We start from the raw sequence: 44,119 nt of genomic DNA on the forward strand, positions 1-44,119 counted from the left end.
AGCTACGCGGGACTGCGTCCCGATCTCGCCCAAGTGGGCCCACCACTTGGGCTCGTCGCGCCTTGCACTCGACGCAAAGTCCTCGGTGATCATCCGCGCCCCCTCATGAAATATCCGGGCTAGAGGAATCCCCACATCCGCCACTCCGTGCCGCGAGAAGAGAAGCTAAGGTCGGCGCAAAAAGCGCTGCTCCTGGTAATGCAGGCCGATCAGCCTGCCGTCTGCATCACGTTCAAAGCGCAGCGCTTCGGGCGCTTGCAGGGCCAGTGCATGGGCCCCGAACAGATCCTGATCGGCCGCTTCGAGCTGGCGTTGCAGGCTGCCTGCCTTGAGCTGCAGTTGGTTGTCCACAAGGCTGATCGCAATGCTAAGTGGCAGCTGATCGGCCTGATAGGTACCGACAAACTCGGCCAGTTGCTCCTGTGTGGGTGCCCACCGCCAGCCGTTCCATCGGTCATTCTGGCGTGCCTTGTTGTACTCGGCCTGACGAAGCTCGAGCAGCTGGGCAATCCGCTCTGGGTAGATTTCTTGCCGGGTTTTCGCCCAGGCCGCTGCATCCTTATGTTCGATCAGGAACTGCAGATACATCACCACGGTGCGACTGGTCAGCCAGCCAGTGGCATTGTCAGAGTTGGAGAACACGCCAATGCCGACGCCGAGATCGGGCGAGAAGGCCATCATGGTACGGGCGCCGGTGTAGCCGCCGCCGTGAATGTACAACCGGTGGCCCTCGAAATCGCAGACGTTCCAGCCAAATGCGTAGCCGTCGCAGGGCAGCTCATAGGCATTGCGGCTGCTGCGTGGGTACTCAACCCCGGTCTGCGACGCCTGGCGCAACTCGGCGCCAAACTCGGAACCGCCGTGCTGCGCGCCCAGCTGCCATTGCAGCCAGCGCCCCATGTCGGCCGGTGAGGTCATCATGCCGCCGGCCGATTGCATCAGCGGATCGGGCTTGGGCGCAATCAACTCCCAACCCTTGGCTTCACCGAGCCAGCTGTGGTTGAAGGACAGCTCGGCGGCAGGAAAATCCGAAGTGCGTGCCGAGCTGCGATTCAGCTTCAGAGGCTTGAACACAGCTTCCTGCAGCCAATCCTGCCAGGGCTTTCCGGTTGCTTGATGCAGGATAGCTGCATAGATGTTGTAGCCCAGGTTGTCGTACAGAAAGCCTGGGTCTCGCTTCTTGGCAAGGTACTCAATCAAGTCCGGATATTGCCTATAGTCGAGTTCGGTGACGTAGGCCTCGAGATAGGTGATTTCATCGGCTTCAATCGGCAGCCGATGATTGAGCAGGTCGGCCAAGGTCCAGTCGGCCGGATCAAGCCCATCCGGCAGCTTGAGCTGCGGCCAGTGCTTATTGAGCGGCGTGTTAAGTGGCAACACCCCGCGGCGATCGAGCAGATGGGCCAACAGCCCCATATAGGCCTTGGTTTGCGAGGCGATGTAGATCGGCGTATCGACGGTCAGCAGCGCCTTGGTTGCGCTGTTGCGCAGGCCCTGGGTGTGCTGCAGTACCACCTCATCAGCGGTGACCACGGTGACTGCATAGCCTGGGCCAAGATCGGGCAGGCCGGCCAGAAACTCTTGCAGCTGGCCGGCGGCTTGTTGCGGAGTAGCGGCGTCGACGGCGGGCGCACTCAGCGAGCTGCAAAGCAGGGCGCAGGCGAGATAGATCGATTTCAGGCGCATGGCGGTTCTCGATAAAGGCTGGCCGCCAATCTGCCTGATCTCCCGCTCAGCGGATTGAACGGATTTAGCCTCCGTCGCTGCCACCAGTGGCGTGCGGCTCAGCCAGCGGCCAGCAGCCGCACTAGCTGGCCCGGGGTAAGGCCGCACTCCTGCCGCGCGGCGCGGGTGAAGTGGGCCTGATCGGCAAAGCCCGCGTCCAGCGCCGTGTGCGCGATCGGGCCGCCGGCCGACAGGCCGGGCAGGGCGCGGGAAAAACGCAGGCGGGCGCGGAACACCGACAACGGACAGCCGAAGTGGCGCTGGAAACTGCGCGACAGATGCACCGGATGCACCGCTTCAGCGTGTGCCAGCTCGTTGAGACTGGCCTGCGGCGCGTCGAGCAGATGCTGTCGACAGCGCAGCAACAAGTTGGGTGGCGCGCATTGGGCAGGGCGATCGCCAAGCTCCAGCGCAGCCAGCAGGTCGACTAGCAGATTCTGACAATCGCCAGAATCGCCGCGTTCAAGCCGCCTGAGCAGGGCGCGGGCCAGCAGCAGACAGTCGGCATTGCCCTGACAGCGCCACTGCCAATCCAGCTGCGGCGCGAGCCGGGCCGACCACTCGCCCTCTGGGTCGAGATTGAGGCTGAGAATCAGCGCACCGCGCTCGCCGTACTCGTTGGCATGACGGAAGTCGGCCGGCTTGAAACCCACAGCCGGCAGTTCCACCTCGGACTCGGCGCGCCGACCACGCTCGCGCAGGCCGCCGCCAAGCAGGATCGACAGCTGATGCTGGCGATGCGCGTGCGCCGCCATCCGCATCCGGCCCGGGTAGTAGCTCAACTGGATGCTCAGGCTGGGCGACTGAAACAAGCGCCGTGAGCGAGCCCGGTGCGCGTGGCCTTGTCGGTCTGGGCGATGGGTGGGGAGCGCTGTCATCTGGGCAGACTAATCATTGTGGCTGCCGCGGGCATCCCTCATCAGTCATGCCCGGCTACCATGTCGCATGGCAGAAGGGAGGCAGGCGCCGGCATGAGCAAGCGACTTCGGGTGGCGGTAATCGGTTACGGCACCGGTGGTCAAAGCTCCGCCATCCTGCTGACCCGCGATGGCCATCAGGTCGAGGTGTTTGAGCGCGCACCTGAGCTCGGGCCAGCAGGAGCGGGATTCCTGCTGCAGCCAGTGGGCCAGATGGTGCTGGCCGAGCTGGGCCTGTTGCCGGCGGTGCTGCGGCACGGGGCGCGGATCAACAGCCTGTACGGTGAAACCGCCGGCGGGCGCAAGGTGATGGACATGCGCTACGCCGAACTGGATCGGCGCCTGTTCGGCCTCGGTGTGCAGCGCGGTGCCCTTTTCGGCTTGCTCGACGCGGCCTGGTCCGAGGGCCGCCGGCTACATACAGATTGCACCATCGGTTCCATCGACGTTGAGCAAGGGGTGGTGGTCGATCAACACGGCAGGCGTCACAACGGTTTCGATCTGATCGTGGTCGCCGACGGCGCAGCATCCACCTTGCGCGAGCAGGTCAGCCCGGCCCGCCTTAACGCGCCGTACCCCTGGGGCGCCCTGTGGTGCCTGGTTGACGCGGCGGACTGGCCTTGGCCGGGCGATCTATGTCAGCGCTACATCCGCGCGCGACGGATGATCGGTATGCTGCCGGTCGGCACCCGGCCGGGTGATGACCGGGCCAAACTGAGCTTCTTCTGGAGTCTGCCGACCGCTGATATGGAGCGGAGCCTGCAAGAGCCGGCGGCCTGGAGGCGGCAGGTGGCCGAGGTCTGGCCGCAAGCCGCCCTGGCCCTGCATAACACACCGGTTCCGCAAGGCCTGGCCCAGGCGCGCTACCGCGATACCGTGCACCGCACCTGGTTTCGCGGACGGGCCGTCCTACTCGGCGACGCTGCTCACTCGATGAGCCCGCAGCTGGGCCAAGGAGTGAACATGGCCCTGCTCGATGCCCTGGCCCTGCGCGATGCGCTGCGGACCGAATCCAATCTGGCTCCCGCCCTGCAGCGCTACCAGGCAGAACGTCGCGCCCATCTCGGCATCTACCACTTCTGGAGCCGCTGGCTCACCCCGCTGTTTCAGTCCGAACACGACATTTGGGCGGGCCTGCGCGACCTGGTATTCCACCCGATGTCGCGCCTGCCGATTGCCCGTGGTCAGATGCTGCGCGTGCTGAGCGGCACCCGCAGCGGTTGGCTCGGGCAGCTGCGCTTGTCCGAGCGGTTTCTGGCGCAACTCGAACACCAGGCTGCGCCGGCGATCGCTGAGCCTGGCGCTTGATCGCGCCGGCCTGGGTTGCTGAAGCGAGGTTGCTGCGTCCGAGGTGCACCCTACACACCTCGTTTGGCCTATCCAGAATACGGTGGGCCGTTGGCCCGCCAATTCAGGCCAAGTCGGCAACATGAACCGCAAAACCGTCGACTGGCTCACAAAACCAAGCCCTGGTTGCGTAGCATTCAGCAAAGCGATCTGCCATGCTCGTCGGCTTTCACAGATCGGTCACGTCAGAGTGGCCGCCGCCAAGACGAGTCCTCATGATCTCAGCCACGTTTGCCCGTTCTGCCCTGTTCCTCGGTTTGATCTCTGGCGCTTCGGCCGCCCTGGCCGATCAGCCATCGCTGGTAGTGCGCGCCGAGTTCAGCGACCTCGCCACCGCGCGCCGTCTGGCGGCCGAGTTCGGTCACGCCCGATTGGACGTCGGCAAGGGCGTCTTGCAGGTGGAAACCGATGCTAAGGGCATGCAGCGCCTGCGCCAGGCCGGTCTGAAGGTCAGCGTCGACCGCGGCGAGACCGCTCGTCTGCTGCAGGGCATCGATCTGCTGGCGAAACTTGGAGACAAGTCGATCAGTGGATTCAGCTGTTATCGCACGGTGGAAGAAACCTTTGACAGCGTGGCTACCCTGGCCGCACAGCATCCGACCTTGTTGCAAGTCAGTGATATCGGTGAAACCTGGCGTGAATCGACCAGCGGCAATGGCTATCCGATCAAACTGATCAAGCTCAGCAACTCTGCCGTGGCCGGCCCGAAACCCAAGCTGATGCTGGTGACCTCGATCCATGCCCGCGAATACACCCCGGCCGAGCTTGGCACGCGTTTTATCGAACGTCTGCTGGCCGGCTATGGCCAGGATGCCGATGCCACCTGGCTGATCGACCATCACGAGATCCACGCCGTGCTGCAGGCCAATCCGGACGGGCGCAAGAACGCCGAGCTGGGTCAGATGTGGCGTAAGAACGTCAACACCACCCAGTGTTCCGGCAGCGGCGCCGGGGTCGATCTTAACCGCAACTTCCCCTTTGAGTGGGGCATGCACAACGGCTCCAGTCCCTCGGCCTGCGCGGAAACCTATCGCGGACCGACGCCGGGCTCTGAACCCGAGACCCAGGCGATCGTCGATCATGTACGCGCCGAGTTTGCCGATCAGCGTGGCGATTCACCCACCGATGCGGCGCCGGACGATGCCAGCGGCCTGTTCCTCGACATTCACAGCTATTCCGAGCTGGTGCTGTGGCCTTGGGGCTACACCGACACGGTGGCACCGAATGGACCGGCGCTGGCCACGCTCGGCCGGCGCTTTGCCTGGTTCAATGGCTATACGCCGGAGCAGTCGGTTGGCCTGTACCCCACCGATGGCACCACTGATGACTTCGCCTACGGCGAACTCGGCCTGGCGTCCTATACGTTTGAGCTTGGCACCGCCTTCTTCGAGGCCTGCGGCAGCTTTGAGCAAAACACCCTGGAGCCGAATCTGGCCGCGTTGCTCTACGCCGCCAAGATCAGCCGCGCGCCGTATCAGCTGCCGGCCGGACCGGATGTGCTGAATGTCGCCGCCGGCCAGGATCTGCTGTTGGCCGACCAGGCTGTCAGCGTGTCGGCCAGCATCGATGACAGCCGCTTCAATCAGCAGCTCACCAGCCACTCCGGCCCAGTCGCCAGCGTGCACACGATCACCGGCGCCGATCTCTACCTCGGCACTGCGCCCTGGCAAGACGGTGCCGTGGCCCTGCCGATGAGCGCCGGCGACGGCAGCTTCGACAGCGCGCAGGAGCAGGTGCAATTGACCCTCGCCGATGGCCTGCCCGCCGGCAAGCACATCGCCTATGTCCAGGGCCGCGATGCCAGTGGTGCCGTCGGCCCGGTGTCCGCCACCTTTATCGAGGTGATCGACCCCAGCGAGGCGGTCACCTTGCAGGGCAGCGTGCGGCAGATCGGTAGCGGCACGCCGCTGCAGGCCACGATTCGGGCCAACCAGTTCGAAACCAGCAGTTCCACCGATGGCAGCTTCCAGCGCGTTCTGCCGGCCGGCGAGTATGAGTTGCAAGTGCGAGCGACCGGGCACGAGGCACTGCTGCTCAGCGGCCAGCAGTTCAACGCCGGCAGCCTGATATCGCGCACCTTCGAGCTTTACCGGCTGTGCCCACTGTTCGAAGATGCCGCCGACAGCGCGGTGGCGACCGAGTTCAGTGTGCAGGCGCCCTGGACCCTGCGCACCGGCATGGGCAATGGCGGCGGCGAGGCCTGGTTACCCACCACAGGTAGCAGCTATCAGAACAGTCTGAATGTGTCACTGACCAGCGCCAGCATCGATTTCAGCGGCTACGAGTCACCACTGTTGAGTTTCGACTCACGCTGCGATACCGAAGCTGGCTACGACTTCGGTCAGGTCGAAATCAGTCTGAGCGGCGGCGCCTGGTCTGAAGTGTACCGCTGCGATGGCGATCCGCAGTGGCGCCGCATTGAGCTGCCCCTGCCGCAGCTGGCTGGGCAGGCCGATGCCCGACTGCGCTTTCGCTTCAGCAGCGACACTTCGGTCACTCGACAGGGCTGGGCGCTGGACAATATCCGACTGGAAACCGCCGGCCCGGCCTGCCGAGCCCAACAGGGCACCACGCCGCCGAACGAGGTGTTCATTAACGGCTTCGAGTAGGGAGTTCGCGGTTCCCTCGTTGGGCTACGCGAGTTTGCCATCGGGTCGAGGCACGCCGTAGGCATCGGCTTGCGACGGAGCGGCGGGCCAGGGCCCGCTCTAGCCCGGATATTTCATGAGGTCGCGCCGAAAGATCCGGCGATTCCAAGCGGGGCGAGAGTTTCGACCGATGGTGTTGAGATAACAGAGTGTTGGTGATCTTTCGGCGCTGGCACGGCCCTCATTCGGCCGCTGCGCAAGTGTTTGATTTCCGGCTTGCCGTGAGCCTGCCGAACGGCGGTCCCTGAGCTTGTCGAAGGGTTGCGCTGAAAACCTCCAGGATGGAGGTATTTCAGCAGCCTTGTAGTGTGCAATGCCGGCAGGCATGGAATGCTTGCAGTTCGAGTTCACGGCCCGGCAGCGCGCTTCGCCCAGGCTGGCTTCGACAGGCTCAGCCAGCGCAATCAGGCGCATTCCCTGAAGCCTGTCGAAGGGCGGTCGCTGCTGCACAGGGTGGGCGTTTCGCCCACCGCATAGCCTCTCGCTCGTCGCCGCTCAGCGTGCGACGGTCTTGTTTTCCGCCAAAGCTGCACTGAGTTCCATCAACTCGATCAGCTCAGTGCGCTCCTGTGCATCCTTGGCCTGCGGATGGGTCTGCACCCAGCTACCCAGTTCGCTATAACTGGTGGTGGCCAGAGCTTCGCTGCCATGCAGCTTTTCGGCGAAGCCAGCCACCGCAGCAGCAAAGCGCAGGCGTGGGCCGGGCACCGGCAGCACATCACGCGCCAGCAGGCGGTGTTCGATCAGGCGGCTCTGATCACGTCGTTGCGCCTGTTCTTCGGCTGGCTTGTAGCGCAGCCGCAGGGTGGCGAGCAGGGCCTCAGCCTGACGCACATCCGCCAATTCCAGCTCGTACAAGGCAGTGACGTCGTGGCCGGCGCCGATTTCGCCGGCATCGATCTGGTCGTTGGCGAAATCCTCGCGGCGCAGCATGCGGTTCTCGTAGCCGAGCAGGCGATACTTTGGCACCAGAACCGGGTTGAACTCGAGCTGGATCTTGACGTCGCGGGCAATCGTCAGCAGTGTGCCGCCCATCTCACGCACCAGCACCTTGCGCGCTTCCAGCTGATCATCGATGAAAGCGTGATTGCCATCGCCGATATCGGCCAGTTGCTCCGACATCTCGTCGTTATAGGCATAGCCGCCGAATCCGAGTGTGGTGAGGGCAGTGCCGCTGGCGCGTTGCTGTTCGACCAGTTTCTTCAGGGCATCGACCGAGGTGGTGCCGACATTGAAATCGCCATCGGTGGCCAGGATGACCCGATTGATGCCGCCGGCGATGCGCGATTCCTTGGCCACCTTGTAGGCCAGCTCGATACCGGCACCACCATTGGTCGAGCCGCCGGCTTCGAGCTTGTCCAGAGCGGCCAGAATGGCTCGCTGCTGATCGCCGGCGGTACTGGGCAAGACCAGGCCGGCGCTGCCGGCATAGGTAACGATGGCGACCCGGTCCTGCGCCCGCAAGCGTTCGACCAGGCTGGCAAAGCCCTGCTTGAGCAGGGGTAGCTTGTCGGCTGATTGCATCGAGCCGGAAGTATCGATCAGAAACACTAAATTGGCCGGCGGCAGGTCACGCTGATCGACCTCATAACCTTGAATTCCGACCTGAAGCAGAAAGCGCTGCGGATTCCATGGTGCCGGAGCGATCTCGGTGTAGACGGCGAACGGCGTGTCGGCCTTGGCCGGGCGCGGATAATCATGATCGAAATAGTTGATGAACTCCTCGGTGCGCACCAGGTGTGGCGAAGGCAGCCGGCCATCGGTCAGGTACTTGCGGGCCAGGGTATAACTACCGGTATCGACGTCGATCGAGAAGGTCGACACCGACGATTGCTGGGTGATCTGCCAGCTATTGCGAATCACTGGCGTGGGCGCGGCCGGTTCGGCATGGTCGGACGGCGGAGGAGGCGGTGCTGGTGGCGACAGCGGAATCGGCATTCGTGTCGGGTCGGAGAGCGCGATCGGTGCCGGCTCGGCAGGCCGTGGTGGTGGCGCCTGCAAGTACGCCACCGATTCGCTTTCGCCTGCGCTCCCCTGCGAGCGCACGCGACTGCCGGTCACCTCGATCCTGTCGATCGGCGCGTTGCTGTCCTGATTGGCCGGGTAGTACTTCTCCTCGCTGGCTTCGGCCACCGCGACCTCTTGCTTTGCGCTCTTCGCACAGCCCACCGCCAGAATGACGGAACAGGCCAACACTCCCCATCGCTTCCCACGCATGACGCTCTCCTTGGCATGCCCGGCGTATGCCGGTGTGTCGATGAAACGCGGTGGCGGGCAACTGGGGGTTAACCGCTTGCAAAAAATTGATCGGCAGCTGAATGCCGATTCAGCGCGCTGGGTGGCCTTGCCCTGGGGGAGATCGCGCGCTCGAGTGCAGCAAGTGCCTGAACGCCCAGGGGCTTGCAGGGCCTGCGCCGGGCGTTGATGGCAGACGAAGCTAAATAACAGCCAAACTCCAGGTTCAAATGGCCCGGATGCCCTGCTGGCCGTATGAGCGGCGACAGTCTCAGACGCAACCGCCTGATCCGTGGCAGGCCACGGAGTTGCCCGCTGACTATCAGCGCCCGGTCAAGCCGTCGCCGGCGCTGCCGCTGCGCTGACACGATGCCGACACCCGTGACCTTGGCGGCCCGATGCGTACCGGCTGCGGATCAGCTCCGGCTGAACGCCATGTTCAACGGCTCAATGCCTACTTAACAGTCCAACCGTTCAGCTCTCGGTAGGGAAAAAATTTAGCAGCCGTTTGGGCGGCCTCCAGCAGGCTCTGTCGCGACCAAGAACGGTCCCACAATGTACTAGGAGCACGTATGCGCAAGACTCTGTTCGCCCTGGCCCTGTTGGCCCTGCCGCTGGCTGCCAACGCCGGCGAGATCAGTTACAACTATGGTGAGCTTGGCTACAGCCAGCTCAACATCAAAGGCAGCAGCAACGATGCTGATGGCGTGGCCTTCAACGGCTCGGCCCTGCTGGGTGATCAATTTTTCATCTATGGCGGCCATGGTCGGCACGAGACCGATATCGCATCGGTCGACCTTGACTTGACGCGACTCGGCTTTGGCTGGCGCCACGGCCTGAGCAGCAGCATGGATCTGGTGCTCAACGCCAACTACCTGCGGCTGGATGTCGACGCCGGTGTGTTTCGTGGTGATGTCGATGGCTATGAGGCCGAGATCGGCCTGCGCAATTCGTTTGGTCAACGCTTCGAAACCACGGTGGCGCTGGGCTACACCAATGGCGACAACATAGACGGCGACGTTTACGCCAAGCTCAGCGGCCATTACAAGTTCAACAAGAACTGGGGCCTGGTGGCCACGGCCACGGTGGCTGAAGGCGCCAACGAATATCTGATTGGACCGCGGCTGCGCTTCTAGCAGGTTGCTGCTGAAATACCTCCATCCATGAGGTTTTCAGCGCAACCCTTCGACAAGCTCAGGGACCGCCGTTCGAGCGGCTGACGGCAAGCCGGGCGCGCCAAAGACGCGCCACACCCGCCGAGAGCCTGTCGAACGGTTTGCCGGAAATCCAACACTTACGTGTTCGAGTTCCGCACGCGCCGGCCGTGGCGCGCGATATCAGGCTGCTGAAATGAGCCTCAGCAGCCTGTTAGTGATTCGGCAGCTTGAAGATTGAATCGGCCAATCAAGGCATCGATCTGAAGAGGCATCGGTAGTGTCCTTGTGGTGATCCTATTCACCCGCCCAACGGCGGATGACCTCACGACCCGCCACGCCCGCGGGTGGGCGTTTGCGGATTTAGGACATTGGATGCGGGGAGTGGGGGATTTAGATTCAGTGGGGTTGAAGAGCGGGTGGTTGGGTGCCTTCGGCGACCGGTCTCACAAACCCTAGGTCTGACACAATGGCGTGCCGAACTAGGCCAACATAGGCATCGCATTGGCAAGCGATCCGAACTGCTTAGCCACACATCAGATCAGTAACTACCTGCTTGGCGATGACGCGGCCGCAAATGGCCCACCAGGCGGCCCGGCGACGATCGTCAATCTTGCGGCCCAGAGGCTCTGAGCACATCAACCATTGGGACTCAGCCTACTGCTTAGCAGGCTGCTGAAATACCCCCATCCAGGAGGATCTTAGCGCAAACGGCCGCTGCAGAGCCGCGTCACCTTTGCTGGGAATCAAACACCTACTTGTTCGATTCCCGCTCGCGGCGTCCTTGGCGCGCAAAAACAGGCTGCTGAAATCAGTATTTCAGCATCCTGCTAGGCGGGGAGTGAGTTTCCATGGAGCCGACTCCACATTGCCATCCATGTATGCTTTCCAAGAGATTTGCACGAAACGCGCTACGGTGTGGACGCTGGGACTGATTTGAGGCGGCTCGAAACGGCTCGTTGCAGGATTTTTAGATGGAACTTAACGAAGCTGATTGTAGGCCCGTCGACGCAAAAATCGGCTCCAAAAATCAGTGTTTGGCGTTGATTCGTGTTGAACAAATGACAGGCAAGCCTCGTCGGCACCGGATTTCGTACGAGTGAACTATTCACCTTGATCGCATAGGTTTGAAGTGGCAGTTTTTCCCTCGAGCTGACGGTCACTGCAACGCCACGCGTCACGATTTCAGATACTCACCGAATTCGTGCGTCGCCATTGGGGTAGATGCTGGACTACAAAACGCCGCGTCGGAGCGACAGTGTCAAGACGGTCTTGAAGAGTGTGCCGGAGTTAGAATCCATACGCTGACTCACCTTGAGCGAAGCGAAACGTGTTGGCCGGATCGTTGGCCCCGGGATCTAATGAATCAAGGCGTACCAATGTTCGATTTGATCAGCATTTGAGCACGGCTGAGTTGCGATGGAGAGCGAGTGTGAATCCAGAAATCGATGAGGGTTTTCGAAAAATCTGCCAGTCGTTGAAGCTTGCGCGTCGCGCAGAGCTCATCGATCCGGACACCAACGATCCACTGATCGACTCACTTTACGTGGACGCATTGCCAAACGGCAGGGTGCTCAAGTCTGCACTTGATCCACAAACTACTTTTTTTGTTGGCCGGAAGGGTTGCGGAAAATCCACTGTCTTCCAAAAGCTACAAAGCGAAATTAGCCGTTCAAACCACTCAACGTCCGCCTACATCGACATCAAGACGGTTTTTGAGTCTTGTCAAATAGATCCTGCGCTTCTGCTTAGATTGTCGGGAGATTCGGACGCTCTTCCTCAATCGTCCCTGGAAAAACTCCTACTGCAAAAGGCGTTTCTTGAAGCGTTGATTGGTGAGTTAAGGACGCAAATTAGGCGAAAGTTCACTGGATCGATTTGGGCCAAGCTCAGGGGTTTGTTCGGGTCTCATGCTGAGCTGGATGCGCAACTCGAGGATCTTGTAAGGTCGCTCGCTATTCCTTCCTATGAGAACGTCGCCGCGCTCTTGAGAAGAAGGAGGGCGGATACGAAGACGCATGAAAAGAAAAATTCCTTTGAGATTGGCGCTGACATCAGCGATGCGAGCGGCTCATTTTCCGCCTCCGCGCAAACGGAGAGTTCGCACGGATCTACGGTTGCTGACGAATTCTCTGAAGTCTTTCTACGCACTCTAAATATCAAAGACTTCATCGCAAAGTTGCGCGAATTTCTTGCTCGGTCGGGATACTCCCGTCTTTATGTGTTAATCGACGACTTCTCCGAGCTTCCGATGGAAAGCATGAGATTTGTCGTCGATGTTCTGCTTTCGCCGCTGAACAACTGGTCCGAGGAGCTTGTCAAATTCAAAATCGCTGCCTACCCAGGCCGCCTCTACTTCGGGCAAATCGATAAGACCAAGATCGATGAGGTACACCTCGATCTCTTCAGGCTCTACGGCGGCAGCGACGTTTCAACAATGGAAGATGCAGCAATTGACTTCACGCGTCGTCTCGTTGAAGTTCGCTTTAACCAATTTTTGCCGGGCAGGATGGGCGAGATCTTTGCTCATGAAGATTTGGACATTTGGCGCCAGCTGTTCTACGCAAGCATGGCGAACCCCCGTGTGCTCGGGTACGTCCTGGATTCGTGTGCGGATCTCGCTCTGATCAAGGGCCGGCGAATCTCAATGTCGGTCATCCAAGACGCTGCGGAGAAGTACTACAGAGAGAAAATTGAAGAGTACTTCCGCCTAGGAAAATTTCTTCATGGCACGTTTGCCGAGCGTCTCTCTGTATACAGTTTGAGAGAGCTGCTTGAAGACATTGTTCGTCGAGCGAAAGAGCTGCGACAGCATTCTTCTGACGTTTTTGGCGCAATTGAAGGAGCCCCCTTCACCAGCCACTTTCATATTCCCACGGAAATGGAGGGGTTGCTGAGAACGCTGGAACTCAACTTCTTTGTCACCAAGTATTTTGAAATGACGGATCGCTCTGGTCGAAGAGTCTCGGTCTACGCGTTGCACTATGGCCTATGCAGGGGCTACTCCATTAGGTTTGGGAGGCCAACTGGTAAGCGGGAGTTCCGTCTATATTTCGTTGAGCGAGTTTTCGACTACTCTTCGCTAGTCTTGGCGTTCTTAAATCGCAACCAGGAGATTTCATGCAATAGCTGTGCTGCTAGGTTTCCGTTTGAAAAGCTTGAAGCCATCAAAATGTTCAGAATGAAATGTCCCGAATGCGAGACTGGTCAAGTCAGTGTCGTCAACCTTTCCCAAAAATACGCTGGGGACGTCGCGGCCGTTTCGTCAGAGTTACTTCTTGACAAAACCGAACTCGGCATCTTGGCAACTTTGCAGACCGAAGGTAATGCTATGAGGCCCGGGGACGTCGCAATGGAACTCGACTGCTCGCATCAGTTGGTAGGCCGACGCGCCAAATCGCTTGCCGAGCGTAAGTTGATTGATAGACCCTACTCGGGAGCCCAGCGTACCTACGTCCTAAATCGAATTGCGGTGGACGCGTACTTCTCTCCCAATGATCGGCGCGGATTGAGCATTGAGGGGGATTCGGAGTGACACGTAAAACGTTTGCATCGTTGCACTGCCGGCTGCAAGCGCCCGGAAGGGCGGGTTTCAACCCGCCGCCTGCATAACCTACACGTCCACCTAATGCTCCAACACGTGGCAGGCGCTTTCCCTCTCAAATCGACCCCGCAACCCACTCCGCCAGCACCTGATCCAATTCCATGAGCTGCCCGCTCGAATTCACCGCAAGCTTCGGCCCAACGCCCTAAAAGTAGGCCATCTGCTCGGTCAGCCACGCGGAGAGTTCCTCGGGCATCGGCCAACGATCGGCTTCTGAGGCCAGCGCTTTGGCGGCCTGTAGCTGGCTGATCATTTGGCGTTCGTCGTCAGTTGCCCATTCGGCTTGCAGCAGGCGCTCGAACTCGGTTGGGGGTTGGCTGAGGGTGTGTTCGATCCAGCGACCGGCGAGCAAAGGGCGCAGGAAGTAGAACACCTTCTTTAGCCGAGCGCTCGACTGGTCCAGAGGGTCGCTGAAGAGACGCGCAAAGCCTAGGTGACAAATGTGCAGGATCTATGGAGATCAGCTAGGGCTTAGCGCAGCGCAAGGTCTGCCGCACTTGCTGCACTGCTACTTGACGAGCTGCCAGTGGAGCGGGGTGTGCAGTGTCAAAGGGTGGGGAGCGTGGGCAGATTGAGCCACTGCGCTACAAGCCTTAGCAGGCTGTTGAGAAACAGCCTGCTACAGCGGCCCCGGGCCGACCGAGCTAAAGGGCCGGCGCAATCGACGGCCGATTGGGCCGCCCTGTAAGACTGCTCACCGTTTCGAGCGCGGCACAGGGGTCTGTCGTTCATGTGATTCGGACTGAACGATAGCTCAGGCGAGAAAATATGAAGCGATGGCGACAGAGCGCAGGTTGCGGCTGGTCACCAAGTCGGGACGTCGTCGCTGCAGGCTCTCACCCTCTAGCAGGCTGCTGAGACCTCGATCCAGGAGGTTTTCAGCGCAACCCTTCGACAAGCTCAGGGAGCGCCGTCCATGGCGCGCTTGTCAGGCTGCTGACTAGCCTCAGCAGCTTCCTAGAGCAAATCCTCATTTCCTCCACACTCGCCTGACACAGTAAGCGCCATGTGCCGATCTGGCGACAGCCATGCCAGTCGGATACCAGTCTATCGACAGGGGTTTACCGTGCAAGCCAGTCCGATTTTCCTTGTTCCACTTTCTCGTCGCTGCCTTCTTGCAGCACTCGCGCTGGTACTCTCACCCTTAGCGTCCGCTTTCACGGCCACTGATGGCTGCACCTCGCCCTACGTGATTGCCGACGGTGACGTCGATGCGCTGCGCGCGGCGATCATCTGCGCGAATGGCGACGGAGTGGCCAGCGTTATCGAACTCGCCACTGAAGGCGAGTATGTATTTAGCGAAGCCGACCCGACAGAGGGAACTAGGGCGCTGGTCGAAATCCTGAATGACGTTTCCCTGACCATAGCCGGCAATGGCAGTACGCTGTCGCGCGATGCCGGAGCCGCCAGCAATTTCGGACTGATCTTCGTCGGGACCGACGCCAATGCTGTCATCTCTGATTTGACGCTGACGGGCGCAAGGACGGGAGGCACGGATAAAGGAGGCGCAATTCAAATCCGCGGCAGGCTGGAAGCCACAGGCCTGCACGTGCTGGGCAACCATTCGAACGATGATGGTGGTGGCATCGCGGTCGTGGATGGCGGTGAAGCTGTCATCGAAGCCAGCGTCATCGAAGGCAACACCACAAGCAGCGCCGGTGCGGGGATCGTCGTCGATCCGACGAGTTCACTCTGGTTAGTTCGCTCGACAGTGAAAAATAACGCCGTGCTAGGTGGTGGCAGCGGTGGCGGTATTGCCTCCCGAGGGCTATCGCGAATTATCCACTCGACGATCACCGACAACACCCTGGAAGGTGCCAGTGCAAGGGGCGGTGGGGTTGTCGCCAATAACGTCACGTCGGACATCGTCATTGTGAACTCCACCATCGTCGACAACTACTCGGCGGCGGACGGGCAACAGGTGCGTCGATCAAGTGGTCAGCTAAGAGTTTACAACTCCATCCTGAGCGGAACGGTCGGCGATGGCATTGCTGAATGCAGCAACGTTACCGCGCTCGAAAATACCTTTGTAACCGACGGCACCTGTTCGGCGACTTCCAGCGGCGCGGTAGGGTTCCTTGACACAGGCGTGGCCATCAACGGAACCGAATTTCTTCCCCTGGACGGAACAGCGGCCAGCGTTCTCGACTCCGCCAGCCCGAATTGGTTGGACGAGAGTGTCCTTGGATACGACATGAACGGCGATGGCGATACCGCCGATGATTTTGCCGACGAGCTGGATCAGTCCGGCAAACCTCGTCTGATTGGTGCGGGCATAGATCTGGGTGCGGCGGAATACGTTTGCGGAACGGGTACTGCGTTCTATCCGATTTCCGAAGAAGAACTGGTGGCGGCGGTCGTCTGCGCCAATACCGACGGCACCGCGAGCACCATCGAATTGAGCCCGAAGGTGTATTCATTCGCATCCGCGGTGTCGGGCACGTTCAATGCATTGCCATCCTTCGCAGCCGATGGCGACCTTGTCATCAATGGAAATTTCGCCACCTTGGAACGGTCGGCGGATGCAGCGGAGGAGTTTCGGATACTCGAGAATCTGGCCTTGGCGACAAGCTCGATTCACGACGTGATTCTGCAGGGCGGACACCTCTCCGGGGATTTCGAAGACGGTGGCGGCGTCCTCAACTATGGAAACCTGCAACTGTCTGGCGCTCTGATTCGAAACAACTCAGTTGTCGATGATGACGTGCAGGGTGGCGGCATTGCGAATTTCGGACAATTGCTTGTGCGGCAAAGTGCTATCGTGGGCAACACGGTTTCCGGAACAGACACCCTGGGTGGCGGGCTATCGCAAAGCGGTGACGAGACGGTGTCCGTCCTGGTCAATACGACCCTCTCCCAAAATGCTGCAGATGGCGGCGGCGCAATAAGTTCCGGTGGCCCTGGGGCTGTACTCGCGATGGTCAACACGACCCTGGCGTTCAATACGGCGAGCGAAGGTGCCGGGGAAATTTCCTTATTCCTGACCGATGTGCTTGCCTACAACGTCATCGTTCAAACGGCATCGGCCGTAGGATGTGAAGAACGCAGCGGCTTTGGCTCATTCCCCTCGCTTAACGGAATGTCCAACGATTCGGCATGCAACGCCACGCTCACAGCGGATGCGCAGTTGGGGGGCCTCGCTTCGGACGGAGCGTTTCAGTATTACTACCCGCTCACCGGCAGCAATCTTGATACTGTGAACACCGGATCCAGCGTGTGGCTCGACGAGTCAGAGATCGGCTATGACCTCAGTGGCGACGGCGACACAGACGATGACCTCAGCACCGGTACCGATCAGACGGGAAGCGCGCGTGTCCTGTGCGGCGAAGTCGATCTGGGTGCCGTGGAGTATTCGAGCTGCGATGCGACTTACGCGTTGACAGGTACGCTTTCAGGGCTCGCAGATGGAAACGAGGTCAAACTCGTGGCGAATTTCCCTGCGAATGTGACGCTGTCCGCGAACGGCGCCTTTTCCTTGGCCAACTCCGTGCCCTACGGAACGTACTATGAGGTGACTGTCGGGACGCAGCCCTCCGGTCCTAATCAGACTTGTACGATCACTAACGGCACCGGCACCGTGGGTCCCGCGGATGTAGCTGACATTCAAATCCAGTGTGTCACCGAGCAGTACACCGTTGGCGGTACCGTGTCGGGCCTTGCATCTGGCAGCAGCGTGCAACTCCAAGTTAATAATGGGGACGACTTGACCATCTCGGCGGACGGCCCGTTTACCTTCGCCACGGCCCTCGACGACGGCTCCTCATATGCGGTGACCGTGCTGACTCAACCCACTTCCCCGGCTCAGACCTGCACCATCGCCAACGACGTTGCAACGTTGACGGGATTCAACATCACCAACGTGGCAGTCACCTGCGAGATCAACCGTTATTCCATCGGAGGCACCCTAACTGGACTGGCCAGCGGCACCGTGGTTTTGCAAAACAATGGAAGCGATGATCTGACGCTTTCCGCCAATGGTGCGTTTGCCTTTGCAACGCCGCTGGAGCCAGGAGCTTCGTACGACGTTTCCGTTGCCACCCAACCCGCAATGCCTGACCAGACATGCACCATCGCGAACGGCATGGGAACGCTGAACGAGGCGGACATTGTCGACGTGATGATCACCTGCGTCACCGACCAGTACACCGTTGGCGGCAGCGTGAGCGGATTAGCGGACGGCAATAGCGTCGTTCTGCAGAACAACGGCGGCGATGATCTGGAGATTGCAGCGAATGGGTCGTTCAACTTCGCAACACCCCTAGATGACGGGGCGAACTACCTGGTAACCGTTGTTCGGCAGCCAGGCAATCCCAGTCAGAACTGCAGCGTCGTTGGTGGCTCGGGAAGCCTCGCCGGTAGTCCGGTGACCAATATCCAGGTGGACTGTGTCAACGACAGCCTTGACCTGACAGTATCCATCACCGATGGGATGGTCGCGGTCCAGCCGGGCGACTTGATCACGTACATGATCGAGATCCGCAATCTCGGTCCGACCAACGCTCAGAACGTCGTCGTGCAAAGTGCGTTGTCTCTGGCGTTGAGCGACGTCGAATGGGAATGCCTGCCCGGAACGGGTGCGGCCTGCCCTGCATCTGGAGTGGGTGAGATTGACACCCTTGTGGATCTGGACGCTGGTGCTTCCGTGGCCTTCGTCCTGACTGCGCAAACGAACGCTGATTTCCTAGGTGCAGTGGAAAGCAGCATTACCGCCAACGCACCCGGTCTGACGGAACTCAACCCCGACGACAATACTGCGACCGATATTTCGGCGACGGATCTGGTGTTCCGAGACGATTTCGAGTTGCCGGCTGGAGACGTCAAGGCATGGCTGGAGAGGGTGGTTCTCGAGTAGGTGGTCGTCGTCGAAGATAACGCATGAGTCATTGACCATCAGCGCACCAGCAAGTAGGGCGGGCCCCGGCGCGCCGGCCCGCCGCTCTACACGACCGGATCACGTAAGGATCAATCTGTGGGTGTCGCAACGTGTTCGCGCCTCCCCGCTGGATTCGCGCATCGTCGATTGGCCCGCGTTCAAATTGTCAGTATGAGTGGCAGGTTAAGTGTGTGTCGACCGCAATGATGGCGGGCCAGGGCCTGAGGTCTCCCCACTTTTTCTTAGCCGTTCTCTGGGCTTCGCTGCGCTCAGCGCCAGCCTACATGAGCCGCTTTCGCGGCGTTGGGTGCGTCAGAGACTGCTACTGTGTAGTGTGCGAGCGTTGCGGCCAGGATGGCCGATCAACCAGATCCAGTGGGAATGCGGCGCGCGGGGGACGATCAGCCCGCAGGGACGCGCACACGATGTGCGCGTGTTTTTCGCCAGTACAGGGAGGTGCTGTCGAAAAACCCGGCCCTCGCGTGCGAACCTGGAGGTCAGGAGCCCGGAAGGCGCGTTCACTGGGTGGTTTCTTTGGGCCGCACTTTCTTTGCCACCAAAGAAAGGTGGCTCGGGCCGCCCGCAGGGCGGAACGAAACGCTCTTGCTTGCTGCTTCGCTATAAGTGAATGAATTGATTGTTAGTTTTCTGGGGAGACCTCAGGCCAGGGCCCGCCATACAGCGCTGGATACCGCGCAAGCGTTTCGGTCGCGCGCTGGTGTCCCTCCCGATGAATGCTTGCGCCGATTGACGACCTATGCATGCCTATCGGCACGGGTCACGAGGCGCCCACTCCTATTCAATGCCGCCCGGTTCCCGCTTATCAGGTCAGGTCAATGCACATACTTCAGAAAGCTGGCGGCGCAGCTGCGATCATTAATGCGCTGCTGTATGTGATCGGTTTTGCGGTCATGGCTACCGTCCTTAATCCGGGCAGCACCGAAAGTTGGAGCGCAGCCGAAAGACTTTCGTTTGTGCTGGAGAGGAAGGTCCTGTTTCAGGCCTGGACCACGCTCATCTACGTCGTATTCGGCCTGGTTCTCGTCGTGCTCGCCGCTGCTTTGCACGAGCGGCTCAAAGCCGCCTCGGCCCACCTCATGCAGATCACCACAGCGTTTGGATTGATCTGGTCTGGCCTTGTGATTGCCAGCGGTATGGTGGGTAGCGTGGGTCTTGAAGCGGTGGCTTCGCTCCATGCCACCGACCCGACACGCGCCCTGTCTACCTGGACGGCGATTGGCGCGGTTCAAAACGGACTCGGCGGCGGCGTTGAAGTGGTCGGCGGGCTATGGGTTTTGCTGATTAGCCAAGTGGCTCGTGGTGCACAAGGACTCCCAAAGGCGCTTGCCTACTTTGGCTTCGTCGTCGGCATTGCCGGGCTGCTCACCATTGCGCCACCGTTAGCTGAGCTTGGCGCCGTCTTCGGTATCACCCAGATCGTGTGGTTTGCTTGGCTCGGCATGGTGATGCTCCGCCGCCCAATCGCCAACTAATCCACTGGAGGGGCAACCCAAAAACAAACGGCCGACAAAGTTGGCCGCTGTTCCTCCCCCCCGGAGCGCAGAATCCCCGCCTCCGGCGGGGTCTGCGTTGTTGCAACAGTGTGTTAACCCGGATATTTCATGAGGGGGCGCGGATGATCACCGAGGACTTTGCGTCGAGTGCAAGGCGCGACGAGCCCAAGTGGTGGGCCCACTTGGGCGAGATCGGGACGCAGTCCCGCGTAGCTGCGACAGCAGCCGAGCGTAGCGAAGGCGCAGGCTACGAAGTAGCCGTTGCTGCGTAGCAGCCGACCGAGCGTAGCGAAGGCGCAGGCTACGAAGTAGCCGTTGCTGCGTAGCAGCCGACCGAGCGTAGCGAAGGCGCAGGCTACGAAGTAGCCGTTGCTGCGTAGCAGCCGACCGAGCGTAGCGAAGGCGCAGGCTACGAAGTAGCCGTTGCTGCGTAGCAGCCGAACAACGCGGCAATCGGCGCAAAGGACCTCAGGGCAAATGCCCTGGCGCAGCGGCCGAATGAGGGCCGTGCCAGCGCCGAAAGATCGCGAACACTCTGTTATCTCAACACCATCGGTCGAAACTCTCGCCCCGCTTTGCTTCGAACTCGCGCTCCTGCACCTGCTCGACGTAATGGCGCATGCCTTCGCCGCGGGCGTAGTCGTAGGCGAACTTGAAGGTGTTGAACCAGTTGATGTGGATGCCGGCCAGGGTGATGAACTGGTACTTGCAGCCCAGTGCGGAGAGCTCGTCCTGGAATTTGGCAATGGTCTTGTCGTCGAGGTTCTTTTTCCAGTTGAAGCTCGGCGAGCAGTTGTACCTGAGCAGCTTGCCCGGATGAGCGGCACCCACCGAGCGGGGCGCTCGAGGCCCTGCTCGCACCTTGGCGGAAGTCGCATCTTTTGGCGTTCCCCTGATCAGCACATGATCAGCCGAGGAGCAGCCAATGCGACGTTACTGGATCTTCCCCCTGTTGGCGGCCGTCTTGGGCTATGCCAGTTTGTCCAGCATCGCCGCCGCGCCCAGTCAGATCGATGACATCAACACCTTGCGCCATTTGAAGCAGGTGCTATGGCCACAGGCGTATCGCACCCAGGATGTGCAGCTGCTCGACGGCATTCTGGCCGATGAGTTCCAGATGATCGATGCTGACGGCGTTTGGTCGAGCAAGGCCGAGGAACTCGAATACATCCGTACCACGCCGCCGAACTACCACTCGCTGAGTTACGCAATCAATCGCATCGAAGTGTTCGAGAACGGCACTGCCATCATCGCTGGCCAGGGCACTATCCGCGGCGAGGGCAACAATGGCCCCTATGTACTGACGTACCAATCCAGCAATGTGTTGATCAAGCGCAACCAGGCTTGGCGGGCCATTGCCTCGCATGTATCCGGCGTGGAGCACCAAGCGACGCCGAAATCCAACGCGGCGTCCAATCGCGAGTAAGCTGTCGGTGACTTAGCAAGTACGGAGTCTGCACCCGTGTCCGGCATAACACCGGAACAGCTATTCCAGACCGGAGGCGGCGCGCGGTCAGTGCTGGAGGCTGAGCAACGCCAATGGCATACCCTGGTTGGCGAACGGGTTGGGGTGTACGTGTTGCGCGAGCTGATTGGCGAGGGCGGCATGTCGGTAGTGTTCCGCGCCGAGCGCGGCGATGGCACCATTGAGCGTCAGGTGGCGATCAAGTTCCTGCGTTTGGCCCAAACACCGGAACAGTTGTTGACGGAAGCGCGAGCCGTATCGTCATTGCGACATCCCAATGTGGTGAGTCTGCTCGATGTCGGCCGCTGGCGCGAGGGCATTCCCTACCTGGTGCTGGAGTTGGTCAGCGGGCGCCCTCTTAACACCTACATTGCCCAGCAACGGCCAGCGCTGCAGCGCCGATTGCAGCTTTGGCTTCAGGTGGCCGATGCGGTTGCTTGCGCTCACCGTCACTTCATCGCTCATCGCGACATCAAACCGGGCAATGTGCTGGTTGACGATGATGGACAACCGCGCTTGCTTGACTTCGGAATCGCCAGGGCACTGAGCGAGACAGCGGGTAGCCAGGTAGATTTGGGCGCCGGAAAAGGCACGCCGTACTACGCCGCGCCCGAAATGCTGCTCAGCGAGGAGTCCGACTATGACGCGGCCCAGGCAGACCAGTTCGCACTCGGTGTATTGCTGGCCGAAATGCTGCTTGACGAACGGCCGCCTCGCGCTGAACATGACGGTTCAGCGCTGACCTCCTTACGCAGCGTCTGGGATGGCTGGGGCGAGCAGCGTCGACAGCGACAGTTGGCGCATCTGGGCGGGTTTGCCCACTGGACCCGACACAGCCTGCGGTGCGCCTTTTCCGATATCGTCCATCGCGCCACCCAGGTCGAACCCGCTCGGCGCTACTCGGATGTCTCGGCGCTAATCGACGACATGCGCGCCTGGCAGGAATTCCGTCCACTGCGGGCCAGGCCGCGTGGCGCTGCCTATCGCGCTGTCAAATGGCTGCTGCGCAATCGCTGGGCCAGTGTGGGAGCCCTGCTGCTTGCGGTTGGCGCAGGCGCCTTTCAGCTCAACACGTGGCGGCTGCAACAACAAACGCTAGCCGCGCTGCAGGTCGCCGAAGCGCAGCGCCAGCGCGCCACAACGGTGAACCAGGTGCTGATGGAATTGCTGACCTCGGCCGATCCCGGCGAAAGCGGGCAGCGCGATATCAGCCTGCTGCAGTCCATAGAGCGCAGTGCGCCGATGCTCGACCAGGCATTGCGTGATGAGCCAGAACTCGAAGTGACCCTGCGCCTTACCCTCGGAACCATTTACCGCACAGTCGGGTTGTTTGATCGTGCTGATGCCAGTCTGCAACGCGCACTGCTGCTGCTTGAAGCCAGGGCTGCTTCGCTGCAGGACGAACGGCGTCTTGTGCTGCTTGAACTTGGCCGCCTGCGCGAGGACCAGGGTGAGATGGGCGAGGCCGAAGCCATGTTTCGCGCTGCGCTGGGTGATCCGACCCTGCCAAGTGTGGATGAGCACTGGGCGGCGGTGGAGGCGGCGGATGCGTTGGCCGCGCGCCTGGCCCGCCGCGCCGCGTACGACGAGGCAAGAGCATGGTTTCTACGCGCTGACAGCACATCACGTAAGCTAATAGCTAAGAACGGGGAGCGCGATACGCTGGCCGCTGCGGCCAATCACCATGCACGCGGCGCACTTGTTGCCTACCTGCTCGGCGAGCTCTCCTTGTCCGAGCAGCGCGCCGAACTGGCTCTCGGCTACGGACGTCGGGCGTATGGTGAACGCAGCCTGCAGGTGGCAAACATCCTGGTTCAACGTGCACAGTCGTTCTACCAGCGCGGCGACTATGCCAGGACCGAGGCGGATGGTCGGGTGGCGATGGCCATCTTTGCCGAACTGTTGGGCGAAGCGCACCCGAAACGGGCGGATGCCGCCTACATGCTGGGTCAGGCTCTGAAAGTTCAGGGCCACGACGCCGAAGCCGAACAACTCTATACGCTGGCCCTGAGCATTCGGCGCCATCAGCAAGGTGCCGATCATCCAGAGGTGGCGCGGATCCTCACCATGCTGACCTATTTGCTCTACGACCAAGGGCGCGCCGAGGAGGCGCAGCGCGCCAGCGCCGAGTCGCTGCGCATCTTCAAGCAAGCGTTAGGTGAAACCAACCCGCTCACCCTGCAGGCCGAACAGTTGAATGCGTTGTCCATGGCGCTCGACCATAACGCTGACTTTGTTGCACTCGACGCCCGCATGCAGTCAGTCAATCGCAGCATGGCCGAGGTGCATGGGCGCGACAACTACCGCAATGGCTACACCCTGCGCCTGTATGCACGATTTCTGCTCTGGCACCGGCGTCGACCGGATCTCAGTCTGCCGGTAGCGGAACGTGCTATCGAGGTGCTGGCGCCACACGTCCGGGATGGTGAGTACGCACTGATTGACTTGCGCTTGTTGCACACGGAGTCACTGATCCGATTGGGCCGCACCGACGAAGCGATTCCCTTGTTCGAGCTGGCCTTCGAAAACGCTGCGCCACTGTTGAAGACGCAACGTCATCTTTGTGCGCAGCTGCAAACGATTCAGGGCTTGCTGGGGGCGCAAACTCGGAAGCTGGTGCCGAGTGTCCTCGATGAGGATTGTCCTGCAATCCACCATTAATCTCATGGGTCTGGCGGATCCTTGCCGATCTGACGTTGATATCAGCAACACCAAATGGCAGAGAGCAGGCATGTTGGCGCCAGCCCCCGCAGCAGACGCAACGACCGTTCACAAGACCCTGTTCGAGATCATGCGAGCGCGCTGTCACCCTTTGCCTGCCCAGTACGCAAGGCTGGATCTGCAGCTGCGCTTCAGCCGCGCCCAATTTGAACGCATCCGCGGTGGATTCCTCCCGCGTTCGATGGACGATCGCTGGTTCGCCTATATGGAGGACAGCATGCTCCATCTGCATCGCAGCTGGAGCGGGTTCTGCGTGTTCACGACCCGCTTTGCTGCGGAGGGTGATGGATTTCACATGGTGGAAGCACGGGTCAACCGCGATCCTGGACAGTACCGCCAGATCAATGCCGACTACGACGCCCACTGTCTGCGGCGGTTGATCGAGGTGCTGTTGCTGGCACGCGTTCCGCCATCCGGCCCATCGCCAGGGCGGTGAGGGCTTGGCGGAATTCGCGTCGATCCGCGTTTCAAGACCTGGCAGGCTGCTGGGACTACTCAGCGCGCTGACAAGGCGCCGCAGCCGCTCGCGCCGAGCATCCAGCACGGGGCTGTTCAGTCTCGGTCGGTGCATCCTCGTGCACGAAGCGGTGCCGGTAACCCAAAGGATTTACTCATGTCCCTGCGCCGCAAGTTGTTGTTCGCCATAGTCTTCGCCAGTGGTTTGGACGCGGCTACCGCCGTTGAGGTCGATCCGGTTCGCCAGACAGCCCTGAACCAGCAGTTGGCACGCATAGCCGTGTTGCGTTCCGAGCGACCGCGCGACGGCATGCTGGTGTTCGTCGAGGCGATGACGCTAAGTCAGCTCGGCCGCCGCGAGTTGGCGTTGTCCAGGTTGAGTGAGTTGCGCGATCGAGGGCTCGGTCTGCTGCCGACACAGGGCGGCGGATTTGACGATCTATGGGCCGATGCTGAATTCCAAGCCTTACGTAGGCAGCTCGCCGACGAACAGGTGAAGACTGCCGATGCGCCGGTGCATCTGCGTCTGGACGATCCCAGGTTGATCCCTGAAGGCATCGCCTACGATGCTAAGCGTCGACGCTACTTCATTGGCAGCATTGCGCAGAAGAAGATTGTCAGCATCGATGTCAGCGGACAGGCCAGCGATTTCTCGCAGCCGGACGACCAGCTCGACCAAGTGTTGGGTTTGCGCGTGGATGGCGCACGCGATTGGCTTTATGCGATCAGCACTGGCGTCTCCGATGCCGAATCAACCGGCCCCAGACGCAACAAGGTTCTGCGTTACCGGCTCAGTGACGGGCGCCTGGACCAGCGCTTCGATGTCGCCGATGCGGTGCAACTCAACGATGTCACCACCGATGCTGACGGCAACGTTTATTGCACCGACTCAGGCAGCGGCACGCTGTACAAGATGGCGGTCGACGCGACCAGTTTCGAGCGCTTTGGCGACGTTGGTGGTGTGCGCGGTGCCAATGGTCTTGCGGTAGCAGCCGACGGAACGCTCTATGTCACCCTGTCGCTGGGCATTGCGCGCCTTGACCCGCGAACCGGCGCTGCCGAGCGCCTGCCGCAACCCGATGATGTGGTCAGCGGTGGAATCGATGGTCTCTACTGGAAAGACGGTGCATTGCTTGGCATCCAGAATTGGACCAATCCCGGTCGCGTCATCCGACTCGAACTTGCGGCGGACGGAAAGCGCATCAGCGCATTGCGCGTACTGCAGTCCCATCATCATGGCGCCTTCGCCGAACCGACTACCGGGGTCATCGTCGGCGACAAGCTGATGGTGATCGCCAATTCGCATGTTGCGCAGTATCAGGCCGGCAACGGGTTCAAGAACTCCGAGACGCTCAGGCCCACGGAAGTGATTGCTGTGCCCTTGAGGTGAGTTCGAAAAGACTACTCGCTGCCTCGCAGCGTCGAACACGCCAGCCGGCTTGCCCAGGGCAGCGAGCCGTGCACTGACGCTATCAAGTCAGGGCAGCCCGGTCGCCGCCTGCCCGGGAACAGCAGGAAGACCTTGTTATCGGCCTGCTACCGACTGCACGCCCTTCGCGCCGTGCGCAACCTCAAGCCAGCCCCGTGCCGACGATCGGCTGGCGGAGCTGCGCCGAACTGGCGTTATCCCTGGAAAGCCCGATCGCACCTGATCGACCCAAGAGATCCTGACAATGAACAACCTTCCATTGAAACGCGCATGCCTGGGGTTGTGCGCCCTGATTCCGTTGTCTGCGTGGGCCAATGACCTGCCCTTCGCTGACCCGGTGGTGTTCTCTCCGGCCGAATCCGCAGCCAATTCCCTGGTCGCATTCGACTACAAACGCGACGGCGATCAGGACCTCTACTACCTTGCCGATGGCCAGGCGATCTTGCTGCAAAACACGCAGACGGGCTTCAATCGCGTGGAACTCGCCAGTGGATTGGCGCAGGCGGCTACTCTGCAGCCTGCCTTTCTTCGTCCCGGCATGCGTCGGCCCGACCTGTTAGTCGGCATTCGGGGTCAGAGCAGCAGCGGTACCAAGGGCGGTTTGCGATGGCTGCAGAACGATGGCGCCGATGTGCATAGCAGTTCCACCATCGTCGAGTTCGATACCAGCACCGTGGTGGCGCCGGTGGCTACGCTCGACGTTGATCGCGATGGTCGCCTGGATATCGTGTTTTCCAGCAAACGCAGTGGCAGTCCGGCCACCTACCGCATCGCCGTGTATCTCAATCGCGGTGACCTCAACGCGCCATCGTTTGAGCTGGGCTGGGAAACAACCTCGCCCGGTGCTCAAGGTGCGGCTGACATCCTGGTCGGGGACTTCAATCGCGACGGCTGGGAAGACTTCATGGTTGCCGGCTTCGACAATGATCGCGTCGCCTGGTACCAGAACACCACCTCGGGTGCCGGTGCCAGCTTCACGCAACATCAAGTTTGGACAGATTCGCTCACCGCAGCACTGGCAGACGGTCCCTATGCACTGGGCGTGACCGACTTCAATCGCGACGGTGCGCCTGACCTTGCGGTGGCGGCGTTCCACGCTGATCGAGTAGTGGTCATTCCCGGTTCGGGTCGAGGCGGTAGCTTCTTCTTCGATCGCTCGCGAATCCTGGTTGGGCCGCAGACCGCCGACGGAGCGGTTGACCTGTCCCTGCATGATCTGGACCAGGACGGCCTGGATGAGATCGTCGTCACCGCCTCCGCAGCCAAACAGAACGTTGTGTATCGCTACGCCGGGAGCTCGCTGCTCAGCCAAACGCTGACCGCCACCGCTGCTGGCTTCCCGATAGGTCACGCCCTGGTAGATACCGACCGCGATGGCGATCTGGACATCGTCTTCGCCGACTTCAATGGCGGCGATATCAAGCTGCGCAGCAATACGGCGACACACCGCTCGGTCATGTACCCGGCATCCGGCAGACGCGCCCTGGCGCTTCCGGCAGCGGGCTATTCGGCAGACTTCGCCTTTGCAGACACCAACTCGGATGGGCAGCTGGACTATGCAACGGTGACCGGAGCCGGCGCCAACGCCTACCTTCGCGAGATGAGCCCAGAGCTTGTGCCGAACGATGTGGTAAGCATGGGCAGCGGCGGCACCCGGCTCAGCATGGAGAGTCTCGCTTTCGCCGACTTCGATCGCGATGGTGATCCCGATCTGCTGGCGGCGTTCAGCGACACAGTGAGACTGGTTGCCTCGCCCAACCTGCCTGCGGGTTCATACCAGGTGTTGGCACTCAGCGGCGGCGCCAACAATGTCGCGGCGGCCGACATCGATGGCGATGGCGACGTAGACATCATCGAGTCGCTGTCGACCGCTGGCATTCGAGTTCGCCGCGCAAGTTCTGACACGCCGACCTACGATCTGCAGACGATCGCGATCTCGCAGATCGCTTTCGACATGGAAGTGGCAGATTTCGATCGCGATGGAGACGTCGATGTCGTGTATTCCAGCAAGGCGGGCGCCTCGGCGGACCCGGTGCAGCTGCGTCTATTGACCAACAACGGCTCCGGTGCATTTACCGAGTCCAGTCTTGCCGTGCCTGCTGGGCGCGAGGCAGGGCGTATTGAACTGGCCGATGTCGATGGCGATCAACGCATCGATGTCATCTGCGGCGGACGCAATGTCATGAAGCCGTTCTGGGTGTCGGGCGCCCCGGGGCATGCCTCCTCCGACATTGATAGCGCCGCGCTGAGAGGAAATCTCGACGTGCAGGCAGCGGACGTAGATGCCGACGGCGATCTCGACATCTTCATGAATGAGAGCTACTTGGACGGAACGTCTACGAGGTACAACGTGGTGCTGTACGAGCAGCAGCTCGGCGGCGGCTTCCTGCGGCGCGACGTTATTGCCGGTGCAGACGGTCTTGTGGCGACCAAGATCGCAGACATCAATGGCGACGGTGTGCTGGATACATTCAATGGCAGGAACCTCAGCGGCCAGTTGCTGGCATTGGGCGAGTCGGCTCAGGTGGCCCTGCCAGCCTCCGATGCTGTGACTGCGCCGCCGGCTTCATCCGCCCTGGTGGCGCTTGCACGCATCGAGGCGATCCACCTCGGTCGGCAAGGCAATGCCGCCGCGCAACTGCAGGAAATCGGCGTGGATCTGCTGGACGTCGATCAACAGCCGATCGCTCTGGGGTCGATACAGGGCAGCCTGCAGAGCCTTAGCATCTGGCTCGATCAGGACGGCAACGACAGTTTCAACCCGCAGGCCGATCAGCTGCTGGGATCAAACAACCTGAGTCAACGACCGTTGCTGATCAATGCAGGCGCTCTCATTCCGGCAGAGCAGTCGAACTCCTTGTTCGTTGTGGCCCACTTCACGCATCAGGCTGGTGCAGAAGGCCTGGCATTCAGACTGCGTATGGATCCACAGGACGCAACGGCTGCCCACAGTGAACAGGGCACTGCGCTGGATATACTGAGCGGTACCTATACCAGCAACCCGATTGTTGCGGTCAAGGCTGCGCCCTATTTTGAGCTACCGGCCAGCGTTTCAGTGGACGAATATGCCCCGGCCCAGCAAGAGCTGTCCGCGGGTGTCGTGGCCAGAGACCCGGATCAGCCGCAATCCAACCTGGGATTGCTGTTTGAAGTGATCGGAGGAGCCGGCCAGTCGAAATTTGGAATCAATCCTGCCACTGGTAAGTTGCGCTTGCTGTCGCCCCCCATTGTCGAGGGCCAGTCATATAGCCTGCTGATCCGGGCGACCGATGTTGACGGGCAGAGCGCCACGGCCGAGCGAACTGTTCAGATCGTTGACGGCAATGACCCGCCCAGCCCGGCCAGCGGCACATTCAGCATTGGCGAATACGCCCCCAACGGCACCGCGCTTGGCGATATCGATGCCAACGACGGCGACGGCGGCGCCCCCGATGCCAACATCACCTACCGTTTGAGCGGCGAGCACGCGAGCACCTTTCGCATCGAGGTCAATGGCCTGATCAAGCTGCAGGATCGAACCGGCCTGCGCGAGCAGACCAGCATTGACTTGCAAGTGATTACCGACGACGGCAACTCCAGCACCGAGGGCACAGTGACTATCACCGTGCTGGACGGAGACGATCCGCCCACGTTCACTGTCACGGGTCCGTTTATCGTGCCGGTGGGCACGCCGATGGGCGCCCTGGTCGGACAGCTTGAATGGACCAATGATGATCCAGGTGGTGCCGACATCGATATCACCATCGCCGGCGGCAACGGCGCGCCCTACTACGAAGTCAACAGCAGCAATGGCCGGATCACGGTGAAGGACGCCAGTGGCTTGCAGGGCCCGGCCACGCACACGCTGCTGCTGAATGTCGAGGAGGCTGGCGCGCCCACCATTGCCTTTGAAGTGACCGTTATCGTCGGAGAGCGGCAACCGCTCATCTTTATCGGCGGTTTCGAAGACTGACAGCTCTCCCTCTCCGCCAGGACGCCCTGAGCGTGTGGCCTGGCGGACCAATACTTTCCAATGGACGACCACAATGCACAAACAGCAGTTCTACAAGATTGGCGTTATGCTGGGCCTGGTTGGACTCATCGCTGCGGGTCAAATGAGCGACGGTATCGCCGCCGAGCCCGTCCTTAACCATGAAATCCAGAACGCTGCTGGTTCTGCGATCAGCGCATGCACGGCTTCCCTACGCCGAGCAGAAAGGCAGTCGCCTGCGGAAGCAGTTTCAGAAAGCGATTACCAGAAGTACGTGCTGAGCATGGATAAGGCCCGAGCGCTGTACCCGGATGTCGATCAGTACTCAGGAAAGATCATGGGCCGCGTACCCAAGGAAATCCTTCCCCCGTGTCAGGCGCTGATGCAGCGCTATGCCGCTGGCGAGGGCGCGGCAAGTCTGAGCGTAAGCTCGATCTGCGCCCGCAATGTCGAGGCGCGACTAAAGCCAATTCTGGATCCTAACGGCGAGTACCAGCGACGCGGTGATACTCGGGTGGTCTGGTTTGCCCGCAAGGACCTGGAAGCGGCGCGCAAATATTGGTCAGCCGGCCGTGAAGGGTATCAGGTGGCTGGCACCCGCTGCGCCACCAATGATCGTTTCAAGCAGGGCGCGACAGAACTGCAACAACGCATCGATCAGGCCGCGGCCCTGGTGGTGGAATGGGAAGCGAAGAAGAATGTCGAGTTCGTCGGCATTCGCGGCAGCAATGAGGTGGTGTACAAGCGCCGCGACAGCGGTCAGGAGCTGACCGCCGGCGAAGCGAATCAGATCTGATTGACGGGCTACTGAAATGCCACGCGAAACCGCCTGCTAAGGCAAAGGTGGTGCGGTTCTGCAGTTGCAGGCGTGTCGCGAGCCGGTCGTACGATTGAACGAACAATCCTGCATGCAGCCGCCTCAGCATGCATCGGGCGCTGTTTTGCGGCGCAGAGATCTTCCGTCGCCACGCATTCGGCGTCGCGCCAGCCATGCTCGCGGCTTTGCCAGTCTCGGGCACGCCGCATTCGCGCCCGCCTTCCCCGCGCTGTCTTCCTCGGCCAATTGATTTTTAATTGGCCGGGTCAATGAGCAGCCCAAGGATGGGCTGCACGCGCGCAGCGATGCAGTCGCTCCGCAGCGTCCGCGCGTACGGGCATGCTCGCCGTGAGCCTGTCGAACGGTACCGGACGCGCGGGACTTGAGGTTTGAACAGGATGTTCAAACTTCAAGTTGCCGAATCAATAGTTTGGCGGACTTGGTAAAGGAACGCGTTTCATCACACTGAATGCCTGGCCCACGCGTTGGCGGGACCGAACTCAAAATCTGTGATGGAACGACGTAATGAACAAGTTGCTGAAGTCTGCAGCACTATCGCTATGCGCCTTGCCGGCGGTTACGCTGATCGCGCCCACCGCGTCGGCGGTCGAAGTGCCTTATGCAGCGCCCTCCGATCTGGTGACCAATCAAGGCGTTATGGACGAACTGATTGGCCACGATCACGACCACGATGGTGATATCGATCTCTACTATGCACGCAGCAACGGCGCCATCATGCTGCGCCGGCAGAATGCCAACGGCACTTGGTCCGCGTTCACCTTGCACACCAGCAGCGACGATGTCCGTGGCCTGGTTCCAGCGACCGTGCTCGGAACTGGAAAGCGCCCCGATCTGCTGCTGAGCGAAGTTGCCGGGAACGGTGGCGGCGTCCGCGTACTGAAGAACGATGGTGCCGACAACTACAGCTCGACAACGGTAGCCTGGGCAAACAACAACATCGAGCACGTCGGCGCGGCGGTAGGCGACTTCAACCGCGACGGCCGCAACGATATCGTGGTGTTTCTGGAAAGTCCGACCCGCAATGAGCGACAGGTGCTGGTGTATTGCAACTACGCCGAACCGGTTCAGTACTTCGATGCCTGTTTTGGCCACCTGTTCACCGAAGTACGCGGTAATCCCAGCCTGGTGGTGGAGGATTTCAACCGCGACGGCTGGCCCGACTTCGCCGTGGTCGGCGATCAGACGGGCAGCGGAAAGGTTCATGCCTACCGCAACACCAGCGCTAGCGGCACGTTTGGATTCAACGCCACGGAAAGCTCGACCTGGTTTCGCGGCGCCAGCGACCTGATCGCGGCTGACGTCGACCGCGACGGCGCGCCGGATCTGCTGGCAACCCTGCCGGCGAGCGGCCAGGTTCGGGTCATAACAGGCCCGCCGCGAGGCGCAAACTATCTGTTCGGCGAGGTGTACACCCTGCCCGGTAGCGTCGCGGGCGCGCGTGCGCTAGAGGCTGCTGATCTCGACTTCGACGGTGATCTTGATGTCGCGGTCGCTGCGGAAGACGCGGGCCGCACCGTCTGGTACGAGAACGATCGAGTCAGTGGCCAATGGCTGTCGCGCAACCTGCAGGCCGTCGCCGCCAGCGACCCGAATGGCATTGCGGTCGCCGACTTCGATCGCGATGGCGATATCGATATCGTCACCACCCGCAGCGGTAGCGGCTCCTTGCAGATCGAGCGCAATATCGACCTGCACCGTAGTGTGGTGTTCGGTAGTCGCGAGATTGTCTCCAGCAATCATGTCAGTTACGGTCCGCGGGTGTTTGACGTCAATCGCGATGGCCGCAACGACATCGTGGCCAGCGCCCGCTTGCACGGCAATGCCAACACGACCTACCAGGATGTGTTCCTGCAGCAGGCCGATGGCAGCCTGAGCAATGTCGGTCGTACGGTCAGCAAGTCCCAGCCGGTTGGCGCCGGGCTGGCGATTGCCGATATCAATCGCGATGGCCTGCCTGACTGGGCTTTTGCGCAGAACGTCAGCGCCGGCGCAGAACGCCTGCTGCAGGCTGCCAACGGTGTTCCCGCGCTGGATGGAAGTTGGGCCGGTGCCGCGCGTGAAGCCTTGCTGGTCGACATCGATCATGACGGAGACGTCGACTTCATCTCCAACTCGCCAACCAGCGGCGCCTTGACCCTGTTCCGTCACACCGGCGTCGGTGCCATCTATGGCGCTGCGGAATCATTGAACACCGATGATGCCTGGGATCTGGCGTTGGCCGATCTTGACCGCGACGGCTGGGTCGATCTGCTCTACTCATCACGTAGTTCCGCCAGCAGCGTGCCGACCCAGATCGCCTGGATGCGCAATCTCAACGGCGTGCTGCAGGCGCCGGAAGGCTGGAATACCGGGGGGCGAACCGCAGGTCGGATCGATATCGCCGACATCAACAAGGATGGGACTCTGGATGTGGTGGCCTCGGGTTCGATGTCGGGAGCCAATGGTGTGGAACTGGGACGGCCGTTCTGGGTGTCGGGCGCCAGTGGCCATGCGATTACCGATATCGCGGCACAGGATGAGACGCGCCCGCTGCTGGTGGATGCCGAAGACATCGACCACGATGGCGATGTTGACGTGCTGCTGACGCCGGGCGGCAGCAACGCCTTACCCATTCTGTATGAGCAACTATCGCCGACCAGCTTCAGGCGCAGCGAACTCAATGGCCCCGCGGCCACGCTGTATTCTGCCAAGTGGGGCGATCTCAATGGCGATGGCTGGCCCGATCTGCTGTGGTCGGGCGTCGGCCTCGGTTTGCGCTGGGCAGCGCTGGATCACGGACAGTTCGGGCTGTTGCCCGAATTCATAGGCAGCCCGCAGCCGGCTAGTGGTGTGGCCAGTGTGCTGCTGAAAGTCGATGTTGCGCATCTAGGGCGGATTGGCGAAAGCGCCGCACAAATGCAGAGCATCGTGGTTGAACTACTCGATGCCGCCGACGACAGCCCGCTGACAGCGGCCGAAGCACAGTCGATGTGGACGTCGATGGAGCTGTGGCATGACCTCAATCAGGATGGCGTGTTCAGCATGACGGCGCCGCCTGATCAGCTACTCAGCAGCCACAACCTGAGTTCCCCCGCGCCGCAATTCAGCTTTAGTCTGCCGGTGATAGCGTCATCGCCCAAGACCCTGTACTTGGTAGCACGCTACACCGAGGCGGCAGGGTCCTTGCCCTGGAAGGCCAAATTGCGAGTGCGCTCCGAACTGGCAGCGGCAAGGCACAACACTGCCCTGTCGGCGCTGCGCATCTTGCCGATGAACTATGTCAGTGCGGCGATCGATGTGGTCGACACGGGCAGCCCGCCGGTGTTCACCGCCGCGGGGCCGTTCACCATTGGCACCGCGGCCACCAATGGCAGCCTGGTGGGCGACATGCAGGCGCATGACGGTGACGGCGGCGGCAACGACGTGGGGATTACCTACAGTATCGTCGGCGGCAATGGCGCCTCGCTGTTCTCGATCGAAGCCGCTGGCGGCCGGCTGCGCGTGGCCAATGGCTCGGCGTTAACGCCCGGCACCCGAATCGTACGGGTGCGCGCCAGCGATGCCAGTCAGTCGACTGAAGTCGATGTTAGCGTACAGATCAACCCGACACGGCCGCCGGTGTTCACCCACTTTGGTCCCTACAATCTCGACGAGTACGCCAGCAACAATCAACTGGTCGGCGACGTCAACGCGCACGACGGCGATGGCGGTGCTGCCGATGTTGGCATCCAGTACAGCATCCTGAGTCAACCCTCGCCAGCACGCTTCAGCATCGAGGCGACTACCGGTGTCATCCGCCTGGGCAATAACACCGGCTTAGCGCAGGGCCAAACCTATACCATTACCGTTGCTGCCCACGACGGTGCGGCACAGGCGCCGCGTGATGTGGTGATCAATGTGGTCGATGGCAATGATCCGCCCGTGGTGATCGACGGTGGTCCATTTGCCACGTACATCCCGGCTCAGATCGGCGACCTCGTCGGTGATATCAATGCCAGCGATGGCGACGGCGGGCCTCCCGATCAGAATGTCGCCTACGTTCTGATCGGCGGCAGCGGTGAGCCCTACTTCGCGGTCGATCTGCAAAGCGGTGTGATCACCCATGCCGCACCCGCGGGCTTGCAGAGCGGCAGCTATGAACTGCAAGTGCGGCTGGTTGATGGGCCCTGGATGCAGACAATCAGCGTGCTGATTCAGGTCGAACAGCAGCCGGTCGTCGGGCCGCCCGTTTTCGTTGACTACGGGCCGTACTCGTTTCAACTCGGCACCATCAATGGCGGCTTGATCGGTGACATCAATGCAATCAGCCGGGTCGGCGGTGCGCCCGATGAGGGCGTCACCTACGCCCTGCAGCCGATCGGTTCGTATCGCCATTTTGCGGTGAACGCGGAAGATGGGCGGCTGATGCTGGCGGATGGTAACGGGCTGCGGGCAGGCGATCAGTTGCGGATCGATGTGGATGCCATGTCCAGCGGCGGCACCACTCGGCAGCGCATCGGTATCAACGTGGTCGGTAGCGGTAGTGAACCGATCTTCGTGCAAAGCGGTCCGTTCGATGTCGACGAGTACAGCCCGGCCGAAGCCATCGTCGGTGATGTCGATGCGCAGATTGGAGACGGCGGCACACCTGATCAGAACATTAGCTACAGCATCGTCTCCGGCACGGCGAACGCGTTGTTCGAAATCGATGCCGACTCTGGGGAAATTCGCTTGTCGCGCAGTGCGGGCCTGCAGCAAGGGCAAATCTACAACCTGCGCGTACGCGCCACCTCCAGCCAGGGCGGTAGCAGCGAGGCGCTGGTTCAGATGTCGATCGTCGACGGCGATGATGCGCCGGTGTTCATCGCCAGCGGACCGTTCAGTGTGCGCGTTGGCGCTGCGAGCGGGGCAGTAATCGGTGATGTCGATGCCGTGGATGGAGACGGCGGAGCCGCTGATCACCACCTCAGCTACGCGCTGACTGGCGGTGCCGACATCGCTCGCTTCAGCATCTCGGCGACCGATGGGCGGCTCACGATTGCCAACAGCGATGGCTTGGTCGCCGGCAGCACGCTGCAGCTGTGGGTCAGTGCCAGCGATGCCCGCAGCACGGTACAGACTGAGGTGTCGATCGCGATAACCACGGCCAATGCTGCCCCGGTGTTCGACCATGCCGGACCTTACCAGGTGCAGTTGCCGATCCAGAATGGCGCCGTGGTGGGCCAGTTGCAGGCACACGATGACGGCGGAGTGCTGAGCTATCACCTGCTGGGTGGTAGTGGTGCGGCGCTGTACTCCCTGGACTCCGCCAGCGGGATGATCCGAGTACTCGATGCTCAAGCGCTGACGGCGGGTCGCGTCGACAGTTTGCTGGTCGAGCTGCGGGACGGCGAGCTAAGTGCCAGCGCGTCGGTGCAACTCAACGTGCTCAGTGCATCAGGCGGCCGCGTGTTCCACAGCGGCTTCGAGTAGCCATGCTCGCCGGGCTCGGTCGCGGCGCGACCGAGTCTCCGCGCCGCGCTGGCGGACTCGCTTCGATAGCACGTGTTCATAGTCAGAAGAGCCCTGCAGCGCGTAGGGCCGGATAACGATGCCGGGCCGGCCTCAGACCAAGGACCACTCCAGGGCCGGCTCGGCATCCCCTCTGATGGTGAAACGATGAGCACAATCACTTTCTCTCTGAATGGCGAAACCCGCCGGCTGGACTGTCCGCCCGACATGCCCTTGCTATGGGTGCTGCGTGACCTGTTGCTGCTTACCGGCACCAAGTACGGCTGCGGCATTGGCTATTGTGGGCTGTGCACGGTGCATCTGGACGGCGAGCCGGTGCGCTCCTGCGTGTTGCCGATCAGTGCCTGCGAAGGACGCGAGGTTCGCACCATCGAGGGCTTATCGGCGGATGGCGAACACCCGCTGCAGCAGGCCTGGCAGGAACTCAATGTGCCGCAGTGCGGCTACTGCCAGTCGGGGCAGATCATGCATGCAGCCGGCTTGCTGCATACCCATGCCAAGCCAACTGCGCAGCAGATCGAGCAGCATATGAATGTGTTATGCCGCTGCGGCACGTATCCGCGCATCCGTCAGGCAGTGGCGCTGGCGGCCGAGAAGATGAGTGAGTCGGCTGCATGAAGGTCCAGCCACTGAGTCGCCGCCACTTCCTGCGCCTGACATCGATTGCCAGCACTGGCTTGTTCCTCGGCTTCGGACTTGGCTGCGCTGAACAGGCGGGTCCGCTTAAGCATAAGCCCACAGTTCGCTCGGCCCAGCTCAGCGCCTTTCTCAATATCGATACCGATGGCCTGATCACCCTGATCTACAAGAAGACCGAGATGGGACAGGGCGTGCGTACACTTGCCGCCGTGGTGGTAGCCGAAGAGCTCGACGCGCCGCTAGCGCAGATCCGGGTAGTGAACCCATCACCAAGTTCCACCTATGGCGGCATGGAAACCGGTGGCAGTTACACCGCCGCCTATACCTTCAATGCCGTGCGCGGCCATCTCGCCACCGTGCGGCAGATGCTGTGCCAGGCAGCGGCTCAGCAATGGGGTGTAGCGCTGAATGCCTGCGCTACCGAGCAGGGCCGGGTAGTGAATCGGCATACTGGGGAAACGCTAGGCTATGGGGCGCTGGCCGAAGCGGCAGCCAAGCTGACCCCGCCCACGTCCGCGCCGACCAAGCAAAAGCAGCAGCTCCGCCTACTCGGCAAGAGTCATCCGAATCAGCACAACCGAGATATGGTCACCGGCCAGGCCAAGTACGGCATCGATCACGCGATCGACGGCATGTTGCACGCCAGCCTGGTCCGTGCCCCGGTGGTGGGCGGCAGACTGCTGTCGTTTGACGATACTGAATGCCGCACGGTGCCGGGCTTTGTCCGCGCAGTGGCAATCGAAGGCACCCAGGTCAGTGATTTTCCCGAGTACATTCGTTCCAGCGTGGCGGTGTTGGCGACCAATTCCTGGTCGGCGATGCAGGCGGCGCAGAAGCTGCAAGTGGAGTGGCAGCTGGGCCAGAACCAGGAGTTCGCCTCTGTCGGGTACATGCAAGAGCTGCGCGACCTGGCGCAGCTGCCGGGATTGGTATTCCGTGAGGAAGGCACCCTTGAGTCGGCCATGGCGGCGGCCGATCAGGTGCTGAACGCCGAATACAGCGGCCCTTTCCTCGCGCACGCGCCGATGGAGCCGATGAACTGCACCGCCTCGCTGAGCGCTGAGCGCTGTGAGATCTGGGTGCCCTGCCATGCGCAGAACCGTCTGCTGGAAGCGGTGAAGTCCATCACCGGATTGGCCGAGGACGCGATCCAGATTCACACCACCCTGATCGGCGGCTCGTTCGGCCGTCGGCTGCAGGTCGACTATGCGATCGAGGCCCTGCTGATCTCGAGCGCCGCCGCCGCGCCGGTCAAGCTGGTCTGGTCGCGTGAACAAGACATGCGCTTTGCCTGCTATCGCAGCCCCTATGTGCAAAAGTTGAGCGGCGCGGTGAAGGACGGCCGCATCGTCGCATGGGAACAACGCATCGCCTGTTCCAGCGTATGGAAGCTGCGCGAGCCGCAGATGCTGGAGAACGGTCTGGATTTCACCGTGTTCATGCCGGCCAAGATCATGGCCTATGCCATTCCAAACATCAGGATGAGTCAGCACATCACCGCCTTGCCGGTGCCTCTGGCGTGGTGGCGGGCGTCGTATCCGACGATCAATTACACGGTGCAGGAGTGCTTTCTGGATGAGCTGATTCGCGCCAGCGGCCGCGATCCGTTCGAGGCCCGGCTGGAGCTGCTGGCCGATGACCAGCAGCCGATCGAAGTGCCGTGGAAGGAGGGCTGGGGCAGTGACGTGATCGAGCGCGGCCGCATGGCTCGCGTGTTGCGTGAACTTAAGGCTAAGTCGGGATGGCAGGATGCCAAGTCGCCGGGGCAAGGGCGTGGCATTGCCGCGATTGTCTACTCCGGTACCTATGTCGCGCAGATGGTCGAGCTGAGCGTGCGAGACAATGAGCTCAAACTCGAGCGGGTGGTTTGCGTGGTCGACTGCGGTTTCGCGCTGAACCCGGACAATGTGCGGGCGCAGATGGAAGGTGGAATTATCTTCGGCTTGTCGGCAGCACTGTTTGGCGAGATCAGCTTTGCTGCCGGCCAGGTGCAGCAAAGCAACTTCCATGACTATCGCATCCTGACCCTGGCACAGACCCCAGCGATTGAGGTGCATATCATCGAGTCCGACGCGGGTGTTAGCGGCGTCGGCGAGCCCGGAACTCATCCGATCATGGCTGCGACCTGCAATGCCATCTTCGATGCCTGCGGATTGCGCATTCGCGACTTGCCGATCGCTACCAAGCTGAGTGTGGTGTGAGTGCGCGTCCGGCGCCTGCCTTGGCTACACAGCGGGCCACTCGAAGGGGAGCGCGAGTCTGGCGGACTTCGCCGAAGTGCGCGTTAGAAAGGTACACGGCAGCGAAGAAACGACTGAGCTGCCACCACTGCTCCTCAGGACCTGCTCATGAAAATCTTGAAATACAGCTTGCTCACCCTGGTGTCGTTGGCATTGCTCGCCGCTGCGGGAATCGCCTGGTCGCTTCGCGCCCCGAGTTCGGCGGAGGTCTGCGCCAATCAGCTCAAACTCGTTGAAGCGGAGTTGAGTCAGCGCGATCTGCCGATGTCGGGGCCGATCGTGAAGGAGCTGATCGGCACCACCCCGGAGAGTTGCGTTCACGACGTGGAGTTTCGCCGCAACAACAGCACGCGCTCGCCGATCAAGATTGCGGCAGAGCTACGCTGCCTGGAATCGGCCAGCCAGCTCAGCGAGCTTGATGCCTGTCGCTGACGGATGGTTCGACCGTGACCGGGTGGTACTGACGCGGCTGTCGCGCCCATGTATTCGTTCAAGCACGTGCTTGGCCCGCTGCTTTGCGTGGGCTGCTCCTTGGTGCACGCCTGTGATTTTTCGGTGTCCGTCGACCCGCTGTCCGGGGCTCCGCAGCGGGTCGACGGCGCCACTTTGAACGCGGGCGGGCCGGTGCCGCCGGGGGCGACGGTATGCATCCAGGCCGACGTCTACGATCGCGACAAGCTCGAGTTCATCAATTTCATCGGCACGCCTGCGCAGCCGATCAAGATCGTCAATGTCGGCGGCCAGGTGCTGGTGCAGCACGCTCGGGTGTATCTCGATGATTCGCAGTTCGTCGAGCTTGCCGGCGACGGCGTTGCAGGCATCGACTACGGCTTTCGCATCGTCGCCCCGGCCGAGCAGGCCTTTGGGATGAAACAGCGCAGCGCCGCCGCGCCGCCGCTGCGTGGCCTGCGCGCCCATCACATCGAGATTCACTATGCCGATCGCTTCGGCGTGCAGGCGGTGGGTGTGCGCGGCTTTGAGGGCAGCGCCGAACCCGAGGCCATCGAAGATATCGAGCTGCATCACATACTGATTCATCGAGGTGTCGACGCGCATGGCAATGCCCTGGGCGGCTTTCGCGAGGGCTTCTACATCGGCAGCTCCTTCTATGGCAGCGCCGCTGTGCCGCTGATCCGCGGCGTCCGTATCCACCACAACACGGTGCAAGGCGCCGGCTGGGATGGCATACAGGTCGGTTCGGCGAGCGCCGGCTGCGAGATCGATCATAACGTGGTGATTGACGACAGCCGCTACCTGCTGCGCGACCAGAACAGCGGCATCATGATCGCCAAGGGATCGGCCTGCTCAGTGCATCACAATCGAATACTGGGCGGGCAGGGGCCGGGCATTTATCACCAGGGCCTGGGCGATCAGGCGCGCAACCCGGCGGCGCCCAGCGGCGGCCTGATCTACGCCAATCTGATCGTGCCATCGACGGCGCCGCTGACTGCCGAACCCGATCCCAGCAATTCCATGCCCGATATCGCCACCGACGACCGCCGCGTCGGCATCTGGGTAGCGCACGCCCGCGACGGCGCCAACGCCGACCGCCCCGGAAATATGTATGTCTGGCATAACACGGTGATCACCGACACCCAGCCCGGCGTTGTCGTAGCCACCGACCCCACCCGCATCGCCGGCTACCAGATCAGCAACAACCTGGTCAGCGGCAACGCGGCCGCTATCCATCCCAGCAGTGGGCCCGCGATCGTCGCCAACCGCGTTGCCCCCACCGCCGACCTGCAGTTCGCGCCCGACACCGAACTGCTCGGCGCCCCAGCCCGTCAGCACTTAGCCTATCGCTTAAGCGAGCAAAGCGATCTGGCCCGCGATCAAGCCGACCCCACCACTGCCGCCAGAGTGCAACGCGACCTGCGAGGCAAACGCTACGGCGCAGACGGCGCGGCCGATATCGGCGCGGATGAGTACGACCCGGGGCAGGGGTTTTGGGATGGGTTTGAGGGAAGGTGAGAAACCAAGCGTCGCGAGGCTCCTCTTGGTCTGTATCTTGCTGTTTGACTGAAAATCGCGCTGAACATGGCGATAAGAGGGCGCGGTCGATACACGGCACCGAAAGAGTGAACTTTTAACGTTGTTTGGCGCAGTCTGAAATGGCACTTTCGACCCGAAGCGGACGATGGCTTGCCCTGTTCGCACTGAGAGACAGCCGGAACGGCGGATAACAGTCCGAGGGCGGTAGCGATGGAATGGCCTTGACGCACCCTGAGCTTGTCGAAGGGGGCCTCAGCGAAGCGAGCCTGAAGGTACCCACGCGAGCATTGAGGTTGCAATGCTGGGACGGCTGGCTTCGACAAGCTCAGCCAGCGTGGCGGTGACCCGAAGCGGCCGGGTATCGTCACCGTTTGGTTGCAACCACACCCACGGCGTATACGTGCCCTCATCGGCCCTTCCGGCACCTTCTCCCACAGGGAGAAGGGAGCAGCCCTGACGGCCCCCTCCTGGCCGCTTCCTTCCGATCAAGCCATAAAGTCTCCGTCCTCTCATGCCTCAATGTTGCATCCGCTCTGTTCCTCGAGAATGGTGGTGACGCATGAGGAGTCTGACTCACAGACTGGCACAGCTGCCCATGGCGCTGCCCTGTTAGGGCAGCTTCACCACCACCGAGCAGACTGATCAATTGCGTGGCAACGCAGCGCTGATCGAGAAGTGCCTGCCGGTGCGCAAGGGTCTTGTTAAAAATTGGATGCGACGAATTTCCGCAGCTGGTCAGCGAGCTTACGGATCGCGTCTGATGCCCCTTCAAGCGCGGTGAAGGCATAGGGGTTCAAGAATTGCCGCCCCCAGAAGAAATTGCGCTCGGTTTCCGAAAGATCCGCCTCATTGCAAACCGCAGCCCAATGCTCAGTGATGCAGCGCAACTGGACCTCGACGATCTGCATCGCCTCATTCTGAGACAGCAAGAAGTGATGCGCTGACTCAAAGCAGGTCGCAACGCGGCTGGCGCGGTTGTTGTGAGTAATGAGCATAGCCTGCGTCGCCTCCTGCCCCGCGCGCCCCTGCGGGCAAATGTCATAGGCTGGCGTGAGCGAAAGCATCTCGCCGTTGCAAAAGGCCGCGTGATTTCGTGCGTGGTCGTCGGTGTTGCCTGAGAGGATGTTGAAGACGATGCGCGCGAACAGCTCTCGCAGTGTCGCCTTTGGCTCGGTGAACCGGTGACGGATGATGTCGGCAAGATCGGCGTAGCTCGCGTAGCGCGCCATCATTTCATCCAGCCCAAGCATGGTCAGGGCTGAAACCATCATCTTGCGCTGCCAGCCCGCCTCCGCTTTTACGCGATCGAAGCGTTCTACGAGAAGCACATCTTTGCCCGAGGCACTCACCAGCGAAACCGGGGCGACATCAAGGCCGCAACGTGCGGCGAGGCGCATCGCAACATACTCCGCTTTCACCACGCTGTAGAAATCGGACGATGATGAGAATTTGGCCACATGCTTGATGGCGCCATCTTCAATCAGTGCTTTCGGACGCGCGCCGCCAATTGAGCTGCCGTGGTGCAGTGCCTGGTCAAGCTCGGGGGAGAGCGGAATGCCTTTCTCGACCCGCTCTGCAGACGCCATCAGTTCTTCGAGCGTGGCGTTTGTTGGGGAGCGCGGCACATATTGGTTCGGCGAGATCTGGAAATCGAGTGCGCCAATGCGATCAGAGCCTGACTCCAGGAGGAAGGTCAGCTCAGACAGTTCAAGATTGCCGAGCTCATTACCTTTGACACCAAACTTCCGGTTGAGAATGACACGCCGCCCCCATGCATCGGGCGCAGCATCGCGGATACTGCTCGGCATGGTGAGGCCATCATGGAGCGGAAGTTCACCTGGCTTGAGCGGAAGCTCGGGCAGATAGAGGGGGAGCGCGTCCTCGCGCTCCAGGTAGCTCTTACCGTAGTTGAAGTGGACGAGACCGCTCTCTGCGCTCAAGCGTCCAGCGACAACGGGCTCGGTCGTGCGGGGAAGCCAAACCCAGACATAGGCCTCATGATAGTTCGGCAGCTTAGAACTCATCGACGACCTTCTTTCCGGTCTTGTAAACGTGCTTGGGAAGGACGGCGATGCGGTCATCCAGCCGATCTGAGAGGCGGTTGATTCCCTTCTCATCACTATCGAAGAGCTTCACGCCCACCAAGGTGGCCGCTTCGAACATGATGCCGATTTCCACCTTTGGGTCGCCCTTCTCCAACCGCTGGAGAGTGCTGCGGGCAATGCCCAAGCGCTCGGCCAATTCCATCTCGGTCATTTTGCGCTGCTTGCGCCCATGACGGATCATCTTGCCCAACAGGACAATCCCCTCAGTGGTGTAGCGGGCATAGGTGCGCTTCGTCGTTGGCATCATTCAAACCCGTCTGATTTGCTCATCGGTCATAGCTGCGCGATTTGACCGCCTCATGAGTCATCTTGGATATGAGCACGAATAAAATCAACTGAAATGACCGACAAAACGGTCATATCTGAGCAATATGCCTTCTCCAACGGTCAATCGCGAGATGTCGTCGTCCTGTGTACACATCGGGGCTCCGCCTGCAACGGAGGCGTAGCCCCGATCTTCTGCATGCTCAGCAGGCGATTCAGAATCCAACTCGATCCCCGTGTCCTTACGGGCCGGCGAGCCTAGCCCGGATATTCCATGAGGGGGCGCGGATGATCACCGAGGACTTTGCGTCGAGTGCAAGGCGCGACGAGCCCAAGTGGTGGGCCCACTTGGGCGAGATCGGGACGCAGTCCCGCGTAGCTGCGACAGCAACCGACCGAGCGTAGCGAAGGCGCAGGCTACGAAGTAGCCGTTGCTGCGTAGCAGCCGACCGAGCGTAGCGAAGGCGCAGGCTACGAAGTAGCCGTTGCTGCGTAGCAGCCGACCGAGCGTAGC

At 61.2% G+C, this 44,119-nt stretch carries 23 protein-coding genes and 1 pseudogene; 17 read left to right on the plus strand and 7 right to left on the minus strand.

What is annotated here, in order from left to right; all coding sequences use genetic code 11:
- Positions 1-165: 165 nt before the first annotated feature.
- On the minus strand, positions 166-1,686 hold the full coding sequence (locus IFO71_RS15030) for a serine hydrolase domain-containing protein (protein WP_192030475.1): 1,521 nt from the start codon (positions 1,684-1,686) through the stop codon (positions 166-168).
- 98 nt (positions 1,687-1,784) lie between these two features.
- Positions 1,785-2,507 (minus strand): AraC family transcriptional regulator, encoded by a 723-nt coding sequence (locus IFO71_RS15035; protein ID WP_192030476.1) that lies wholly within the window; start codon positions 2,505-2,507, stop codon positions 1,785-1,787.
- A gap of 189 nt (positions 2,508-2,696) precedes the next feature.
- Here IFO71_RS15035 and IFO71_RS15040 point away from each other — a divergent pair, with 189 nt between their 5' ends.
- Both IFO71_RS15040 and IFO71_RS15045 read left to right on the plus strand, forming a co-directional pair.
- The gene (locus tag IFO71_RS15040; protein ID WP_192030477.1) at positions 2,697-3,950 is read left to right on the plus strand and encodes an FAD-dependent oxidoreductase; all 1,254 of its coding nucleotides are present in this window, start codon (positions 2,697-2,699) and stop codon (positions 3,948-3,950) included.
- 254 nt (positions 3,951-4,204) lie between these two features.
- Entirely contained in the window at positions 4,205-6,598 is a 2,394-nt protein-coding gene (locus tag IFO71_RS15045; protein ID WP_192030478.1) for a M14 family zinc carboxypeptidase, read from the plus strand.
- 534 nt (positions 6,599-7,132) lie between these two features.
- Here IFO71_RS15045 and IFO71_RS15050 read toward each other — a convergent pair.
- Complete coding sequence (locus tag IFO71_RS15050; protein WP_192030479.1) at positions 7,133-8,854, minus strand: vWA domain-containing protein; 1,722 nt, start codon at positions 8,852-8,854, stop codon at positions 7,133-7,135.
- A 590-nt stretch (positions 8,855-9,444) separates the two neighbouring features.
- Between IFO71_RS15050 and IFO71_RS15055 the strand changes: the two genes are divergently transcribed.
- Positions 9,445-10,008, plus strand: coding sequence for an Ax21 family protein (locus IFO71_RS15055; protein ID WP_192030480.1), 564 nt, complete (start codon positions 9,445-9,447; stop codon positions 10,006-10,008).
- A gap of 1,450 nt (positions 10,009-11,458) precedes the next feature.
- Positions 11,459-13,561: a MarR family transcriptional regulator gene (locus IFO71_RS15060; RefSeq protein WP_192030481.1), complete on the plus strand. Its 2,103-nt coding sequence runs from the start codon at positions 11,459-11,461 to the stop codon at positions 13,559-13,561.
- Positions 13,562-13,775: 214 nt separating this feature from the next.
- Here IFO71_RS15060 and IFO71_RS15065 read toward each other — a convergent pair whose 3' ends face one another.
- Positions 13,776-14,081: a DNA polymerase beta superfamily protein gene (locus IFO71_RS15065; RefSeq protein WP_192030497.1), complete on the minus strand. Its 306-nt coding sequence runs from the start codon at positions 14,079-14,081 to the stop codon at positions 13,776-13,778.
- A 615-nt stretch (positions 14,082-14,696) separates the two neighbouring features.
- Here IFO71_RS15065 and IFO71_RS22515 point away from each other — a divergent pair.
- Entirely contained in the window at positions 14,697-18,482 is a 3,786-nt protein-coding gene (locus tag IFO71_RS22515; RefSeq protein ID WP_192030482.1) for a DUF11 domain-containing protein, read from the plus strand.
- 857 nt (positions 18,483-19,339) lie between these two features.
- Entirely contained in the window at positions 19,340-19,996 is a 657-nt protein-coding gene (locus tag IFO71_RS15075; RefSeq protein ID WP_192030483.1) for a DUF4386 family protein, read from the plus strand.
- 597 nt (positions 19,997-20,593) lie between these two features.
- On the opposite strand, the pseudogene IFO71_RS15080 reads toward IFO71_RS15075, so the two are convergent.
- Positions 20,594-20,854 (minus strand): annotated as a pseudogene (locus tag IFO71_RS15080) (isocitrate lyase); the annotation flags it as partial.
- Positions 20,855-20,942: 88 nt separating this feature from the next.
- Here IFO71_RS15080 and IFO71_RS15085 point away from each other — a divergent pair.
- The 11 genes from IFO71_RS15085 (at position 20,943) to IFO71_RS15135 (ending at position 41,215) form a co-directional block, all read left to right on the plus strand.
- Complete coding sequence (locus tag IFO71_RS15085; RefSeq protein ID WP_192030484.1) at positions 20,943-21,443, plus strand: nuclear transport factor 2 family protein; 501 nt, start codon at positions 20,943-20,945, stop codon at positions 21,441-21,443.
- A 36-nt stretch (positions 21,444-21,479) separates the two neighbouring features.
- Positions 21,480-24,143: a protein kinase domain-containing protein gene (locus IFO71_RS15090; RefSeq protein ID WP_192030485.1), complete on the plus strand. Its 2,664-nt coding sequence runs from the start codon at positions 21,480-21,482 to the stop codon at positions 24,141-24,143.
- A 70-nt stretch (positions 24,144-24,213) separates the two neighbouring features.
- Positions 24,214-24,639 carry a hypothetical protein gene (locus IFO71_RS15095; protein ID WP_192030486.1) on the plus strand — a complete coding sequence of 142 codons (426 nt, stop codon included), beginning with the start codon at positions 24,214-24,216 and terminating at the stop codon, positions 24,637-24,639.
- Positions 24,640-24,816: 177 nt separating this feature from the next.
- Complete coding sequence (locus IFO71_RS15100) at positions 24,817-26,049, plus strand: SMP-30/gluconolactonase/LRE family protein (protein WP_192030487.1); 1,233 nt, start codon at positions 24,817-24,819, stop codon at positions 26,047-26,049.
- 283 nt (positions 26,050-26,332) lie between these two features.
- Positions 26,333-30,040, plus strand: a complete 3,708-nt coding sequence (locus IFO71_RS15105) for an FG-GAP-like repeat-containing protein (protein WP_192030488.1) — start codon at positions 26,333-26,335, stop codon at positions 30,038-30,040.
- Positions 30,041-30,113: 73 nt separating this feature from the next.
- Entirely contained in the window at positions 30,114-30,854 is a 741-nt protein-coding gene (locus IFO71_RS15110) for a hypothetical protein (protein ID WP_192030489.1), read from the plus strand.
- Between the two features lie 546 nt (positions 30,855-31,400).
- Complete coding sequence (locus IFO71_RS15115; protein ID WP_192030490.1) at positions 31,401-36,326, plus strand: FG-GAP-like repeat-containing protein; 4,926 nt, start codon at positions 31,401-31,403, stop codon at positions 36,324-36,326.
- A gap of 186 nt (positions 36,327-36,512) precedes the next feature.
- The gene (locus IFO71_RS15120) at positions 36,513-36,983 is read left to right on the plus strand and encodes a (2Fe-2S)-binding protein (RefSeq protein WP_192030491.1); all 471 of its coding nucleotides are present in this window, start codon (positions 36,513-36,515) and stop codon (positions 36,981-36,983) included.
- The gene (locus tag IFO71_RS15125; protein ID WP_192030492.1) at positions 36,980-39,205 is read left to right on the plus strand and encodes a xanthine dehydrogenase family protein molybdopterin-binding subunit; all 2,226 of its coding nucleotides are present in this window, start codon (positions 36,980-36,982) and stop codon (positions 39,203-39,205) included. Before IFO71_RS15120 ends, IFO71_RS15125 begins: the two co-directional genes overlap by 4 nt.
- A 147-nt stretch (positions 39,206-39,352) precedes the next feature.
- The gene (locus IFO71_RS15130) at positions 39,353-39,676 is read left to right on the plus strand and encodes a hypothetical protein (RefSeq protein WP_192030493.1); all 324 of its coding nucleotides are present in this window, start codon (positions 39,353-39,355) and stop codon (positions 39,674-39,676) included.
- Positions 39,677-39,724: 48 nt separating this feature from the next.
- Positions 39,725-41,215: a right-handed parallel beta-helix repeat-containing protein gene (locus tag IFO71_RS15135; RefSeq protein ID WP_192030494.1), complete on the plus strand. Its 1,491-nt coding sequence runs from the start codon at positions 39,725-39,727 to the stop codon at positions 41,213-41,215.
- Between the two features lie 722 nt (positions 41,216-41,937).
- Here IFO71_RS15135 and IFO71_RS15140 read toward each other — a convergent pair.
- Entirely contained in the window at positions 41,938-43,260 is a 1,323-nt protein-coding gene (locus IFO71_RS15140; protein ID WP_192030495.1) for a type II toxin-antitoxin system HipA family toxin, read from the minus strand.
- Positions 43,250-43,585, minus strand: coding sequence for a helix-turn-helix transcriptional regulator (locus IFO71_RS15145; protein ID WP_225444686.1), 336 nt, complete (start codon positions 43,583-43,585; stop codon positions 43,250-43,252). Before IFO71_RS15145 ends, IFO71_RS15140 begins: the two co-directional genes overlap by 11 nt.
- Positions 43,586-44,119: the final 534 nt, after the last annotated feature.

This window comes from Pseudomarimonas arenosa, assembly GCF_014841215.1.
GTDB lineage: Bacteria > Pseudomonadota > Gammaproteobacteria > Xanthomonadales > Xanthomonadaceae > Pseudomarimonas > Pseudomarimonas arenosa.

Bases quoted from the DNA above. Each gene is read 5' to 3' on its own strand.
- IFO71_RS15030 (WP_192030475.1), bottom strand. From the start codon at position 1,686: ATGCGCCTGAAATCGATCTATCTCGCCTGCGCCCTGCTTTGCAGCTCG.
- IFO71_RS15040 (WP_192030477.1), top strand. From the start codon at position 2,697: ATGAGCAAGCGACTTCGGGTGGCGGTAATCGGTTACGGCACCGGTGGT.
- IFO71_RS15045 (WP_192030478.1), top strand. From the start codon at position 4,205: ATGATCTCAGCCACGTTTGCCCGTTCTGCCCTGTTCCTCGGTTTGATC.
- IFO71_RS15050 (WP_192030479.1), bottom strand. From the start codon at position 8,854: ATGCGTGGGAAGCGATGGGGAGTGTTGGCCTGTTCCGTCATTCTGGCG.
- IFO71_RS15055 (WP_192030480.1), top strand. From the start codon at position 9,445: ATGCGCAAGACTCTGTTCGCCCTGGCCCTGTTGGCCCTGCCGCTGGCT.
- IFO71_RS15075 (WP_192030483.1), top strand. From the start codon at position 19,340: ATGCACATACTTCAGAAAGCTGGCGGCGCAGCTGCGATCATTAATGCG.
- IFO71_RS15085 (WP_192030484.1), top strand. From the start codon at position 20,943: ATGCGACGTTACTGGATCTTCCCCCTGTTGGCGGCCGTCTTGGGCTAT.
- IFO71_RS15095 (WP_192030486.1), top strand. From the start codon at position 24,214: ATGTTGGCGCCAGCCCCCGCAGCAGACGCAACGACCGTTCACAAGACC.
- IFO71_RS15100 (WP_192030487.1), top strand. From the start codon at position 24,817: ATGTCCCTGCGCCGCAAGTTGTTGTTCGCCATAGTCTTCGCCAGTGGT.
- IFO71_RS15105 (WP_192030488.1), top strand. From the start codon at position 26,333: ATGAACAACCTTCCATTGAAACGCGCATGCCTGGGGTTGTGCGCCCTG.
- IFO71_RS15110 (WP_192030489.1), top strand. From the start codon at position 30,114: ATGCACAAACAGCAGTTCTACAAGATTGGCGTTATGCTGGGCCTGGTT.
- IFO71_RS15115 (WP_192030490.1), top strand. From the start codon at position 31,401: ATGAACAAGTTGCTGAAGTCTGCAGCACTATCGCTATGCGCCTTGCCG.
- IFO71_RS15120 (WP_192030491.1), top strand. From the start codon at position 36,513: ATGAGCACAATCACTTTCTCTCTGAATGGCGAAACCCGCCGGCTGGAC.
- IFO71_RS15125 (WP_192030492.1), top strand. From the start codon at position 36,980: ATGAAGGTCCAGCCACTGAGTCGCCGCCACTTCCTGCGCCTGACATCG.
- IFO71_RS15130 (WP_192030493.1), top strand. From the start codon at position 39,353: ATGAAAATCTTGAAATACAGCTTGCTCACCCTGGTGTCGTTGGCATTG.
- IFO71_RS15135 (WP_192030494.1), top strand. From the start codon at position 39,725: ATGTATTCGTTCAAGCACGTGCTTGGCCCGCTGCTTTGCGTGGGCTGC.
- IFO71_RS15140 (WP_192030495.1), bottom strand. From the start codon at position 43,260: ATGAGTTCTAAGCTGCCGAACTATCATGAGGCCTATGTCTGGGTTTGG.
- IFO71_RS15145 (WP_225444686.1), bottom strand. From the start codon at position 43,585: ATGCCAACGACGAAGCGCACCTATGCCCGCTACACCACTGAGGGGATT.